Genomic DNA, 57,671 nt, shown 5'->3' on the forward strand with positions numbered 1-57,671 from the left:
GCGGTGTAGCCGTGACGATGCGGATTGTGTGTCGGCCCGACGTGCGGGTTGTTGGTGACAGCACCCAACGCTCCCTCATCCATATTGGTCTTGCCGATCAGCACCGCGCCCGACGCACGCAGCCGCCCAACGATGTGAGCATCGTGTTCGGCGGGGCGACCAGGTCCAGGCAAGCCGGCGCGCGTCGGCCACCCGGCGATGTCGAAGTTGTCCTTGAGCGCAATGGGAATGCCGTCGAGTCGCCCGATGACACCATCGCGCCGGCGGTGCTCGGCGGTACGCGCCTGCTCGCGCAGCAAGGTCGGACTCACGCCCACATACGCGTTGAGCTGCGGATTGATGCGCTCGATGGCGTCGAGGTAGACCTCGGCCAGCGCCTCCGAATGCACACGCCCCGCGGCTAGCCAATGCAATAGCTGGCAAAGCGTAGCGCGGCGGAGATCGACATCGGCAATCGGCGGTACAGAATTCATGCGCACTCCGGCACAGATCCAGCGCAACTATGGCTACCCCTGGCAAACCGGCCGCGGCAGGCTCCTGTTTGCTGCGCGGTAGGCGAACCCGGAGAATAGCGTCCGGACCGCCTTTGGAACACCACGCGGCCACGGACCCGCACTCACTAGCCCACGATGGAGCTCCCATGACCGAACGCGAAACGATGGAATACGACGTCATCGTCGTCGGTGCAGGGCCGGCTGGGTTGTCATTTGCGATCCGGCTGAAGCAGCTCAAGCCGGAGGTCACCGTGTGTGTGATCGAAAAAGCCTCAACCATCGGCGCGCAGATCCTTTCCGGGGCGGTGATCGAACCACAGCCCTTGGATGCCCTGCTACCTGGCTGGCGCGACAATCCGCCGCCGATCTGCGTACCCGCGGCCGACGACGAGTTCTGGCTACTCAAAAAGACCGGCGGACGCAAACTGCCAGTACCGCCGGGCATGAAAAATCACGGTAATTTCATCGTCTCGCTGGGCGCACTTTGCGCATGGCTGGCGCCGCAAGCCGAGGCGTTGGGGGTGGATGTGTTCCCCGGCTTTGCAGCCGCCGACACCATCTACAACGAAGACGGTTCGGTCGCCGGCGTACGCATCGGCGACATGGGCGTGGCCAAGGACGGTTCGCACAAACCCGGCTACACCCAGGGCATCGATATCAAGGCCAAGGTCACCGTGCTCGCCGAGGGCGCGCGCGGCAGCCTCACCAAGCAACTGATCAAGCGCTTCGCGCTAGATAAGGACAGCGATCCGCAGGGCTACTCCATCGGCATCAAGGAACTGTGGCAAGTGCCGGCCGGACGCGTGACGCCCGGCAAGATCGTGCATAGCTTTGGCTGGCCGGCAGATAGCCACACCTACGGCGGCAGCTTCCTCTACCACCTGGACAAGGATCGCATCGCGCTCGGCTACGTCAGCGGCCTCGATTACAGCGATCCGAACTACCAGCCATGGGAAGCCTTCCAGCAATGGAAGAACCACCCGATGATCAAGCCGCTGCTCGAAGGCGGCACGATTCTTTCCGCGGGCGCGCGCGCCATCGTCACCGGCGGCTATCAATCGCTGCCGAAAATCGACATGCCTGGCGCGCTGCTGATCGGCGACACCGCCGGCCTGCTCAACGTACCCAAGATCAAAGGCACGCACCAGGCCATCCGCAGCGGCATGCTCGCCGCCGAACACCTGGTGGCGAACGATCTGAAGCCAGCCGGCTTTGACGCCAAACTGCGCGGCTCCGAAGTGATGGCGGAGTTGAAAAAAGTGCGCAACATCAAACCCGGCTTCAAGAAAGGGTTGTGGTTCGGCATGTTCAACGCCGCATGGGAAACCCTGGTCGGCGGTGCTTCGCCGTGGACGCTGAAGAACAAAGCCGACTGGTCTTCACTACACAAACTCGGCCAGCAGGAAGAACCCAAGCGCGACTATGTGCAACGCGAGCTGCCGCCCCGCGATCGCCTCGCCGGCGTCTACTTCGCAGCTACCGAACACGACGAAGATCAGCCCATCCATCTTCATGTGGAAGACACTTCGGTCTGCGTGACCCAGTGCGCCCAGGAATATGGCAACCCTTGTACACGTTTCTGCCCGGCCAACGTTTACGAGATCGTCAACGATGAAGCGGGCAAGCGTCTGCAGATCAACGCCGCCAACTGTGTGCACTGCAAGACCTGCGACATCAAGGATCCCTACCAGATCATCAATTGGGTGACGCCGGAAGGTGGTTCGGGTCCCAACTATCAGAATCTTTAAGGCTCGGTACACGCAAAAAAATTATCGGTCCACCTATATCCTGCGCGCAGGATATAGCCCGACGTCGGCACACAGATAGTTCGAGGAATCAATGTCACTCAGCACTTTGCAGTGGCGAGCCAAGCGTTTGCGATACCTGTCACAACGCGTGTTTGGCAGCATGGCTCAGCGCGGTCTTCACGGGACGCTTTCGCGGATATTGCAGGAATTCAAGTCCAATCCGGTCGAAGAAGCTTCTTTAGAACTCGAGACGCTGAATCAGCCGTTTAGTCCTTTCGCTCTGCCCACCAGTGAGACCCCGCGCATCTCCGTCATCATTCCCGCATACGGAAAGCTTGCGTGGACATTGGCCTGCTTACGTTCGATCGGCCGCCATGGCGCTAGCCTGCCGTTCGAGGTCATCGTGGTAGATGACGCATCCCCGGATAACAGCGCATCAACCCTATCGCAAGTTGATGGGCTTCGTCTGTTGCGGAACGAGAGCAATGTCGGCTACATCGGCAGCTGTAACGCAGGTGCCGCCGCGGCACGAGCGCCTTATCTCCTTTTCCTCAACAATGACACCCAGGTTACGCCGCGCTGGCTCGATGCGCTGCTTGAGGCTTACTTGGAAGAGCCGAACTGCGGCATCGTCGGCAGCCAACTCATCTACCCGGACGGAAGACTCCAGGAAGCGGGTGCATTGGTGTATTCCAACGCCGAGGCTTGGAACGCCGGGCGCTTTGAAAAGCGCGACGACCCTAGGTACTTGTACCGCCGCGATGTGGATTATGTGTCCGGCGCGGCGTTGCTGATCGAAAAATCGCTTTTTATCTCAATAGGTGGCTTTGACACGCGATATACGCCGGCCTACTGCGAAGACATGGATCTTGCCTTCGCCGCGCGCGCATCAGGGCGACGTGTCATCTACGAACCCACCAGCATCGTCGTTCATTGCGAAGGGATCACTTCGGGAACGGACATATTGAAAGGCGTCAAGCGATACCAGTCCATCAATCGCGAAAAGTTCATCCGCAAATGGGAGGCCGCACTTCGGCAGCAACCTGCGCCGCGTACTCCGGTAGAACGAGCAATCCATCACGGGCAACGCCATATCTTCGTGATGGACGCACTGACTCCCGATCCCCGCAGGGACGCTGGATCGCTTCAAATGTTCAACATCATGCGTTTGCTCCGAGGCATGGGCTGGCGAGTGACGTTCATGGCGGACAATCGGTTGGCCAGCGCCGACGACATTCGTCTGCTCGGTGCGATTGGCGTAGAGGTACTTTGCAAACCATGGTCGCCGCCGCTCGCTACATGGCTGAAACGCGAGCAGGCCAGCCTCGACGCCGTGATGCTATGCCGTCATTACGTGGCTGACGCCAATCTCCCTCTTATTCGGCAATTGGCACCCCATGCGCGAATTCTGTTCGATACGGTAGATCTACATTTTTTGCGTGAGCGGCGCGCGGCAGCGCATACCGACAACCCCACCCTGGCCCGTCAGGCGAGCGCATCGCAACGCCGTGAGTTTGAGATTATTCGGGCCAGTCACGCCACCTTTGTAGTGAGCACGGTGGAACTTGAATTATTGAAAAATGAGCTGCCTGGTGCCAACGTCATGCTTCTACCCAATATGCATGAGGTCCATGGGCGTCACGGTGAATTCGAGCAAAGGCGAGGCCTCGTCTTTGTTGGCGGTTTCGGACACCCCCCGAACGTCGATGCAGTTCAATGGCTGACCGACGAGATCTATCCCAGAATCCGCACTGCGCGTCCGGACATCGAATTGCATTTGATCGGCCAAATACCGGAAGCAGTACAACGGGAGCTGCAGGGACGTGGCATCGTTGCCCACGGTCGCGTTGAGGATCTCACTCCTTGGATGGATGGCAGCCGTATCGCGCTTGCGCCATTGCGTTACGGCGCGGGCGTCAAGGGCAAGGTCAACACCGCCATGAGCCACGGTTTACCCGTCGTAGGAACCCACATCGCCGCCGAAGGCATGCGGTTGGAGGATGGCGAAAACATTCTCCTCGCTGACGACGCGCAGACATTTGCCGATGCGGTACTGCGTTTGTACGAGGACCGTGCACTTTGGTATCGCCTGTCCGAGGCCGGAATGAACAATATCCGCGACCATTTTTCCTTTGATATCGCCCGTCGCGCCCTTCATTCAGCGCTGGCTTGAGCCAGCCCCCAAGCTTGCACTTCAAACGACCGTTTGCCTGGCGCTACAATGCACCCTTTCGGCTGCTGTAGGTAGCCACCGAAATAGGAACTCGCAGATGAAGATTCTTGTCGGCTACAAGCGTGTCGTGGACTACAACGTCCGCGTCCAAGTCAAACCCGACGGTACGGGCGTGTCGACCGACGGCGTGAAACTTTCCGCAAACCCCTTCGACGATATTGCTCTCGAAGAAGCGCTGCGGCTCCGGGAAAAAGGGCTTGCTACCGAAGTCGTGGTGGTCGGGATCGGCCCAGCAGACCTGACCGCACACTTGCGCAATGGTTTGGCGATGGGTGCTAACCGCGCCATCCACGTGGTCGTTGCGGGCGAAGTACAACCTCTCACGGTCGCTCGCACATTCCTCAAGCTGATCGAGAAGGAGCAACCGGACCTCGTCATTCTTGGCAAACAGGCCATCGATGACGACGCCAGTCAAACCGGCCAGATGTTGGCGGCGCTCTGGGATCGTCCTCAAGCCACCTTTGCGAGCAAGGTGGAAATCGCAGACGGCAAAGCTACCGTTACCCGCGAGGTCGACGCAGGGCTGGAAGTTATCCAGGCGGATCTGCCAGCGGTAATCACCACCGACCTGCGCCTCAACGAGCCGCGCTTTATCAAGCTGCCGGATATCATGAAGGCCAAGTCCAAACCTATCGACACCATCGAGTTAGCGTCGCTGGGCGTTGATGTGCACGACCAGCTCAAGACCACTCACTACGCCGCGCCAGCCAAACGCAGCAAGGGCGTGTTGGTGAAGGACGCAGCCGAACTGGTTGCTACGCTGAAGCAGAAGGGCCTGCTCTAAGCAGCCGACCGGACGAGGAGACACCCGTGAGCAAGATCCTGGTTATCGCCGAACATCTGGGCGGCAAGCTGAACCCTTCCACTGCACGCGCCGTGAGCGCGGCAGCAGCCGTGAAACCCGAAATTATCGACATTCTGGTGCTTGCTGACAGTGTCGAAGCCATTGCCACAGAAGCCGCCAAGATCGATGGTGTGAGCCGCGTGCTGACCATCGCACGTGCCGAGAATGCACATCCGCTGGCGGCCGTGCTGGCGCCGCAGATCGCCAAAGCCGCTGCCGGCTACACCCACGTTTTCGCGCCGTCCACCACCTTCGGTAAGGATGTCGCGCCACGCGTAGCAGCTTTGCTAGGCGTAGCACAGGTCAGCGATGTAATGAGCGTGGATGCTAGCCATACTTTCAAGCGACCTATTTATGCAGGCAACGCAATCATCACGGTAGAAGCCGATGCCGCGCACGCCGTGGTTGCCACCATCCGCACGGCATCCTGGTCGGCTGCGGCCAGCGGCACCCAGAGCGCACCAATCGAAGCATTGAGCCTGGACGTCGCCCTTCCCACACACACCCGCTTTGTCGAACTGAAGCAGGGCAAGAGCGATCGTCCAGATCTGCAGAGCGCCAGCAAAGTGGTGTCCGGCGGTCGTGGTGTGGGCTCAAAGGAGAACTTCGAGATTATCTATAAGTTCGCCGATAAGATCGGCGCCGCCGTGGGCGCCTCACGCGCCGCCGTCGATGCAGGCTATGTGCCTAACGAATTGCAAGTAGGACAGACCGGGAAAATCATCGCACCGGAGCTGTACATGGCCATCGGTATTTCAGGCGCGATCCAGCACCTCACTGGCATCAAGGACGCCGGAACCATCGTCGCTATCAACAAAGATGCCGAGGCGCCGATCTTCGAAGTGGCAGACATTGGCCTGGTCGGTGATCTGTTCAAACTGATTCCGGAGCTAGAGCAGGCGATCGGCTGAGATCAACAAAACCGACGCGATAAAAAAAGCGGCACTCGGATGCCGCTTTTTTTCGCGCCAGTGCTCGATCAACCGTGCAGAATTGATCGGACAGCGTCGACTACGCGCTCAACATCCGCATCTGACAGTGCGGGAGACAGCGGCAAACTTACGGTCTCACGCCCTAACTTCATAGCATTCGGCCATTGCTCCGGCCGCCAGCCGAAGCGCCGCTGGTAGTACGGATGCTCCGGAATAGACAGGTAGTGCACGCCAGTCCCGATCCTCGCCACGTTCATGGCCTCAAGAAAATCGTCGCGCGCAATACCGCAACGCTGCGCGTCGAGCATAACGGTGTAAAGGTGCCGCCCATGGCGTGTTTCCGAGTCGGCCGGTGCCGGCAACCGAATAGGCAGCTGAGCAAAAGCCTGATCGTAGCGCCGCCAAATCTCGTCGCGGTGACGCCAGCTTTCTTCGACGCGAGCGAGCTGATGCAGACCGATCGCGGCCTGCACGTCCATCATGTTGTATTTGAAACCGCACTCCACGACCTGGTAGTGCTTGTAGCCCTTATCACCAAATCGGTGCCAAGCGTCCTTACTCATTCCGTGCAGCGCCAAAACGCGTGCTCTGGCCACTTGCTCCTCACTACGCCCTAGGATCATCCCCCCTTCACCCGTCGTGATGTTCTTTGTGACGTAAAAGCTAAAGCAGCCGAAGTCGCCGAAAGTGCCCAACGGCTGCCCGCGGTATTCGGATTCCACCGCATGCGCGCAATCCTCGATGACCACCAGTCCATATTTGCGAGCGACGGCCATGATCCGGTCCATCGCGCAGGGACGCCCAGCAAAGTGCACGGGCAAGATCGCCCGCGTGCGCGGTGTAATGGCCGCCTCGATCGCGTCTGGATCGATGTTTTGGGTTACGGGATCGACATCGGCCAACACAGGTACCAAACCTGCGTGAAGGATGGCGTTGACGGTGGCGCAGAACGTCAATGGCGTCGTGATGACTTCCGAACCCGGTTCAATGCCGGCCGCCAACATGCTTACATGCAATGCCGCCGTGCAGGAATTGACCGCAGCGGCTCTCTCGTGCTGCACGCCGCGGAAGATCGCAAAGTCCCGCTCGAGTTGCGCAACGCGGGGGCCGGTACCGAGCCAACCGGACCGCAGGCAAGCCACCACCTCGGCGATTTCTGCCTCATCGATTTGGGGAGCGCCGAATACCAGGAATGGTGACCGTGTTTGATCCATGTTCAATCCGTCTTAGTGGAGCGTGGGCAGATTTTGTGTAACCGGGATTGAGGCACAGCTCAGGGAGCCGCCCCAACTGGATCGTAAAACGTTCGGGGCGACCTACCAATCGCAGATCGGTGACCTTTGCTTCTTGCTGATGTCGCAAAACACCTTGTTGAGGGTCGATGAGCGCCTCATCGCTCGAAAATACATCTCAGCGCCCGGTTACTTTGCGCAGACCCAACTTCATCGACCCGATGGCGCTGGTCGGATAGATCGACCTGCCTATCTTCGGTGGGTAGTCAAAGAAAACGGGATCACGCGCAGTCAACTACGCCGCGAGGATTGCTACTAGTTGACGCTTACCCATGCGGTGGCAGCTACCGATCAATGGGTCGTTTACACAAAATCTACGGCACATCCGCATTCCGAAAGGTATTTTTTAGCTTATGCAGACCTGCATCGCCCGCACGACGATGCCAACCGCACCTATGGATCATCCCAATCACAAAGCTACGAAGGCCTGCCCGACGCAGGGTCACATAGAAAGCTAAACCCGCTACCGCTCCCACCAGCCAGACCGCATTCTGAAAGTTCATTTGCCACCACCCGTAGCGCAGCACTCCAGGTGCAGTCGCGACCAGCGCCAACAAGAAATAGCACACCAATATCAGGCCACAACGGTCCAAGCGCTTGCTCAGTTTGCAAACCTTTTCTTGACCAAGCGCATATTCGGTATCGAGCTCGGACATAAATGCCACGCGCCGGTCGAAACGTGCTTTCAAGTCTGCTAGTTCCCCAGGCGATAGCGGACCTTCTTCAAATGGTCGTTGCAACTGTTCGCTCAACCGAATCGCTTGTTCGACGACGGCAGGATTAGTCCTAGGATCAACGGCACAAAAACCATTGGGGACTTCGGAACTGTTGATCCGACGCGCCAATGGCTCGATGCAGGGCGCCATGAACGGTTCGCCCAAAAACTCGAGCACACCCCGAATTGCCCATTCCGGCCGGTGCACCAAGTCGTCGTAGCGCAAGCGGTGCACCACCCGCGGACCCAGCGCGCGTTCGGCTTGTACACATGCCTGAACGGTACGCAGCCAATACTCGTATGCTTGTTGTTCCGTCTTCACAAGCTCCTTGCATGCACTCTGCTTGAAATTCAACATCGAATCTACGACAGAGCGTACGTCTCGTACGATATGCACGAAGCGCGCATGTGGAAACAATAGCGTGAGTCCATAGATGTAGAACGAATACTCGGGTGTGCCGTCGACCCAGCGTGATTTCGGTTCGACATCCGATCGCGAAATGTTGAAAGCCGAATCAACCTGAGCCGGATTCTCTCTAGCAGAACGCTTGCAGTTTTGCTCCTGCCGAGGACGATGCCGATGGATCATGGCATCGATCGCATCGCCGAACGTCTTGAAGAAAGCCTCGCGGTCGACGCCCAGCGCTGTTAGTTGAGAGCGATCCCCGTGCTGGTTGCCGGTTTGATATCGAACACCAGTACCTATAGCGAACTCCCCCATCCACCCGGACTCTTCCTGCGGGAGAATATTGGCATGCTGACCTAGGCACCAGGTAAGGATGCTGGTGCCGGATCGCGGCGAACCGACCACAAAAATCGGCCCTTGATGATGGTTTGCCTCAATTTCAGACACCGATTTGGTCCCCAGAAGTAGGTCAAGTTCCCTGATCGATCCCCCTCGCAGAGAATACCCCTGGTGCCAACCTCCCTGAAGCCGCGCACTTTATTCCCTAGCAAAGCGACATATTGTCAGTTTGGCGCAAGCTTATAGCCTTTCGAAAACACCTAGCAACCTGTTCCAGGACAACGGTCTATTGAATGTTGCCGCGAAGGTACCTGGGAATGACCCTATGGCCTTGCATTTTGACGTCGTTTTCATGCCTACTTTGTAAGCAACGTGATGGTTCAGTAAAAAGCACGTGAGCGTTCAGTGACGAACAGTCCACGATGACCTACAGGGAGGTGCGGGTTCCAGCAATCCTGAGATTGAATTGACGATCAGCAACGATCAAGACCTGTCACCGCGGCGGGGTTGCCCGGGGGCAGAGTCTTTCTTTCAGTAACAAACCAATGGGGGAATTCATGTCTACATTCAGGAGCGGGCCTCGGTCCGCCAGAGCGGCGTTTGCGCTCGTAGCGCTATTACCGCTGGGAGTGCACGCAGCTGGTGCGCAGGTAGCCAACTACTATCCGAACTACGCGTCGGACACGGCCAGGATCACTGGCGCGATTGACACCTCGAAACGGGTGTCGGTGGGAGAAAAGCCGCAATTGGCCGTCTCTGCCCAAGACACCGGTGCATTGCCTTCCACGCAAGCAATCCACAACGTAACTCTGCTGCTCAAGCGCAGCGCTGCCAAACAGCAGCAGTTCGATGCCTACGTCCATGCGCTGAGCAATCCCAGTTCGCCATACTTTCATCACTGGCTTACGGCAGCCCAGATCGGCAGCCTGTTCGGCCCAGCCCAGTCCGACATTGACCAAGTCAAGCAGTGGCTGCAGGCCCAAGGCCTCCAAGTCACCTCCGTCTCTCCGACCGGCATGATGATTCACTTCTCCGGTAACGCCGCCACCGTCGGCAACGCCTTCCATACTTCGTTGCACAGTTACGTGGTCAACGGCGAAAAGCATTTCGCCAACAACAGCGCGCAGCAAATTCCTGCGGCACTCGCCACCGTGGTGACGGGCGCGACCTCGTTGAGCAATTTCTTCCCCAAGCCCCAGCATATCGATGTCGGTGCGGTGAGCCGAGACAAGCAGACCGGCAAATGGAAAACCGTCGCCAAGGCTAGCGGATCACCCCAATTTACGACGCCGTCTCAGCCTCCGGGGCAAACCGCCCAGACGGTCTATGACGTGGCGCCGGCTGACTTTGACGCAATCTACAATGTCACGCCGCTGTGGAACGCGAGTACTCCCATCCGCGGCGCTGGACAGACCCTGGCGGTGCTGGAACGCACCGACGTACTACCTAACGATGTCCAGGGATTCCGCAGCGTTTTTCTGCCCGCCAATGCAGCGGGTACGGTCAGTTACATACATCCGTTAAAAAGTGCCAGCGATACAACCTGCACCGATCCCGGCACCAATGCCGACGAGAGCGAGGCAGCTCTGGACACCGAGTGGGTAGGTGCGGCAGCGCCCGATGCGAACATCGTCTTCGCTTCGTGCAATGACGCCAATAGCGCGACCTTCGGACCGTTCACCGCGGCAGAAAACCTGCTCACTGGTTACACCACGCCGGTGCCTGCCGTCTTCAGCTTGAGCTACGGCGAATGTGAAGTCGACGGGCTGATGGATGGGACAGCACAGGAAGCCGCTACGCTATGGGAGCAGGCCGCAGCACAGGGCGTGACCGTATTTGTATCGACGGGCGACTCCGGCTCGGCCGGCTGTGACGATAACCGACTCGTTGCCCATGAAGGCGCTGCGGTCAACAGCATGGCCTCGACACCATTCAACGTTGCCGTGGGCGGCACCGATTTCAACGACTTCAACAACTACAGCGCGTATTGGAACTCCAACAACTCGACGCTCAACCAATCGGCGTTCGGCTATATCCCGGAAATGACCTGGAACGATACGTGCGCCAGCAACGTGCTATACGGCCTGCTCGGCTATAGCAACGGCGTGCAGGCGTGTAACAGCAGCGTAGGCCAGAATTTCCTGGGTACTGGTGGCGGCAGCGGCGGCTCGAGCCTGATCTGGTCCCAGCCGATATGGCAGACAGGTATCAATGGGTCCACCAATTTCGGGACACGCATGCTCCCGGACATATCGCTGTTTGCCGCCAACGGCCTGTATGGTCATGCGCTGATTTATTGCATGTCCGATGCCAGCGAAGTCCAGCAAGCAGGAGTGACCTGTAGCTATAACATCCCCGAAAACGTCTTCTTCAACAGTGCCGGCGGTACGTCATTCGCGGCACCGGCCATGGCGGGCATCCAGGCACTGATCAATCAGGCGAGTGGACAGAACAGCGGCAACATCCTGCCAGCCTTGTACAACATCGCGGCCAAGGAATATGGCACGAACGCATCGCCGAACAGGTCGATGTTGAGCACCTGCAATTCCGGTAGTAGCGCGGGTAGCTCTTGTGTGTTCAACAACGTCACTGTGGGCAACAACGACGTGCCATGCGCGCAGGGATCCAACGATTGTTATACCGGTCCGAGCGTCGAGACCTATGGCGTCGTCAGCGCAGGCGGCTCCGCGGAGCTTGCACCAGCATGGAATGCTAATTCCGGCTACAGCCTGGCAACCGGACTGGGTAGCGTCAACGTTACCAACCTGGTGAACGCACTAACGACGTTCTACAAGCCGTTCCAAAACGGTTACGTTGCGCCGTATGACTTCCTGGCCCCCACCAACGGTGCGGAAGCCGATGGTTTCAGCGATATTGCCTTGGTGAATCCCACGACAGGGGTATTCACCCAGCTGGCCATGAAGGGCAGTGTCGTACTGGAAAACGTCTCGCAATCCGTACCCGCCGGTTACACGATCGGCGCCGTCGGCGAATTCTTTGCAGCCAGCGCCGCCACAAACAACACGGTTGGTTTCAAAATCGGCGGCCTGGCATGGACCGGACCGGACGACCAGCTCTGGGTCTACCTTTCCAATGGAACAGGCGGTGCGAACGGTTACACCTACTTGAAGGTCGGTAACCCTTATGCGGCTGGATGGACCTTAGTAGGAGCCGGCAATTTCGACGGCAGTGGCTCCGATGAGCTGTTCTGGTGGAATAGCAGCACTGGCCAGATCGAGTGGTGGGACCTGACCGCACCGGCCGCAGGTACCGGCTTTGCCGCCGCCACTCCGCATGCTTTTACGGTGGCTACCGGCTACGTACCTCACCTGGCAGACGTCAACGGCGATGGTTATGTCGACATCGTCTGGACCAACACTTCCAACAACAGCGTCTACGTCTGGACCAATAACCAGCACGGCAGCTTCACCAACACAACGATCCAGAACCACCCCGCCGGCTTTACCTTGTTCGGCGCCGGTGACGTGACTGGCACTGGCAGGACGGCACTGTTCTGGACGAACCCGGCGGCCAACCAGATGATGGTGTGGAACATGAATGGCGCCACCATCGCCTCTCAGACGACGTTTAACATCGCTGCCGGTTACACGATAGCGAGCATCGCCGATTACAACGGCGACGGCCTGGCCGACATCCTCTGGGTTGGAACCGCTGGCGATGTGTACGATTGGTTCAGCGACGGCAACGGTAGTTTCTACTCGCAACGGGTGGCCGATGCGGCCGGCAGTCCGCTGGTGATTCCGGCGGGAGCCCAGATCCAGGCAAACCGTCTGCAAGGCGGCAAAGCCGTCACCGCGCTAAATACGTCTGTGGGCGTCAGCCACTAAGACGCTTTGGCAAGTGTGTTGTAAATAAAGAGGCCGGACAGCGATGTCCGGCCTCTTTTTCGTTACCGTCCGGGATCGGTGAGACTCATCCTGCCCCTGTAGGGTCAGAGTCATGTATCAATCGCTTTGCCAATACTTCAACCAACGATTCGATGGAACCACCACTTGTACGCAAATGCACATCCGGTGCGCTGGGAACCTCGTAGGGTGAATCAATACCCGTGAAGTTGCTGATTTCGCCGGCCCTCGCTTTGCGATAGAGCCCCTTCGCATCGCGGCGCTCACATTCCTCCAGTGGCGTATCCACGAACACCTCCATGAACTCACCTTCGGCAAACAAACCGCGGGCGAATTCACGTTCGCTCTCAAACGGCGAGATCACGCAAACCAGCACTATCAACCCTGCGTCGACCATCAGGTGCGCCACTTCAGCGACGCGTCGCACGTTTTCAACGCGGGCTTCAGCAGTAAAACCCAGATCGCGGTTCAAGCCATGACGAAGATTGTCTCCATCCAGCACGTACGTATGGTAGCCGCGCGCATTGAGGTGGCGCTCCAGAAGATTCGCGATAGTTGACTTGCCGGCGCCCGACAGGCCCGTGAACCACACGCATCGGGGCCGTTGCCCCTTGTTGCGCGCACGCGCCTGTTTGTTGATATCGAGATGCTGCCAGTGCACGTTGGTCGCACGGTGCAAGGCAAAATCCAGCATGCCGCAAGCCACCGTGGCATGGCTGTGCCGATCGATCAGAATAAAGCCACCCAGAACATGGTTTGTTGCATAGGCTTCGAATGCAACCGGATGGTCGAGATCGATGTTGCAATATCCCACTTCGTTCAACGCGAGGCGATGAGCTGCGAGCGCAGCCTGCGTGTTCACATCGACTTTGTGTTTGATCGACGTAACGCGCGCATTCACGGTGCGTGTTCCGATCTTGAGCCAGTAGCTGCGGTTGGGCAGCAATGCCTCGTCACCCATCCACAGCAGATGCGCTGCGAACTGATCCGCTTCGGGTGCCGGACGCACAGCATCGGCGATAACGTCGCCTCGGCTTATGTCGATCTCGCGGTCCAGGGTTAACGTCACCGCTTGCCCCGCATGGGCCTCAGGCATTTCCCCCGTGGCTGTGATGATCCGCGCCACGCGCGCCTGATGCGTACCCGGCTGAACGACAACCTCGTCGCCGGCCCTGATGCGACCACCACAAATCGTCCCGGCAAAACCTCTGAAGTTCTGGTCGGGACGGTTGACCCATTGCACAGGCATGCGAAAGTCGGCGGACTGCACCGGATCGACACTTATGGTTTCCAGTATGTCCAGCAATGTCGATCCGGCGTACCAGGGCATGTGTATGGACGGCGAGCTAACATTGTCGCCACCAAGTGCGCTGACCGGCAGCCCGTATACCGCGCCAATACCTAGCTGACTGGCCAATTCGCGGTAGTCGGCGTAGATCGATTCGTAGACGGCCTGGCTATAGTCGACCAGATCCATCTTGTTCACTGCGAGCACCACTTTACGAATACCGAGCAATGCGCAGATATAGGTGTGCCGCCGCGTCTGTGTCAGTAGTCCCTTGCGTGCATCCACCAAGACCACGGCCAAATCGGTATTCGACGCGCCGGTAGCCATGTTGCGCGTGTATTGTTCGTGCCCCGGGCAATCGGCGACGATGAAGCTGCGTCGAGCACTGTGAAAATACCGATAGGCGACGTCAATGGTGATACCTTGCTGCCGCTCGGCGTCCAATCCGTCCGTGAGCAAAGAAAAATCCAATACATCATCAGACTGATGCTGACGACGGCTGTCCCGTCGCAACGCCTCGATCTGGTCGTCGGCCAGCGTGCCTACATCGTAAAGTAGCCGGCCGAGCAGCGTGCTTTTGCCGTCGTCCACGCTTCCGCAAGTAATGAAACGCAACAGGCTGTGTGTCGAAGCATCACCGGCGGCCATTAGAAATAACCTTCCTGCTTTTTGCGCTCCATCGATGCGGATGGATCGTGGTCAATCACCCGCCCTTGCCGTTCGGAGCTGCGTGACTGACTCATCTCGTCGATAACTGCATCCAGCGTATCGGCCGATGACTCCACGGCGCCTGTCAACGGATAGCAGCCAAGCGTGCGGAAACGAACTTTGCGTATTTCTATTTTCTCGCCAGCGCGCAGGACGAAGCGGTCATCGTCGACCATGATCAGCGATCCTTCCCTCTGCACTACAGGCCGTTCACACGCGAAATAAAGCGGTACGACAGGGATATTCTCGCGCTGGATGTAACGCCATATATCCATCTCTGTCCAGTTCGACAGCGGGAAAACACGCACGCTTTCACCGCTGTGAATATGGGTGTTATAGACGCTCCACAATTCGGGTCGCTGGCGCTTCGGGTCCCAGTGGTGCTGCGCGTTGCGAAAGGAAAATACGCGCTCTTTGGCACGGGCCTTTTCTTCGTCGCGCCGCGCACCGCCGATCGCAGCGTCGAATCGGTATTTGTCCAACGCCTGCTTGAGCGCCGCCGTCTTCATTACGTCGGTATGCACTGTCGCACCGTGAACCAGCGGTGATATGCCCTGTCGGATGCCATCTTCGTTGATGTGCACCAGCAACCTAACATCTCCTGCGGCCGCCACTCGATCGCGAAACGCGATCATCTCCCGAAATTTCCAGGTGGTATCGACGTGCAGCAAGGGAATCGGTGGAGGCGCGGGGTAAAACGCTTTACGCAACACATGCAATAGGACGGAGGAGTCCTTGCCGATGGAGTACAGCATGACCGGTCGCTGGAAGCTTGCCATCACTTCTCGGAAGATGTGAATGCTTTCGGCTTCAAGCGCATCGAGATGAGAAAACGAGGTGTTCATCAGTCCAATCGGCAAGTATTTCCCGGCAAAGCCGGGGCTTTATTGGGTGAGCCGTCAAAGAAGCTCATGAAAGCACGAGCCGCCTGAAGGCAGCTGGCTATAGCCCTTCTTTACCTAGTTGTAGCGCTCATTCTTTTTCTCCTTGGTTCTGCATGTAGATCCTTGCCATCACCTCTTCCCGCATAGGTCAAACCTTCAGGAGTCCCTCGACTGACCCGAGGATTCCCTCACGTTATGTTCCCGGGATCCGATTTTGCCATGCTAGCGCCACATATGGCGGCTGCGGCGGGCCGGTCAGCTTACGTCCTGGAGCGCTGTTGCACAGCCCCAAGGGACTCGGGTATCTTCATCCAGGTGTGAAATTTAAAAATGAAACGGGCTGGATCTGGTCAACGGATCCAAATATGTGTGCAGGGGCACCGGAACGCTCAGAGCTCTCGCCGTCCCGTCCGAACGTATATATATAGCCTCGCCCAAACACGCGTTTTCCACCACCCCGGCTTGGCCACAACCCACAAATGATGCCTGCCAACAGCGCTTAGTGCTGTCGTATCATTGCGGATGTTGCCAAGTGGCAGAGTTGTATCGAGAGCCCAACTAAGCATATGGACGTTAGAAAGTTTCACCTCGAGCAAAATAACGACGCCACGTTCAATTACTTCAAGCTAATGAAAGAAGTAAAACGGTTAGGCGACCTCAAAGCAAAGATTGATCGAAAGGTAAAACTCGCCTTTTTGGCGGACTGTGCGACACAGCATCTGACCATGCTTGCTCAGGTCATCGGCGCTAATCGCGGACTTGATATCGAGGTGTACGAAGCGGGCTACGACACCATTGAACTGGAAGCTTTCAACCCGTCCTCTGCACTCTATGCATTTAATCCAGATTTTATCGTCATCCTAAAATCTGCGGAGAAGCTGAAGCACAAGTTCTACGCGGCACCCCATGCGGATGCCGCCGGACACATGGTTCAGCACCTCTCGTCAATCTGGAACGCGATCAAGACTCACTCTCGCGCAACCATTGTTCAATCGACATTTGTTGTTCCGCTTGAGAGACCGTTTGGCAATTACGGACGAATGCTGGCGGGAGCATTGGACCAGTTCTTTACCGACGTGAACCACAAGCTAGTTGAGGCAGCCCGTTCTGAACGCCAGGTTGTACTGAACGATGTAGATTTTCTCGCGGCCGCCGTTGGTCGCAGGAACTGGATCGACGAGAAGATGTGGGCACTAGCCAAGGAGCCGTGTGCGCTTGAATACATGCCCTTGCTCGCGCACAACCTGGTGGATCTTATTGGATCGGCCATCGGCAAGGTCGTTAAATGCGTTGTCCTGGATCTGGATAACACCCTTTGGGGTGGTGTCATCGGTGACGATGGGCTTGAAGGCATTCGTCTCGGCGACCTCGAAGATGGCGAGGCATTCGTAGCGTTCCAACACTTCATCCTTGGCTTGAAGAGGCGCGGAATTATCCTTGCGGTTTGTAGCAAGAACGACCATCACAACGCAATTCTCCCCTTTCAGAGCCATCCCGAAATGGTGCTGAAGGAAACGGATATAGCCGTCTTCGTCGCCAACTGGAACAACAAGGCAGACAATATCCACTATATCCAGCAGACGTTGAATATCGGCCTGGATTCCATCGTCTTCCTGGATGACAATCCCTTTGAGCGCGATCTGGTGCGGAAGATGCTCCCGGAAGTCATCGTCCCGGAGATGCCGGAAGACCCGTCTCAATACATCCGCGTCGTTGCAGAACTCAACTTGTTCGAAACTGCAAGCTTTTCTGAGGCAGACGCCGAACGCGCAGATATGTATCGCGTAGAAGCGCAACGAGAACAGGCCAAGACCGGATTCGAGCGTATCGAAGATTACCTTCTGTCACTCGACATGGTGATTACGTTGGAACGCTTCAATGCATTCAATCTGCCGCGCATTGCACAGCTCATCCAACGCAGCAATCAATTTAATCTCACCACGCGGCGGTATAGCGAGAGCGACTGCGAACAACTCATGAACGACGGTGAGAATGCTTTTCCGTTCACACTCACCCTTGAGGATCGATTTGGTAACTACGGACTAATTTCCGTCGTCGTGCTAAAGCGTGTGGACAGCGAACTCGTTATCGACGAATACCTCATGAGTTGCCGCGTGCTGCAGCGTGGCGTCGAGAATTTCGCCATGAACGGGATCTTCGGTTTAGCCAGGCAGCTCGGTCTTACGAGCGTGAGAGGTTCGTACATTCCAAGCAAGAAAAACGGAATGGTGAAGGACTTCTACGCCGGGTTTGGTTTCGAGAAAATCCACGAAGAATCCGATGGAACCACTCAATGGCTGCTACCTACCGACGCCTACCTGGACCAGCCAGCGCTTATGCGCACCGGCACTCTTGATTTTCTTTCGTCGACTTGAAGGATTTGCACATGGATCGAAACCAGATACACGACAAGCTCACGGCGATCTTTCGCGATGTGCTCGATGACGACTCGATTGTCCTGAACGACTCGACCACCGCAGATGATGTCGATGGCTGGGACTCGCTCTCCCACGTAAATCTCCTGGTAGCAGTGGAAAAGCGCTTCGCTATTCGCATGTCGACACGCGAGGTGAAGAGCATGCGCAACGTGGGTGACTTTATTGCACTCATCTCGCAGAAACTGGCTCAATGAATTTCACGTCACTGCCCTTCCTTTTGGCACTGGCCGTTGCCATACCGATCACTTATTTCATTCCTGCGAAATTCAAGTGCGTCTATCTACTGGCATTATCCTATCTATTTTACTTCACATGGAGTGTCGGTTACTCGCTTCTTCTGGCAGCTACCAGCCTTACTACATACAGCGCGGCGCTAATTATTAGCAACGCAAAATCTGACTCAGTTAAAAAATGGGTTGTGGCCGGCGCAATATCCGCCTTGCTTGCCGTGCTGGTATTTTTCAAGTACAGCGAAGCTTTGGCTGCAATCGGTAAAGCGCTAACGGCGCCTGGTTTGTCTTCCGTGCTGACAGGCTTGGTGATCCCCATCGGCATCTCCTATTACCTGTTTAAGTCCATCAGCTACGTGCTAGATGTGTACTGGGGCAACCTAGAAGCGTCCCGCGATGTCGTAGCCGTCAGCCTCTACATAGCGTTCTTCCCACAGATACTCAGTGGCCCGATCCAACGCTCGCCGGAATTCTTTAAGCAGATTTCTTCGGGAAATTTCGGCCGGCTTGATCCTCCAGCATTCGAGCGCGCAATCGGGTTGCTCCTACTTGGCTTCTTCGAGAAGCTTGTGGTTGCCGACCACATCGGTGCACTGGTTCACGCCGTTGACGCGGCTCAGAGCACCAACGCTTATCTGCTACTGATCGGCGTATACGGCTACACCTTGCAGCTTTTCGCCGATTTTTCGGGTATCACGCACATCGCAATCGGTATAGGCCTGTTCTTTGGAATCGAAGGTCCGCCGAACTTCAACCGTCCGTTCCGTGCAAATAACATCCAGGAATATTGGCGCGGCTGGCATATGAGCCTGACCACCTGGCTAACCGACTATCTATTCATGCCTTTGCGCCTGGCGATGCGCAATATGGGCAACTATGGCCTTGCGCTCAGCATCATGATCAACATGATCCTGATCGGCATTTGGCATGGTGATAATTGGACATTCCTAGTCTTCGGCGTCATCCACGGCGTATTCATGATCTGCTCCGCGCTGACGTTGAAGCCCCGTAATACTTTCTTCAAGTCTCGCCCCACGCTATCGCGCCTGCGAAAGGTCTACGCACCCATTGTGACATTCCATATGGTTTGCCTGGCGCTCATCTTCTTTCGCGCACCAACCGTATCCTCTGCGGTCGAAGTAATACGAGGTATCGCACATCACCAATTCAGCACGAAGATTCCACCGTCCATTGGACATGACGTGCTGATTCCGGCCCTTGTTGCTGCGGTTATCGCTTTCGACCTCGGCACAGGCTATCTGGGTCTAAATCGTCTTGGAACGCTTATAGCGGGCACGAGCAACAGCTCGAACCGCCGATGGATCAGTTATGGGACGGCGCTATTGATCATTCTTTTGCTAGCGAGCACCGGCGGCGGCGAGTTTATTTATGCAAAGTTCTAAGTTCACCGCTAAGCGGCTGATAGCGCTACTTTTCCTTGGGTTGGCGACGTTTGTTTGCACCGACGCGCTAGTGTTTCGGTCTGGTCTGTACAACCGCTTGATTTCCCCAGAATCGATGAGCGGCTTCGTTTACTACATGGCCCACTACGAGAAGCAGCGTCGAGCAGATCCTACTCGCGACGTACTTCTGACCGGGGATTCGCGCATGAGCGAAGGCTTCTCTCCACGGCTTGCCAATGCGAGCGGCGTGGCCAAGGATTTCCGTTTCATCGAGGCAGGCATGCCGGGTACGACGCTACGAACGTGGTACTACCTATTGAAGGATATGGATCCAAATGCCGATCGTTATCGAGCGATCGTCCTAAGCATTCCAAGTTATCGCGAAGTATCTCCAGATGATCCCTCGCTGGATGACAGAGAGCTGGATGCCGACATGCTGGCTCCCATTCTGGACACTACTGACTTTATAGAGCTAGCAAACACATTTCCCTCACCAGACAAAAGGCACGTGATCTGGTCACGGGTGGCTACGTGGGCTCTAAATTATCAAATGGACTTTCAAGACTTCCTGCTGCACCCCAGGAAGCGTCTTCGCGCTGTCCGCTGGCGCAACAGTGTAGGAAGCACTATGGGAGACGACTACGAAGGACATCCTGAGTCCATGGTCGGACTTGCGTTTGACGCCGGGACTCATTCGTTGACCTACCCAGCGCGCCTCTCGGAAATTGAACGAAGCGCCGTAAGTCAACGCTTCCTAACCCCGTATACCTATCCGCCTGAGCCGCTGGACGCTTACACAAGCGAATGGCTTGAAAAGATCTTCGCTCGGTACGAACACAGCTCTACTCAAATCGTCATCGCTCGCGTCCCAACATCCCCGCTCCCGGGAGTATTCAACGAAGCGGACAAGCCGATGGCACACTTCATCGACAAGATAGGCCACCACCCCAATGTCATCCTGATACCGGAAGACACCTTTCTCAACCTTGAGTCACCGACATACTTCTTCGACACAAACCATCTTGACGCTGTTGGTCGAGAGCACTTCACAAGTCAAATGGTGGATGCTTTAGCCGCGGCCCTAACCAGTGGCCATCCACAGAATCGATCCGTTCACACTCAAAGCAGCGATCGCGCTCAAAGCAGCGATCGCGCAACGGATGTCGTGCATTCAAATCAGCCGATGCAATGAATGGCGCACCGTTTTTAGCGTGCTCGGCGATATTGACAAGTATTCAACTATACGGGCTCATGCACACTGTTCTGCGGTGTTATATCTCGTGAGTATTCGTGGTTAGCGGATGAATCCACAGTCATTACGGCGATAATATGGGTGGGCGTAAGAGTCCCATTGCGAAAACCAACTTCATCAAACTCATGCAACCGATCAATAAATTGACGATCCCAATCCTGTTTAATGTCGAAATTGTGCCCAAAACAGCGATCGATGAATACGTCAACAACATTGGCGAAGCCAATAAACAATCTGAAATCAAATCGCTCTAGCAACAGCGGCAATATGTCTTGAGCTCGTATTCCTTCAAATCCTTCTGTCGAGCAGTCCCAATTCTCATACCGCTCTTCATGTCGTTTGAGGAGATGATTGTAGCGATACGATTCTGGCAACTCTTTCCAGAATTGATTCACCGCATCAAGGGCCTCCGGCCAACGCTGGTGACCATTCCTGCCAATCATGTCGTGGGTAATAAAGTATCCGCGTGGATCCAGTGCACGCACCACCTGGTCAAACAAGCCCTCAAGGTTTAAAACGTGATGCAGCGACTGATTAGCCATAATCGCCGTATATCGCTGCGATGCTTCCCATTTGTTGAAATCACCCTCGACGAACGCCAGGTGTTCCGAAAGACCTTCGCGCGCCGCCATCTCACGTCCTCTTTGAAGCATGTGAGGATTCATGTCCAGGCATTCAATCGTAAATCTGGTAAGCCCGGCTTTTTGCAAGAGGCCTGCAACACGAACCTCAGTATCACAATTTCCCGACCCTACGCTTACAAAAGTTGGAGACGTTGCGTTGCAACGCTGCGCACTTTCTAAGAAATATTTTGCAAAAAACTCGTCCGAGTTAGCGAATCCATATTCTTCCAGCATCGGTCGTAGATACTTGTTCGACCAATAGTGAAAGATTTCCGGCAGTTCATTGATGTTCACCACATCTTTGTAGTACTTCTTTTCAGCGGCCAACTTGGCGTCATAACTGGCGTCACCGATTTTCGCACTGAGAGGCGCCGCGGAAAGCGTCGGCCTTATCTTCTTCGCATTAGTGTTGTGACCCGTTACACGCCGCACTAACTCGCTGAGATAGTTCATCTTGCTTCCCTTTTTTAAGGCTCTTTGTCGCTGGATAGGTTTCGATAATTCTTTAGTAAATGGTTTTGGCCTACTTCGCTGATAATCAATTACTTGCGAGATGCCAACTTATATAGAATGAGGCAATACCTTGGTACATTGCCAACCGATTACCTCTGCGCTACCCGTTTCTATGAATCGCAGCTTGAGGCTTTATACGTTTGCTCCGATATCTCAGCGGAATTTTTGGGCCAGGCTTAATGCCCAATGTGTGCGCTGCTCCGCAATAGCATGTTCAAGATAACATCTCGCACTTTCTAACCCCATCGTGTACATAAGGGGACCAAAAATAGGGTCTTTCAAGCGAGACACGTTTTCCGGTACTGCCGTCCAGAGCCGATTGAGCATTTCCTCTGCACTGCACGACTTTGTTTGGCCATATTCAGCGAGAAATGCCCAGGTGCGCCCATGCAATGGGTGTACCTGGAACCCATACTCAGCAAAGAGCGGCGCCAATCCCTTGAGGGAATACGACATGATATGCCCTCGTCCATAAGGGTCGAGATAGCCTTCATCGTATTGTTTGACATACTCGGGCTGTCCGCTGTTGAAGAAATAAACGGCGCCGCTGACGGAACGGGCCGCTAACTGGCTCAACAGTTTCCGGAGAATGGTAGGAGAGAGGTGCTCAATGACTTCGATACATGAACCAGCCTCAAATTTATGTGGTACGTCATCGAGCGATCCGACCACATAATTTGGATGTTTCGTCCTGTATTCGTCAGCTGGCGGAAATAGTTCCACGGCATGAAAAATCGATTGAGACGATGGCATCAGCATCGATAGCGAATCAAGCAGGAATCCGGGTCCCGAGCCCACATCAATAAAACGATGGATAGGAATGCGGCTGTACAGGAATGTCTCCGCGACCCGGTTCAGCGACGAGCCAAATGATCGCTCACGCGCGGCCCTGACTTCCTCTTTCCAGTACTCTTCGCTGTAGTTACCAAGTTTTCCGGCATCGATATCGACGAGGAATTGCTCGTCTGCCGAAAGACTTCCGCAATCGCGGCATTCAAAATACTGAACGTCAGAAACCTTGCGATAAGTAGTCAGCGACTTGCGTTGGCACACGGGGCAATACACGATTCTCTCTCCTGAAAATGGCAAAGCGCGGCGCCCGTGGGCGTTAATGTGACCGCACTTATTTTCGATCAAACAATTCTTGCATTTTGAACCTATAACGTTTCTGCATCGTGAAATGCCTAAACATCCTGACCGCACAATAAATTTGTTGCACGTCGCGCGCCACGACCTGCGTTGGCAAATACCTGGTCCGTCTGCAAGCTTACCCCAGAATCAGCCTGCTATTAATTGTTAGCCTTTCATCTACAAAACGTCGACGGACATTCCTGTAATGACCCAAATTCCTTGCACCTAACTTACAGGCAGATTTCTCGCCTCTCAAAAGCTGCACTGACAATTGAGGCTGTCAGTCTCCCGGCCTGGCGGACACAACTCGCCGCATGTCGAGCACAGCGTCTTCGACCATGAAATAAGCACCAATGCCGGCACTTATCGCGGCTTCCCGATCACTGGGCTTGTCGCCGACCATGACCGAGGAAGCAACGTCAAGCTCAAACCGCGCAGCAGCGGCCAAAATCATGCCTGGTCGTGGCTTGCGACACTCACAATCCAACCTCCAGCTACCAAGCCCAGCTTCCGGATGATGAGGGCAATAGTAGGTCGCCAGTATGGGTATATTTCGCGCCCTGAATTGATCGTGCATCCACTGGGTATATGCCAGATAAGACGCTTCGCTGTAGTAGCCACGCGCAATCCCCGCCTGGTTGGTCACAACAATCAATTCGTAGCCCGCATCACGAGCCATGCTGCACAGCTCGAATATTCCTGGGACCCAGTCTGTCCGCTCCGGGGTATGGACATAACCGTGATTAACGTTTATTACGCCGTCTCGGTCCAGAAATAGCGCTTTGCCATTTGTGCAAGACCGGGCAGTCGGATCAGTTTCCGTGGGAAACATGCGAGGGCAACTGCTTACGGTCACTTCATCTCCGCAAACATGTGCTGCGCGCGCGCATAGTCGTCTGGAACACCGATATCTATGAAGTCACTTGAATCACCGTAAGCGGCAACCCTGCCAGCCAGAGCTTCGGGCTGAAGTACCACGGTTTCGAAAGAATAGTTTCTATCGACCGGCAAGCTGGCGATACCCTCTTGGGTCAGGAAATAACTTCCAGCATTGATATAGCCGGCACCTTGGCCGCCTTTTTCACGAAAGGCAGTGACCAGCCCCTCTCTTACTTCTACCGCACCGTACCGACCGACGTCAGGAACCCAAGCTAGCGCGATCCCGATTGAAAGCTGCTGTGCATTCACGCAATTTTCCAGCTTGGCGAAATCAAAGCGTAGAAATGTATCGCCGTTCGCCAGATGGACTGCATCACCGTGCAGCAGTTCGGCCGCCTGTCGAATAGCTCCGCCTGTACCAAGTGGCTCTTCTTCTCGGGAATAACTGACATCCATATCACGCCAACGAGCGCCGATGGCTTGCTCGACTTTCTCCGCCAAATAACCGGTGGCTAGAATGACGCGCCTGATGCCTCCGATTGACAATTGATCTAGCAGGTGGGCGAGGAACGGGCGACCGGCTACCGGTGCCAACGGCTTGGGTAAATCCGGCACGACCCCGCGCAAGCGAGTTCCTAACCCTCCGACCAGAACGATCGCCTCTTCAGCCTTTGGCATTCGCAAATATCTCTTGCTCGATCAGGTCGCATAGCAAATGACCGACTATTTCGTGGCCTTCTTGAATCTTGGGAGTTTCACTGGAAGGCATTCGAAAGCAAATGTCACAGGAGTCGGCCATAGCGCCGCCACTCTTTCCCGTAAAGCCGATTACGTTGATGTTTGCAGTTCGCGCAGCCTGAATGGCGCGAAGTATGTTCTTGGAATTTCCTGACGTGGAGATCGCCAACAGCACATCACCATCCCTGCCCAACGCTTCGACCTGACGTGCGAACACATAGTCGTAGCCGTAGTCGTTGCCAATCGCCGTGAGAATGCTTGTATCCGTCGTCAGTGCCAAAGCTGGTAGGCCGGGACGGTCGAAGTTGAAGCGACTGACCAGCTCACCCGCCCAGTGTTGCGCGTCGGCGGCACTGCCGCCATTGCCAGCAAACATCAACTTGTTTCCGCGCTTAAGCGCGGCCACGCACAAATCGAGCGCACGCCCAATCTGCTCGTGAAGCTGCACGTCGGTAGACATGGCGCTAAGCAATGCCATGGATTTGCTGAAAGCTTCGTCAATTTTTGTTGTCAAGTGATGCGCCACGCGATTGCTCCTTGTGCGGTGAAGTGAAAATCCATGATGCTTCCCCCTTGTTCTAGAAGAGCTCGTGACAAGCGCAACCGTTCCTCTGGATCACACAGAAACATCATAAATCCGCCGCCGCCGGCACCCGACACTTTGGCGGCACGTGCACCATTGGCAAAGGCCACGCGTTCTACATTTTCAATCAGCGGATTGCTGATGCTGGTAGCCGTTTTTTTCTTTGCCTCCCAGCCTGCCTGCAGCGTTACTTCGAGACCGCGAAGGTCGCCACGCAAAACACATTCCTTCATTTGCACCGCCTCTCGTTTAAGGCTATGCATGGCGTCGATAGAGGACTGCTTGCTCTGGCCGACATTACGCGATTGCTGGTCGATAATATCGGCCGATGCACGCGACACGCCTGTAAAGTACAGAACAAGGGAGGCCTCCAGCTCTGCCCACACCCAATCCTTGATACGCAGTGGGTTAACTACCACACGCTCGTTAGCGTAGAACTCCATAAAATTGAAGCCGCCAAACGTCGCCGCATACTGATCTTGCTTGCCGCCTGCCAAACCGAGATCTTTTCGCTCGATTTCATAAGCGAGCTTCGCGACCTCGTATTCACCCAGCGGTAGATTGAAGTACTCCACAAACGCCTGTAGAAGCGCCACCACCATCGTGGATGACGAACCCAGCCCAGAACCCGGTGGCGCATCTGAGAAAGTTCTCACGTGCAATGCAGCAGCGTCGCCACCCAGAAACTCGTGCACAATGCGGTTATAGACACCTTTCAGCAATTGGAGCGGCCCATGGGTAGGGATCACATCGCCGCAATGCCATTCTTCATGCGCACCGCTGTCCAGTGTGGAAAAGCGACAACGGCCATCCTGTGAGGGGCTAAGGGACGTATAAGCGTAACGGTCGATGGTGACGTTCATTACGTGACCGCCGAATAGATCACAGTACGGCGCAACGTCCGTTCCACCACCGGCTAGACCAAGGCGCAATGGAGCGCGCGATCGCACGATCATGCAATGCCTCCCGCACGCTGCACACTGCTCACAGCACTCAGTTCCTGTGAAAACACCCGCCATTGGGCGTCTGTTGTAAAGTTTTGACTGACGTAGGCCTGTCCCTCGCGAGATTTAGCCTGCCACAGCGAGTCATCTGCAAGCAGCTCCAGTACTTTTTGAGCGAACTGTTCTGGGCTCTCCGCTACTGAAAGCGCATTTACGGCCGAGCTCAGACCTTGTGCACCGGCAGGGGACGTTACGCACGGAACGCCGAAACGCATGGCTTCAATGACTTTTCCCTTCACACCACCTCCATAACGCAACGGAGCGACTACCACGCGCGCCGACATATAACGCTCAGTCAATTCCTCGTCGGACACAAAGCCAGTGACTTCGACATGATCGCTCGCAAGAGCCAACACCGTATCGGTTGGATTCGATCCGACAAGCGAAAGCTTAATCTCTGGACGCACTGCTCGAACAAGCGGCAGGACTTCGCGTGTAAACCAGATTGCTGCATCAACATTAGGCCCGTGGACAAATCCCGCGACAAATATCAACCCGGAGCGCATATCGAGGTTGGACCATGGCGCCTCAGGTAGCGAGTCATAGGAATAGGGTGCAACCGTATAACAGCGTGCTGGCGATCCATGCCGGCTAAGCCAATCTTTGACGTGCGCAGTTTCGGTTTCCGACGGGTAGTAGACGGCGTCAACGCGCGACCATATCTCATGCTCCATCGCTTCGAAGCGATCTCGCTCTAGTTTGGTCTCTTCGGTGTATTGCACACCGAGCTGATCATCGAGCCTCAAGTAATGGATGTCGTGCCCGTAGTAGAGCAATGGCGCGCTAACGTACTTACGAACAGCGCTGATGAAGTCAATGGAAATATGGGGTCTGCTCAATAGTACGCAACCAATGTAAGCCGCATTGTCGCGAATCCAGTTTTCGAACCCGGTGTAAAACTCTTCGCCATACATCACTTCGACACCGAGCTGCTGCAATGCAGGCAGATAGACGCTATCCGCGCATAGGTTCTGCGGCCAGAACTTCACAGCGAACCCCAACTGCTTAAACATGACCATGAACTGCCACATGGTGCGCGAACCTGCATCACGATCTGGCTGAGGCACATAATGATCAATAATAAGGATGGTACGAGCCTGGCTAGTTCGCCCACGCGCTAATGCGACGTGCTGGCCATTTCTAAAATGCTCGCGCTCCAGCGTGTCCCGCCATCGTTCACGAAAACGGCGCTGATTCTCCACTTGGTAAGATTTGACGCCCGCATTCACATCCGTGCCGTGCGATATTCCCTCGAAATGGATTACGACCGAGGTAGGTTGGTAATAGAGTTTGAGCCCAGCCTCTCGCACTTTAAAGGCCAGGTCGGAGTCTTCGCAGTAAGCCGGCACATAGCGCTCGTCGAACCGCCCCAGACGCTCGAATAGCTCCTTTTCGATCAGCAAAGAGGCACCAGAGCAGTAATCAACCTCTCGCACATAGTTGTAGATGCTGCGTTCCGGATTGTCGAGGCGACCATAGTTCCAGGCGCCGCCATCCTCCCAGAGGATTCCACCGGCTTCTTGCAACCTGCCATCGGGGTATACGAGCTTTGAACCCACCATTCCGCAATCGGGATAGTGGTCAAAAATATCGAGCATCGCGTCAAGCCAACCTGCGGTGACTTCGGTGTCATTGTTCAGGAGATAAAGGTACTTGCCCTTGATAAGCGTTGACGCCCTATTGCAGGAACGCAAGAAACCCAGATTCTGCGGGTTTTCCTCATAACGCAGGCCGGGCACAGTTGCCAGGGAACGCATGGCCGGGTCACCCGAGGCGTCCTCTACCACCAGCACCTCGAAGGGCACCAAGGGCGGGTTGCTCATGATGGAATATAGGCAAGCCACGGTGTACGCGAATTGGCCATACGCGGGCACGACGATGCTGACCAGTGGCTCGGCGAATTCTGGAAAGTTTAATGCCCTAAGCTTCGTCTCAACATCGAGCGAGCTAACTGCCGTTTTGGGAACCGCGCGGCGAATCTGTCGATAATGCTGGAACCGACTACGCAAAGCATGTTTGATCGGAGCCACATCACCCCTGACAAGTCTCGATAGCAGGCGTAACGGTCTAGTAATGCGCCACGAATGAGAAGTCATGATCGACTGTAACTGTCCGCGCAAACCGGCTAGCTCCTGCTCCATGGCAAGCGCTTGAACACTCATCTTCCTATTTGCATTGAGGTAGGTTGCGTTGCGCGCAATGAGATCGCGCAGCTGCAATTCGGACTTCTCCTGCTTTTCGTGCAGCGAGTTGTAGTCGTACAGTAGATCATTCATGGCGCTTTCAAGGCTTGCTGCAACCTTATGCTTGGTCGCAACCTCAAGCGGCCGACCCACAGGAGCCACGTCGCCTTGGACAACACCTGTCACTACGCCTGCAATGAATTCCATTTCCACGGAGGTCTCATCCAACTCGTCCTGAAGAGCATTCGCTCGTTCGCGAAGTCTGGCAATTTCCTCATTGTGTTCAATCAACGCACCAAACTGTTTGCGAAGGCCCGCTATTTCCTTATCACGTTCAATCAACTCGCTTTCCATGCCCTTCGCCCATCGCGCGACACCCTCGTGCTCCTGCACCAGCGCAGCATAGATGGCATGTACTTTGGTTAGTTCCAAGTCTGTTTTCTGCGCCCATTCCGCTATTTGCTGATGACGAATATAGAGATCTTCGGCCTCAGACAGGAAAATCGAGGAATTAAGATTTGGCAAAACCGCCGCATCTGATGCGGCTATGGCAATGAAGTAGACGGGATCAGCAAGCTGTACCGCTCGCTCGGTTACCTCGTTGCCCGTGTCGGTAAACGCGTCCATGCATGAACCGTTGTCGCCATGAACTGCAGCGATCACCGAGCCTGTCGCTAGACGCTGCCCGTAGTAGCGGACCTGCTGAAACCGAGCATGGAGCAACGCGTCAAATTCTGCGAAATCAAGTTCCTTGACGTGGAATTCGTTGTAGTGCGCGGCTTTTTCAGTGTACACGGGGCGATTAGGTGACGACATAATCAACACACCGTCCGGCCGGAGCACACGGCGTATCTCGTCGATCATTTCTACATGCTTGTCGTGATGCTCAATCGTTTCGAACGACACCACGATGTCGACACTGTTATCAGGCAGTGGAATTGACGCTGCATTCCCTTCTCGGTATTCAAGCCCCGCGATGCCCGCGTATGTCTGCATTGCATGCTGGACGGCCTCGGCGGAGATATCGACACCGATCACCGATGCTGCGCGGCGCGCGAGCATGGCGCTGCCATAACCCTCTCCGCAAGCAATGTCGAGCACAGCTTTACCTTCCACCAGGGTACGGCACCATGCATATCGATGCAGGTGTTCGTGCCTTATTTCACCAGGCAGCGTAGGAAGGTAGCGCTCGCCAGTAAATTCCATATGATCAGATCCTCGACTGCTGGATTTCTATCAAGTGCATCGGAATGCCGACCAAGCCGTGCCGCATCGTGCTCTCACTCGCCCTGAACGTCAGCGCATCGTGAATCCAATGCTGATGCGTGTGGTCATCCTGGGAGCCGCTGGCGAGAGCGACGTCGATCGAGTACTCACCGGAGGGAAGGACAGGCATCCTGAACTTGAATTTTGCCTGCAAACGAGTGCCCGCACTCGCCGCCACTGGGTGATCGCGATATGTCAAATAAGTGTTGTCGCCAAACAAGCGCTGCCCAAGCCTGTCTTTCACGTAGAAGCCGAAAATAGGTCCACGCAGGGGTATCGATGTGGTCGCGTCAATAACTAGATCGACCATCTCCCCTCCGCTAAGAAGCTGGCCGCTTGCTCCCTCGTCGCCGACTAGCGATACATCGGTGATTTTTGCGGCGCCAGCGCCAAATTCGGTACCTGCCTTGTCTGGGTCGAATTCAAATACTTCGAATGCGTTGCGCTGATCGCCAGCATTGAGTTGGCGAATACGCGAGTCAATTACGTCAACGACCGAATCACCGCTTCTTTCCGAGTGCGGCGCGGTGGATGCGGATGCCGGTGCGCTCAACGTAGCCGAAGCATCGGATCGAATGGCCACAGACTCGCCCATACTCTTCCTGTCAGCAGCATGTTGCGCGGCGAGATATTGCTCCACTACGGTCTTGGTAACCCCGTCCAGAATCTGCTGCCCACGATCGAGCCAAATAGCCCGGTCGCATAGATTAGTTACCGCTGTGGTGTCGTGACTTACAAAAAGAAGAGTTCCCCTCTTTTGAAATTCGCGCAAATAGCGCATGCATTTTTGAGTAAAGCGAATATCGCCGACGCTTAGCGCTTCGTCGATCACCAAAGTATCGGCGTCGACATGCGCGGCAATAGCGAACGCTAATCGCACATACATACCGCTGGAATAAGTTTTGACCGGCTGACGAATAAAGTCACCGATATCGGCAAACGCCACAATCGAATCGAACCGTTTACGTAGTTCCTTCTCCGAAATACCGTAGAGCAGACCGCTCAAAAAGACGTTCTCCTCACCGGTGAATTCCGGATTAAAACCGGCACCAAGTTCGAGCAGCGCGGCAATGCGCCCATAAGTATTGATGCTGCCTTCAGTGGGATGGAGTGTTCCGCAGATCATCTGCAACAGCGTCGATTTGCCTGAACCGTTGCGACCAATGATGCCCACGGTCTCGCCACGTCGCACGTGGAAGCTGACACCTCGCAGTGCCCAAAACTCCTGGTGATAACGCAGGCCCTTCTTTCCAATCGCGCGCCCAAGCCGGGGCAGAATCATCTGCTTGAGGCGGTCGGCCGGCTTGGTATAGATATCGTACTTTTTACCGAGCGACTCGACAGAAATGGTTAACTCTTCAGAGGACATCGGCAAAACCCCGGCGAGAGCGCTCAAACCAACTAAATGAAGCCCAGGCGAACAAGCAAGACACCGTGGCGTACAGTCCCAACAAGATCCAGTTCGGCGCGCGCCCCCAAACCAGCACGTCGCGCGATGCTTCGACAATGGTCGTCAGCGGATTCAGGTACAGCAGTTTTTGATAAGGAGGGTGGATCAATTCTTTGGGATAGAAGATCGGGGCGAGAAACATCATCATCGCGGTAATGATGCCCATGGCTTGCTTGAGGTCACGCAGGAATACGCCCAGCGAGCTAAGCAACCATATCAACCCGGCGACGAAGGGCAAGAACACTGCGACCACGATGGGAAAATACACGGCGGTCCACGGGATGCTTCCCCGCACGACGATCGAGAAGATCAACAATACGAGGGTAGATACCAGCAGATGGAACAGCGCCGAGCCTAATGTGCTCCATGACAACACCTCTAGCGGAAACACCACCTTTTTGACGAAGTTGGTGTTCTCGACGATCAAGGTCGGCGCACGATTCGCGCATTCGGTAAACATGTTGTTTATATTCAGACCTGCGAAAAGGATCACCGCAAATTCGAAGTGCCCCGCGGTCTGTCCGCTCCAGCGGGACTTGAAGATAAATCCGAATACAAACGTGTAGACACCCAGCATCAACAACGGGTTGAAGAACGACCACAACAGACCGATGAACGAGCCTCGATAGCGTCCGACGACGTCGCGTCGCGCCATTTGTACGACCAGCACAAAGTTGCGCGCGAGCGCCCGGTAGGGGGACAGCGGATCGCGGAGGCGATATTTGGAAATCATGTATTAGTCACTAATAGATGGTGCAGTCCGTGTGATCTGACCGTTCGGATTGCCCAAGGATTCCTGGGTTTCGGCTGATATCCAGCAAAAATTGTTTGCGCCAGTTTCAGGCAAGAGCCGAAGCAAGTTCCTGCTTTAGATCGTCAATATCCTCCACTCCCACCGACAAGCGAATAAGGCTGTCGCTTATACCAAGTCGTTTGCGATTTGCTAGAGGCACCGACGCATGGGTCATGATGGCTGGATGCTCGATGAGACTTTCCACGCCGCCCAGCGATTCGGCCAGGGCAAACAATTGGCAGCGCTCCAAAACGCGACGCGCTTTTTTCAGTCCGCCCTTCACTTCCATGCTGATTATTCCTCCGAAGCCATCCATCTGCCGGCGCGCAAGCGCGTGCTGTGGATGACTCTTGAGTCCCGGATAAATCACGCGTTCAACAGCTGCATGCTTTTGCAGCCATGTCGCCAGCTCCATCGCGCCTTCGCAATGCGCCTTCATTCTCAAATGGAGTGTCTTCAGACCGCGCATGGCCAAGAAGGCATCGAAAGGACCTGCGACTGCGCCGACTGAGTTCTGCAGAAAGCCCATACGTTCCGCAAGATCCGACGTGCCTGCCACGACGATGCCACCCACCATGTCGGAATGTCCGTTTAGGTATTTGGTTGCTGAATGCAGGACAAGATCCGCGCCGAACTCCAGCGGCCGTTGAATGATAGGTGAGCAAAAGGTGTTGTCGACGACCAGGATCAACCCATGCTTACGTGCAAAAGCCGCGACCTTTTTGAGGTCGACCAGCTTGAGCATGGGGTTGGTCGGGGTCTCGGCCCAGATCATGCGGGTATTGGGCTTCAACGCTCTTTTGAGCGCGTGATCATCGTTCAGATCGATAAAGCTGAAATCAAGCCCCGCGGAACGACGGCGCACGCGTTCGAAAAGGCGATAGCTGCCACCGTACAGGTCATCCATGGCGATGACATGGCTGCCTGAGTCAAGCAGATCCAGGACCGTTGCCGCGGCCGCCAGCCCTGAAGCGAAGGCAAAACCGGCGGCTCCGCCCTCCAGCTCCGTCACACAGCGCTCGTACGCCATCCGAGTCGGATTTTGCGTACGCGAGTATTCATAGCCTTTATGTACGCCTGGGCTTTCCTGCACGTAGGTGGACGTCGCGTAGATCGGCGTCATGATCGCGCCGGTCGAAGGATCCGGGTGCTGCCCGGCATGGATTGCCCGGGTACCAAGACCCAGCTTCACTTGCCTTGCGGCATTCCTTGTCGATTTGCGCATACCCCGGGCACCGTTTGACGTGATGTTAAACAGCAATCTTACCTGTCGGCGGCGTCACAATAGAGCCCTAGCCGAACCGATGTTCATAAACCCGTGAGCGAACTGGGTTTTCGGCGTTGCGAATCACCCTTAGGACATACGTCCACGCCTGGACTCGCGCGGCGCCCGGCGAATGCCTAGGGGGTACCCGACACTCCCTGAATGCCTCAGGCTCGTGCACCCCTGGCACATTGCCCGGACCTACCGTTAAAGTGAAGCTGTCACAAAACTTACACTTAGGAGCATGTAGCGGGCGGCATATCAAGCCCTAGCTCGAGACCACGGCGCGGACAGCTTCCTAGTCAAATTCAATCTCCCAACGAATTTCACCAACCCTTTGATGATCGATCAGCACGTTCTTATCCACTATCACATCTTCAAGAACGCAGGCAGCAGCATAGACGCGAGCCTTCAACACTCCTTTGGGGATCGCTGGGGCATTTTCGAGGGATCTCACGCTCATGCGATCCAATCCAGCGCCCAGCTGGGAGAATTCTTGGATGCCAATCGCCATCTGGCTGCTATCTCGAGCCACCTTGCGCGACCACCGCTACCTCGCGCTAGCTGCCTACCAGTGGTTTTCATCCGACATCCTTTGTTGCGTGCCTACTCTGTCTACAATTTCACGCGATGGGACCCTTCCCAGCCTTACTCGGATATCGCACAAGGAGCAGCTTTTTCGGATTACCTGCGTTGGGCCTTAAGGAAAGAGCCCGGAAGCATCGTCATTCGGGACTACCAGGTTGTCCACCTTTCCGAGGCCTCCTGGCGCGGTGGCAATATCCTTAAAACAGCTGCTGAGCGATTGGATTTGGAGCAGGCATGTCAGCTGCTCACCGATTGGGGCATCGTTGGCCTCGTCGAGCAATTCGAGCTGTCGTCGCAAGTTTTCCAGGCGACATACGGCCCAAAGTTACCCGGCTTCAAGCTCCTGCCGAACTGGGAGAACGCGACAGGCAAAAAGGGGGTTTCTACCGAGGAGCAACTGGGGGATCTTCGGCAAGAGCTTGGTGAGGCGCTGTACTCGGACTTCATGGAGGCCAACCAGCTCGATCTCGCCTTGTACTCGCATGCACGCTCGGTGCTCGACCAAGCGATAATTCGAGCCGGTCTGACCGCTAGCCAGGACTCAATCCAGGGGGCACCTGTCGGTATTGAGTGCCGATAGCCAGGGCCCATTACTGTTCGGCACAGACGATCACGTTTTCCTGCGAATCCGATTAGAGCCCTATTTTTCGGGCCGAGAACACTGTCTGAACAGGCAGCGTAGACGCGTAGCATGGTCTGCACAGCGTTGTTTCCTATGACAGAATAGTGAACCACCCCCGGAGTTCTGCATGAAGACCCTGCTCGTAACCGGCGGTGCCGGTTTCATCGGTGCCAATTTCGTACTGCAGGCCATTGCTGACGGCCTTCGCGTGATCAACCTCGACAAACTTACCTACGCAGGTAACCCGGATACCCTCTCATCACTGAGCGAGAACGAGCGGCACGTTTTCGTACACGGGGACATTGGCGATCGCACCCTAGTCGACCGTTTGCTTGCCACGCACAAGCCCGATGCGATCGTCAATTTTGCGGCGGAATCGCACGTCGACCGATCGATCGACGGGCCGGCAGCCTTTGTGCATACCAACGTCGTGGGCACATTGGGGCTGTTGGAATCTTCACGGGACTACTGGCGAGCACTGGAAGGCGCGGCCAGGGAGGCATTCCGCTTCCTTCACGTGTCTACCGACGAGGTGTACGGCTCGCTCGGCGCCGAGGGAAGCTTCAGCGAAGCCACGCCCTATGCGCCCAACTCTCCGTATTCGGCATCGAAGGCCGCTTCCGACCATCTGGTCCGCGCCTTTCATCATACTTACGGGCTGCCTACGCTCACGACGAACTGTTCGAACAACTATGGCCCTTACCAGTTTCCCGAAAAGCTGATTCCGCTGGTGATCCAAAAAGCGCTTGCCGGCGAGCCGCTCCCGGTTTACGGCGACGGGCTCAATATCCGCGACTGGCTGTATGTCGGAGATCATTGCACGGCGATCCGCCGGGTACTCGAGGCCGGCCATCAAGGCGACACCTATAACGTAGGCGGCAATGCCGAGCGCACGAATATCACCGTGGTAAAAACCATTTGTGCCTTGCTGGATGCACGCCATCCCCTTGCTGGCGGTCGCCCCCGCGAATCGCTGATCACTTACGTCAAAGACCGCCCGGGTCACGACCGTCGCTACGCCATCGATTCCGGGAAGCTGCAACGGGAGCTGGGCTGGCGGCCTTCGCAAACCTTTGAGAGCGGGATCGCACAAACGGTGGATTGGTACCTAGCGCACCAACCCTGGGTGCAACGCGTACTTGATGGCAGCTATCGCATGGAGCGTCTTGGCGCATGAGTACGCACAAGGGCATTATTCTCGCCGGTGGTTCGGGAACGCGGCTTTATCCGATCACGCAGGCCGTTAGCAAGCAACTGCTGCCGATCTACGACAAGCCGATGGTGTATTACCCATTGTCCATCCTGATGCTAGCCGGCATCCGACAGATCCTGATGATCAATACACCGCATGAGCAGGCCTTGTTTCAGCGCCTGCTCGGCGATGGATCGCAATGGGGCATCGATATCCAATATGCCGTCCAACCCTCTCCCGATGGTCTGGCGCAAGCTTTCATCATCGGTCGCGACTTCGTCGGAACGGACCCTAGCTGCCTGGTACTAGGCGACAACATTTTCTACGGTGTCGGCCTCACCGAACGCCTGAAGCGGGCAGTATCGCGCGAGAAAGGCGCGACAGTGTTCGGCTACTGGGTCAAAGACCCTGAGCGCTACGGCGTCGCCGAGTTTGATTCCAACGGTCGCGTCATCGGGCTGGAGGAGAAACCAGCAAAACCCAAGTCACACTATGCAGTCACCGGTCTCTATTTCTATGACTCGCGGGTCTGCGACTACGCCGCCGCGCTGAAGCCCTCGGCGCGCGGCGAACTGGAAATCACCGACCTCAACCGCCGTTATCTGGAAGATGGATCGCTTCACCTGGAACAACTTGGCCGCGGCTACGCGTGGCTGGACACCGGTACGCACGAATCGCTGATGGAAGCCGGCAACTACATCGAGACGATCGAGAACCGGCAGGGACTGAAGGTGTGTTGTCCTGAGGAGATTGCCTATCTCAACGACTGGATCGACGCCGAACAATTGTTGCGGCTGGCCGCACCGCTGGCCAAAACCGGCTACGGTCAGTATCTGCAGCGTCTGGTCGAACAGGGGCATGTGCGATGAAGGTCATCCAGACGTCCTTACCGGGGGCGCTCGTCATCGAGCCACAGGTGTTTGGCGACGCGCGCGGATTCTTTTACGAGAGCTATAACGAAGCGAAATACATCGCCGCCGGTATCCGGATGCATTTCGTACAGAGCAACGTTTCGCGTTCCAGCAAAGGCGTGCTGCGCGGCTTGCATTACCAGTGGCCGAATCCGCAGGGCAAACTGGTGAGCGTGCTCGAAGGCGAGGTCTACGACGTGGCCGTGGACATCCGTCGCGGTTCGCCCACGTTCGGCCAGTGGGCCGGTGTCATGCTCACCGCCGAGAACCACCGGCACTTCTGGGTACCGGAGGGCTTTGCGCACGGTTTCTGCGTGCTGTCCGACCACGCCACCTTTACCTACCAGTGCACTGCCGCCTACGACGCGAAAGCCGACGCTGGCGTTCGCTGGGACGACGCAAGCCTTGGCATCGACTGGCCCATCAGCAACCCCCAGCTTTCGGAGAAAGATCTAAAGGCCCCGCTGCTTTCAGACGTCCCGACCGAGCGACTGCCCACGTTTACGCCATGAACATTTTGCTGCTGGGTGCGAATGGCCAGCTCGGCCGCGATTTCCTCGAACACGGCGGCCTAGCCGCCCTCGGCCACCTGATAGCGGCAACCCGTGACGGCAAGCGCATCGATGGTCATTCGGCCGAGGTCGCCGACCTCTCCCGTCCCGACACGCTGCCCGCTTTGCTCAACAAACTGCGCCCCGGGATCATCGTGAATGCAGCCGCCTATACAGCGGTAGACCGTGCCGAACAGGAAGAGGAGCTGGCCACGCGCGTCAACGGTGAGGCCGTGGGCGTGCTTGGCAAGTGGGCCGCCTCCAACCATGCCTTGGTTGTGCATTACTCCACCGATTACGTCTTCGACGGCAGCGCGACAACGCCCTACCCCGTGGATGCCGCTACAGCTCCTTTGGGAGCCTACGGCCGCAGCAAGCTGGCTGGCGAGCGCGCGCTACAGGCCAGTGGTGCAGCGCATTTGCTGCTGCGTACGGCATGGGTCTACGCGCCGCATGGCCACAACTTTCTGCGCACCATGCTGCGATTGGGCGCCGAGCGCGAAGAACTGCGAGTGGTGGCCGACCAGCACGGCGCTCCTACCAGCACCCGCCTGATCGTCGGCGCCACGCTGGCCGCACTCGATACCTGGCAAAAATCCGATACGAAGCAACGGCAAAACGTACTCGGAACCCATCACTTGGTCGCTAGCGGACATACCAGCTGGCACGGTTTCGCTACGGCGATTTTCGATGCCGCGAAAGCGCGTGGACTGATCGCCCGCGCACCGCGCGTCGTGCCGATTTCAACCGCCGAATTTCCGACACCCGCGCGACGCCCCGCCTGGTCGGTGCTCGATAACACCGGCTTCCAGCAACGCGTCGGACATGCTCTGCCCGACTGGCGGGACGGTCTGGACGAGGTCATCGAACACCTCTCCCGGACTGGCGATCCCCATCGCTCTCAATAACGGGACGGCAGCACTACACGCCCGAAATAAAGCGGTAACCTTATCCGCTGTGCCGAGCATTGCCGAATACACGCCCGGAAGTCCCATTCAGCAACCCGGCACGGCTATCACCCTTTATCCGAGCGGATATACAGCTGCCATACGCCGGCGTGTTGCACATTTGAACGGGAAACACGATCTTTGGATTTCACTCTTTATCTCCTGGTGTGCACCCCATGATGAAAGCCCTCCGCCCTTCCACCCAGAGCGGACCCGTTGAGGGGGTAGTGGACGAGTTGGTGAACCATACCCTGCGTGGATGGGCATGCGCCTCGGGTAACGACTCGCCTCACGTCTATGTCGAAGTCCGGTCCGGGAGTCAGGTATGGGGGGCTGATGCGCTCGCCTTCAGATCGGACCTCGCCGCTGCCGGCAAGCGCGGAGGACATTGCGCTTTTGCGATAGCACTTGACCCCATGCCATCGCCTGGATCCAAGCTCACGGTCAGCGCCATCACCGCCGATGGAAAGCGCCATACACTCCGCGGTAGCCCGCTGATTGTCCCGGCACCGTTGGGCGGCGCCACACCTGCGCATGACCAGCCCGATGTTCTGCCTTTGCCGATAAGCGCAGACAACCTCTGTGGCTCGCTGGATCAATGTGGCCCACTACGCATCCGCGGGTGGGCGCATTGGCTTGACCACTCCCATCAACCTTTGACGCTATCGCTGTGGGAATTCGAACGCGAACTGCTGCGCCTAGACGCCAACCAGTGGCGCAGCGACCTCGCGGAACTACGCGAAGGAGATGGTTGTTGTGGTTTTGAAGCCCCGCTGCCCGCAGAACTTGGCGATGGCGAACTTCACACGCTGGATCTGCGCCGTAGCGACACGGGCGCATCCGTGCTGTCCCGTCCCTTTCGGATGCGTGTCAGAAACTTACAGGCCTCATCGACAGCGCGTCAGGACGGCCCCGCTCCTCTGACGCGCATACCGGCAAAGCGCAAAGTCACCCTTTCGGTGATCGTCAACTTCTACAACATGCGACGCGAGGCAGAGCGCACGCTGACCTCGCTGAGCCATAGCTATCAGAAAGGAGCCGACGACTTCGATTACGAGGTCCTATGTATCGACAACGGTTCCAATCCTCCGCTCGATCCCGCATGGATCGAGCGTTTCGGCCCGCAGTTTCGCCTTGTGCGACCGAGCCGCCAGCTCGCCTCACCTTGCGCAGCGATCAACGAAGCCGCTCTTCAGGCACAAGGCGATTACCTGGCCATCATGATCGACGGTGCTCACCTGCTCACTCCAGGTGTATTTCACGCGGCGCGACAAGCATGGGAGCATCACGCCGACGCCGTTGTCGCGGTACGCCATTGGTTCATTGGCGGAGACCAGCGCTGGCTCGCAGTAGCCGGCTATACACGGCAAATGGAAGATCGACTATTCGAGCGCATCCAATGGCCGAACAACGGGTATGAGCTATTCCGGATAAGTGCACCCATCGGCGAAAGTCCCGAGCCCTGGCTTGAGGGATTAAGCGAGAGCAATTGTCTGATGCTGCCTACCTCGCTCTACGACCGCATTGGCGGCATGGACGAAGCGTTCGATCAGGCGGGCGGTGGTTTTGCGAACTTGGATCTCTGGCACCGTGCCAGCGAAAGTTCCCTCGGCCCTCTTGTATCGCTGGTAGGTGAAGCAAGCTTCCATCAATTTCATGGTGGTACCACCACCAATGTCGAAGACGCGGAAAAAGATGTACGCGTCCGTGCCTATGCTAATGCGTATCGCGCGCTGCGCGGTAAAGACTTCGTTGGCGTGCCTCCCTCACGTTTGCATTTTCGTGGCAGCCTGCAATCAGAGTTTGCCACCGGCATACGCCAACGCAGCCTTATCCCACTACGACTTGGTATCACCGAGCAGATCCGCCCCGGTCAACTACCGGTTCACTTCGACGAAGGTGCGCAGACCTATCTTCAATCGGTGTATGCCGAGTGCGGTCTACACCACGGTGTGATGTGGATGGGACAACCGGCCGGCGTCGCGCCCGCCGATCTAATCAACCTGCAGGATATCGTCTATCAGCTTCGCCCCGACGCCATCATCACCGTCGGAACAGAATGCGGACTGGTGGGTTTTATCGACACTGCTCTTGATGCCATGGGAAGCGGAGACACTCGCATCTTGTGCATCAGTCCGGCATCCATTGCCTCCACGCCATTGCCTCGCGTGACCGTGCTGCAAGGTAAAGCGGACGACCCGCATATATTGGCAACAGCGCGCCATTGGACGGGAAGCGCCGAAACCGTACTGGTGCTTTACGACGCGAACTCATCCGCGGCGTTTTCCTTGACATCGCTCCAGGCCTACGGTGCGTTGGTGTCCTACCGATCCTATCTTGTCTGTCTCGGCACCTTGTTCGGACAGCCTTGGCTGGGATACTCAAACCGTCAGCCGCTTCAGACCATTCGCGAATTCATCCGCGACGATAAATCCTTTGTCGTCGACCGCAGCTGGAATAGGCAACTGATCAGCACCTGCCCGTCCGGTTATCTACGCAAAATTGGCGATCCAGTCACCGCCGCCCACTACGATCCTACGCTAGACGAGTTTGCCTCGGCACCGCGTTTTCCGGAGAACGTTCAATGAACCGCTTTTGGCATCGCTACATCAGACCTCTGATCGATATCGCTCAACCGAGTCGAATTCTGGAAATCGGTGCAGACTCAGGCTGGAACACGCGCAATATCCTTGAGTATTGCCAGGCCAAAGGTGCTCAAGCGGATATCGTCGACCCGGCACCACGACCCAGTCTGCACGAGGTGCTGAAGCAATACAGTGCTGATCATTACCGTTACTACCCGCTGAAAAGCATTGCCGTCATTCCGCAACTCCTCACCCCCGATATTGCGCTCATCGACGGCGACCACAACTGGGCGACGGTTTACAGCGAACTCAACCTCTTGCATGCCAATGCCGAAGCGGCAGGCTTGCCGCCGCCCATTGTGATATCGCATGACGTGGCATGGCCCTATGCGCGACGCGATATGTACTACAACCCGGACGACCTGGAAGCTTCGCAAAAGCATCCCTATGCGTATCGTGGCATGTTGCCGGGGATCAATGAGTTGGTGGAGCAAGGCATGAATGGCATCCTCGCCAATGCCCTTCATGAAGGCGGTCCACGCAACGGAGTACTGACCGCGATTGAAGACTACATTGCAAGCGCTGGCATCGACTTTCATTTTTACAAACTGCCGTTCTTCAACGGGCTGGGCGTTCTGATACCCGCTGCTCGCATGACGCCAGCGTTGCAGCAATTGATCGATAGCTTCTTCACTGCGGAAAGCTTGCTCGACGCCTGCATCGCCATCGAAAACGACAGCATGCACCTGCGCGCCATCCTCGCGCAGACAGAAACGTGCCTTAGTCGCCGTACCGAGGCACTGGAGCGGGCACGCAGCGTGATCGAAACGCTAAGTCGCCGAATTGCCGAATTGGAAAAGCAACCTGTGCATTAAGCACAGGTTTGCGATCTTTCGACAGATTGCTCTCAATTCCGTTTAGAGCCAGAGCGGCACTTGCTGGCTCGGATACGCGGAGGGCGCGAAAAACCAGGACTCGATGGCATAACGGTCCTTGGCAATCGCTGCTGGGATGCCGGTGCGATGCAAAAAGAAGTGATCGAAGAGCATCACGTCGCCCGGGGCAAACACTGGGCTTACCGTAGCCATGCCTTCGCCAGCCAAGTCCACCATGCCCGGGCCAACGGACCAGTCAAAATTGGCGCCGTGTGTTCCTGTCGGCAATACCGTCGGCAATCGTCGTGGCAACACCTCCAGACCCGACGCGTCTTCGCCGCAATGCGAAAGACTCAGCCACACATTGACGCTGCGGATGTCGCCCCCCATAAACGCACCATCCTGATGCCAGTCGGCCACGCGTATCGTGCTCGGAACACAGCGTAGCGTCGATTTGCCCACCGAAAGTAACGGACGTTCACCAAAGTACTGAGCAATCGCGTCAATGACACCACGCTGATCGAAAACCTCGGAGAGTTCGAAAAGCATCCGCGGTGAATCAGCCGTCCATACGCCGCCCGCTCCTTCGACCCAAAGCCGCGCCGGCGCCAATTCGCAATCGTCAGGCAGAGGCAGTCGCCAATACCAGGGGGAATCAAACGTCGGTTGGTTTTTTTGATGCCATTGCCCGCAGGCGTCCAATGCACGCTGGACACCAGCGGCCATCTCCATCGCCTTCGGCTCGCTAAGCAATCCGCGGACAATCAGCGCGCCGTGGTATCGAATACCTGCTGCAAGCGTATGTGCATTCAACTGACCTGCGTGAATCTCGGGCAAGCCCGAAGATCCCGCAAATACATCATCCACCTCTACAGGCCATGCCGATGTGTTGCTGGCCTGTGGCGGATTCGCCACATACGCCTCATATTGCCATTGTGCGAGCAGTTGCTCATAACGCACATCTTGAAACCGCTTATTGCAGCGGCGCAGTGAAGCGATCGCCTCAGCGAAGCGCCCTTCGCTTGCCCATGCGCGTGCCTGCAAGACATCCTTTTCAATGGTCTCGTACTGCAACATCACACCCTCATCGCTCAATGACATCACGTTGCGCCCCTATCAGCAGCGCCGAACCATACCGTGGCAATACTAAGCAACTTACTCATTATGCACCCGAGATCATTGCCAACTGCCCCGTGAACTGTTCGTCATCCAATGGCACCCAAGGCTCCGAGGTACTGGCAAATCCTTCCCGTGGAGGAAAAGCCAGCGAAAATGGTTCGCCGGAAAGTGTCAGATTGGGATTGTAATAAGGGTCTGTGCTCAGTTGCATGGACCAACGCCTCACCATGAAATCGACTTCCCCTTTGAAGCGCTCATGTTTTTCGGGCGTATCTTCGTGTCCACGTGAGGCAGATTCCCAGTGGTATAGCTCTGCGAACGGAGTCCATATATTGATATAGCCCTGTTGCCGAAGGCGCAGGCAAAAATCGATGTCGTTAAACGCCACCTGGAGCGAGACATCCAGCCCACCCACTTTTTCGAAGACATCCCGACGCACCAGCATGCAAGCAGCAGTCACAGCGCTTATCGCCTGAGTCAATCGCGCCCGAGACATTTGGCCGTGATAACCACGCGGCATGCCCGAGTAGGCATGTGCTGCCACACCATGCACTCCGGTGATCACGCCAGCGTGCTGAATGGTGTTGTTCGGGTAATAGAGCATCGCTCCCACTGCACCCACGTTCGGGCGTAGAGCGTGGCTGACCAATTCCTCCAGCCAGTCTGGCGTAATGACTTCGATATCATTGTTAAGCAGACAAACAAGATTACCCCAGCAATGACGCACAGCCTCATTGTTGATGCGCGAGTAGTTAAAAGGATGATCATGCCGCAGTACCCGCACCCGTGAATGTTGCGCAATGCTTTCGAGATATTGAAGGGTGGGTGACTCTGTCGACTGGTTGTCTACAATGACAATTTCATAGGATTTATAAGTGGTCCGCTCGAGGATGGATTCGACACATCTGCGCAGCAAATCAACTTTGTTTTTCGTAGGTACCACGATGCTGACCAAGGGATGATTGTCAGGTAGCGGATGGCGCACGCGAAAGGCGCCCATCATCCCATCTATCTCCAACACTTCGGCGTTCGTACCAAGCCGTTGGAAATGCTCACGCAGGGCACGCAAACCGGCATGGTGGGCATACCCCTTTTGATCCACGCCCCGAGCAGTCGATCCGGGAATCGCTCGCCAGTGATAGAGCACCTTGGGGATGTGACCAATCTGTTCTGCACTCAATCGTTCGGAGCAACGCAGCGCAAGATCCCAGTCCTGACTACCTTCCAAACCCTCCCTGAGGCCTCCAACCGCCTCGACCAATGCTCGCGCGTAAACGCCGAGATGACTGAAACAGTTCTGCCCATGAAGGAGATCGAGGTTCCAATCGGGCTTGAAATACGGATCGTAGCGGCGCCCCTGCTCGTCGATCTTGTCCTCATCGGAATACACTATTTGCCATTGCGGGTTTTGCTGCAATGCAAAGACGATGGTGGACAAAGCTTGTGCGTGCAGCTCGTCGTCATGATCCAGTAGCGCCACGTAACTGCCGCGAGCCATGGCCAACGCAGTATTTGTCGCCGCCGAAATGTGGCCGTTGCGATCCCGCCATTGCACGCGAATACGCGAATCGCGACGGGCGTAAGCTTCGAGCACCTCACGCACGTGCGGTAACGTCGATGCGTCATCGGCGATGCACAACTCCCAGTTCGGGTACGACTGCGCAAGAACACTATCAAGGCAGTTGCGTAACCACTTCTCCGCCGTGTTGTAGGTCGGCAGCAAGATCGAGACGAGCACGGTCGCCTCAACCGGATTCACCAAGTACGTCTTGTCGTAAAGCTCAAGCCACATTTCGTAAGGTGGTTTCGCCCCTCTCCGCCACGTATACAACTCGTACAACCATGTGGCAAAAGAACGCCTGCCATTGGGCCCGCAAAGGCGCCGTACGGACTCCATGAATATTTTGTCGGCATAGCCGACACCAGCCTCGACTTGCCTCAATTTCAACGCACGCAACATCTGCCAGGCGGCTCTAGCCCGCGTGATGGGCCTCAGGATCAGTTTGTTCACGCGAAACGTGCAGGGCGCATCCGCAGGATCAAATCGCACGCTATGAACATCGTGCGACAGCAGCACCACGCCTTCGTGATGCTTCGACCCAAGCCGAACAAAATTCAGGTCACGCGACCAGGCTTCGTGCATCCCGTGGCCAAAGTCGAAATACAACATCGGCAGAAGCCGCTCGCCCTCAAGAATTTCCAGATCGATGGAAAACTTATACCAACCAGCCCGTAGCGGGTATCCCTCCGATACGCATACAAACTTAGGATCGTTACCTGTCGACCGCCAGATATCGCCAGAAGGCGATAGCAGACGCAGCTGCCCAAGTGGCTGTAAAACAAATGCGCCACCTCTTAGCCGTCGGTACCAGGACCGGAGTCGGAAATGTATCCGCCTCAGAAGGCTTACATGCAATGACATGATCGTTAACGCCCCCAGCGTCGCAACCAATACCATAGGCTGCGTTTGGCAAGCCCTTCGATAGACTTGTCTATCCCGGCCAATCGCGTTGTCAGCTCGCGAGCCATATTCTGTATCTCAACTCTCGTTTGAGAGAGCGCACGCATATCTACCAATGCCTGCCGCTCCATCAGCCGATGCATAGATGGCTCAGTAATTACTATTTCATACTCAACCCGCGCAGTGACGTCCACAGCGGCTCCACCGACGGTGTCGTCCAGCGCGCTGCCTACTTCAAATTCGATATATGGATCGTTGCCGAAGCTCGCGAAGCGTACGCATTGCGAGCCTATGCGCGGCAGCAATTCACCCTCTACATGACCAAGGCGCTCTTCTAATCGCTCCAACCGTTTGGATGGACCGGCATCGCCTACCTGCAAGCGAACTTGCTGCAAGCCGTACACACCGGGGAAGTCGGCTGGGTCAATCCGCAAATATGCTGGAGAAATGCCGGGCGGCAGTTGAAATTGAACGTCCAATAGACCCTCGGAGGCATCTACTTCGGCGGAGACCCTGCGCGCATCATCGTATGACTCATCGCTGCCGCGATAATAAAGATGACAAACCACCGGCTGCGGCTCGTGGATACCACCTCGTGCATGACCATTCGCGTCCACTAGATTGGAAGCTAGCGCCTCAAAAAATGCACGCAGCGCAGCTGGATTCGTCTGACCTTGCTGCAGGAAAGCCATGAAAGGTTCAGGCACATTCGCGCCTACCGCGACCACTCCGAGCCCATTGCTGTGCACAAATTCAAAGCATGGATAGCGCTGCGATAGTTCTTCGAAAAATCCTCGGACACCGAACCCGCGCTCTACCACGGCTGTGTCATGCAACAACACAACAGCCTTGTCACTGAGTTTCGGCAGCCATGTTTCGAAGTCGTGTTTGACCGCTTCATACGTATGCAGGCCGTCGATATGAAGTAAATCGACGCTGTGATCGGCGAAATGTTCAAGCGCGTCATCGAAACGGCTTCTGAGCAGCTGCGAGAAGTCCCCGTAGCGTGGATCGTGCCGAGCACGAAGCGATTGATACACTTGATCGGTGTAATGGCTCGCATGCGAATCGCCCTGCCAGGTATCGATGGCGAAACACCGCGAGGGCAACGCCAACATGCGCACCGCCTGACACATGGCCAGATACGAATTGCCCGAATGAGTACCCAACTCAACGATGCAAGCGGGCCTCAGGAGGTCCACCGCCAGATAAGCAAACGGGATATGACCCACCCAACCGAACGGAGGGACCACACTGGGTGTCATCAGCACAACAGGGTGTTCTTCCAGACGGAAATCACGACTCATCGTTGATTCGCTCCAGCGTGATCTCATGCATCGGGACACCGACTAGGCCCGTCGCGTATCCGCCACCGCTCGCGGTAATCCGAAGCGCTTCGTGCAGCCAGTGCTGTATCACGTGCTGCTCCTGTGTTCCTTCCGCCACACCGACCGTGACGAAATAATCGGCCGCGCCAAGGCGCGGCATCTCGAAGCGAAATCGCGCCTGGAATGTCTCCCCTGCAGAAACGGCGAAATCGTCCGTATGACTCAGAACGGTGTTGTCGCCGAATAGCAACTGACCAAGCCGGTCCTTGATGTAAAAGCCGACAATGACATTGTCCATATCCTGCTCAGCCAGAAGTTCGATCTCCAAGGTCACCTGCTCCCCTGCCAGCACCATGGCTACGGCCTGCCTCGACTCGTCGCAAAAAGCGACGTGAGTAACCCGCGCCTTGTATTCGCCGAAGCTTTCAACATCGGGCTTGAAAGGAAAAAGCAGAATATCGTTGCGCAGTATCGAACGGTCCAGCAGCTCCTGTCGTGGATTGATGTGCCGCTCTATCTTTCTTGGTTGCCATCGTGTTTTGGCACCATTGCGCGCTCCGACCCCGCCTTGGCGTTCGATCAAGGAAGCTTCCAGATATGCATCCATGACCACGCGCGCCTCGCCGATACGCTGTACACAACCGCGCTCCAGCCAGATGGCGCGATCACAAAGACTGGTCACGGCTCCGCCGTCGTGGCTGACGAAAAGCATCGTGCCGCGTTTTTTGAAGTCGCGCAGGTAACGCATGCATTTCTGCATGAAAAAAGCGTCGCCAACAGCCAGCGCCTCGTCGACGATCAGGATGTCCGCATCGACATGGGTCACCACCGCAAATGCGAGTCGCATGACCATGCCAGTGGAATAGTTGCGAGTCGGCTGATCGACGAAATCACCAATTTCCGCGTAGGCGAGAATGTCATCGATACGAGCGTCGATTTCGTTGCGGGTAAGTCCAAGGATGGACGCATTCAGGTAGACGTTCTGGCGACCGGTGAATTCCGGATTGAAGCCGCTACCCAACTCCAACAAGGCAGCGACACGGCCATGGGTCGTTGCCTTACCCTCGCTCGGCTTGAGCGTGCCGGCGATCAGCTGCAGTAAGGTGGATTTGCCGGCACCGTTGCGGCCGACGATGCCTAGCGTCTCACCACGCCTTACTTCAAAGCCGACATCGCGGAGTGCCCAAAATTCTCGATAGAACCGATGTCGATCACCGATCAGACTCTGCAGCATGCGATGAATCGGCTTGTCGTATAGCTGGTAGCACTTGCCCAGGTTTCTGACGCTTATCGCGGTCTCTCCGGCAGTCGCTCCGGACATGATCGGCTCAGAGGACATCAGCGAACCCGTCCTGCGTTCGGTGGAACCAGCCGTATCCGAACAACAACGCAGCCAGCGCGATCACGGTATAGAGACTCAAGGCATGCCAGTCAGGTGCGCGACCGAACAGCACCACACCTCGAGTCTGCTCGATGATCAAAGTCAGCGGGTTATACCGCAACCACGTGCTATAGGGCTCGTGAAGCGATGAGGCCGGATAGAAGACCGGACTCAGGAACATCAGCATCGTGGTGATGATGCCCGCCAGCTGCGCGATATCGCGAACGAAAACGCCCAGCGAGGCCATCAACCAGCTCACTCCGCATAACAACAAAGCGTAAGGCGCAAACAGGAACGGCAAATACAAGAGATTGGGCGAAAGCGAATGATGCGAAACCAATACGAACAGCAACAGCACCGACATGCTGAGCCCTGCATTGAATAGTGCCGAAACAACCGTGACGCACGGCAACAGTGCGACGGGAAACACGACGCGCTTTACCAGATTCACGTTGCCGACAATGCTCGTGGGTGCTCGTGCAATGCATTCGGCCATCAACGTATGGACGATCATGCCTGCAAAAATCATCAGCGAGAAATCCGCCCCCGTGGCCATGTCGGGCCAACGCATGCCCAGAAATTCGCGAAATGCCAGGGTGTACACCGCGAGCATCAGCAAAGGATTCAGGAACGACCATAGCAAGCCGAGAAACGAACCGCTGTAACGCCCGGCAATATCACGTTTGATGAGTTCCCAGAAAACACCCCGTCTTATCCACACACGCCCCAAAAACGAAATTCCAGCATTCTGCATATTTATTCCCCTATCGGGATTGCCGGCATCTCCGTGCCGCTACCCGTTACGTCAACCGCATCTCACGCCATACTCACCGATCAATGGCAAACTATCTACCGACTTGAACCGCCCCCACTGTCTCCATCTTTGTGGCGTCCATATGGCGCAAAAGCAGGATTTGTAGATCGCAGTCTCTCGTCGCCGGCAGTCATATAGCGCTGTGCGGCCTTGCCGGCTCGATCGTCCACGAGCCCGATTGCAGGGATACCACAGACCGGCATCCATCACTACGTCCGAGTTACCGACACCGGCCCACCGTATGGTCTGGCTCGCACCCGGCAACTCCGGCTTACAGCAGCAATTCGGCTATGCTTATCGGGATTGGCACACGATCTGAGCCACATCCTCGGGCACTCTGCGCACTGGTCCCTTAAGACATGTTGATCCCCCTTATTCTCAGCGGTGGTAGTGGCACTCGCCTTTGGCCTGTCTCGCGCCGGAACTTACCCAAGCAGTTTCTTTCCATTAGCGGTGACGGCACGCTTTTCCAGCAGACGGTAGTCCGTACGCAACAGCTGCCGGACGTAGCCGCCCCCATCGTGGTCGCCAGCGAGGACCATCGATTCCTGGCGGCGGACCAGTTACTGGACCTGCACGTGCAGGGCGCCACCATCGTGCTGGAACCGTTACCCCGCAATACAGCGCCGGCGATTGCTCTTGGTGCACTGAAGGCTCTGGAGCACGATGCCGAGGCCTTGCTGTTGGTATTGCCGGCCGACCATTTGATTGGTGATGCAGAGAGCTTTACTGCTGCAGTGCAACAGGCATTGCCTGCCGCTCGCCAAGGCTGGCTAGTGACGTTCGGCATTCGGCCGGACCGGCCCGAGACCGGTTTCGGCTACATCCGCCGGGCCGAGTCGATCGGCGGCGCGGCTTTCCGGGTCGAGCAGTTTGTCGAGAAGCCGGACCAGCCCACGGCTCAGAGCTATCTGAAGGACGGTGGCTACGATTGGAACTCGGGCATGTTCCTGTTCAAGGCCGCCCGTTACCTGGAAGAACTTGGCCAGCACGCCCCCGACATGCTTGCCGCGGTGCGCGAAGCCTATGCCACTGGACGCAGCGACCTGGATTTCGTGCGCGTGGACAAGGAGGCTTTCGTCAAGGTGCCGGACAACTCCATCGACTACGCCGTGATGGAAAAAACTACCCGCGCCGCGGTGATCCCGGTCAGCTGCGCGTGGAGCGATATCGGCTCGTGGTCAGCCTTGTGGTTATCCGGTAAGCACGACGAGCAAGGCAACCAACGCGAAGGCGACACCTTGGCGATCAATACGCGCAATTCTCTGCTCCGTTCGCACGACCGCCACATGATCGCCACCGTCGGCGTGGACGATCTGATCGTGGTCAGCACGCCGGATGCCACGCTGGTCGCGCACCGCGATGCCGCGCAGGACGTCAAGAAAGTGGTTGACCAATTGAAGGCCTCCGGTCGCACCGAACATTCCTTCCATCGCGTGGTGCATCGCCCGTGGGGCAGCTACGACTCGCTCGAGGCCGGCAGCCGCTTCCAGGTAAAGCGCATCGTGGTGAAGCCGGGTGCCAGCCTTAGCCTGCAGAAGCACCATCACCGCGCCGAGCACTGGATCGTCGTGTCGGGCACCGCCGAGGTTACCTGCGACGACAAGGTGTTCTTGTTGGGTGAAAACCAGAGCACCTATATCCCGCTGGGTAGCGTCCATCGCCTGCGCAACCCGGGCAAAGTGCCTTTGGAGCTGATCGAAGTGCAATCCGGCAGCTATCTGGGCGAGGACGATATCGTCCGCTTCGACGACGTCTACGGGCGTGCCTGATCCGCGCCGTCTTACACTGACATCCATGCGACTTGATCCTGTCGCGAAGCAAGGCTGCAATAGCCGGACAACACTGCCGCGCATCACGCACGGCAGTTCTTGCTAAAGGAACCCGCGGATGTTTTCTTACGTCTCCACCGATACCGGTTCACGCCATGCGCTGGCGCGAATCATTCCCCGCCTCGTCGCCCTGGTCGTGATGCTGTGCGTATCGACCGCATGTCTGGCCGCATCGACGTCCGGTACCGCTCCAGTGCGTCACGTCTTCATCATCGTGCTCGAGAACGAATCGTATGCGGTGACCTTCGGCCAGAACTCGCTCGCACCCTATCTGGCACATGAGCTTCCCAAGCAAGGCGCTCTGCTGCCCCACTATTACGGTATCGGCCATTACAGCCTGGACAACTACGTTGCGATGATCAGCGGGCAGGCACCCAATGCCGCCACGCAGAACGACTGCACCATCTACAGCGAGTTTGTGGCCACGGCGACCAAGCCCGATGCGAACGGACAATGGCCGGGCTCGGGCTGCGTTTACCCCAAGAATGTGCCGACCATCGCCGATCAACTCACCACCGCCGGCCTGAGCTGGAAGGCTTACATGGAGGACATGGGAGCTGATCCTTCGCGCGAATCGGCCACCTGCGGGCATGTAGCCATTGGCGCTGACGATCCGACACGCCATGCCACTCCAAAAGATCAGTACGCCGCCAAGCACAACCCATTCGTCTACTTTCATTCGATCATCGACGATACGAACTACTGCGGTACCCACGTCGTGAATTTGGACGCGCTGACGAATGATCTCGCACACATCGATACCACGCCGAACTACGTCTACATCACGCCAAATCTTTGCCACGACGGCCATGACGCCCCGTGCCAGAACGGTGAACAAGGCGGCCTGATTTCTGCCGATGCCTTCCTGCGCACCTGGGTGCCGCGCATTCTCAATTCACCCGCGTTCCAGAAAGACGGCTTGCTGGTCATCACGTTCGACGAAGGCACCGACGCCGTAGCCTGCTGCAACGAGAAGGGGCTGCCTGGCGGTCCGCAACCGGGTCAGTACGGTCCGGGCGGTGGGCAGATCGGCGCAGTACTGATTTCGCCGTTCATCGCACCCGGCACAACGTCTACCGTGCCCTATAACCATTACAACCTGTTGCGCAGTATCGAAGACTTCTTCGGACTGGAGCACCTTGGCTACGCAGGTGCCAAGCACCTGCGCACCTTCGGCAGTGACGTCTTCACCGCGCATCCATCGCTGTCGAAGTAATACACGTAACACCGTTCAAAAAAGGCGCCTCCTGGAAAACCAGGAGGCGCCTTCGTGCTGTTGCAACGCACACCGAAACAGCTCGCACAGCGGCAGCACGTTTTGCTGCAAATACTCCGATCCAAATGACGCGCGCATCGTTTGCATCCCCATTTGCATCGATCAAAAGCGCGTGAATGGATTCCATACGGCGATTTAGCGTCGATGACCTGCAAAAACAACGGAGGGGACCCCTCGCAGCCCTTGCCACACCCTCTACTTACCAATCCCTGCCGGGTGGCTTCGGGTGGCGAGGTAACCTGCTTTCTTCGTGCGTCTGTGATGCTATCGTTAAGACAGATGTCAGATTCATGGCCATCGGCATCTACATTTCCATCACGTCCTTTACAGAAACTTCGCGTCGTGTCCGTTTACCGCCGTCAGAGGAGAAGAAAAACGTGAATCATTATTCCAAGCCCCGCATGACCCGCTATGGCGCCCGTGCCGCCCTGGCTCTGGCCGTGGTATCCGCCTTTGCAGTCCCCGTCGTGGCCCAGGCTGGCGCCTTTCAGCTTCCGACCGACAACGCGGCCGGCTGGGCGCGCGCCAACGCAGGCGGCTCGCTGTTCCTCGACGACCCCACCGCGGCCTATAACAATCCCGCGGCCATGTCCTTCTTTACCGGTCCGTTGCTGCAGGCGACCGCCACCGATATCCGGCCCCAAGCCCAGTTCCACGGCCAGACCCTCGATGTGGACGGCAATCCGACCACCGGCGGCAATCCCAACGGGTTTGGCAAGTTCGTTCCGTTCCCCAACCTCGCCTGGGCGTTTCCGATCAACGACCGCTTCGCGGTCGGTGGCAGCCTGACCGTGCCCTTCGGCCTGGAAAGCAAATACAACTCACAGTGGCAAGGGCGTTACTTCGGCACCGAGACCAAACTCGAATCCATCGCGGTAAGCCTGTCGGGGGCGTTCAAGGTCAACGACAAGTTCTCCGTGGGCGCGGGCATACTCGGCCAGCGCACCAAGGCCGAACTCAATACCATGCTCGATCCCAACGGCGCGGCGAAGGCACTGTTCGGCTTGCCGCTTCCGCCGCAACAGGATGACGTGCAGCTCAACGTCAACGTCAAACGGAAATTTTCGTTCGGCTACTTCGGCGGCTTCGTATTCAAGCCGACCGATCAGGACACCTTCGGCATGAGCTACCACTCGCGCGTGCAGAACACGCTGAGCGGCAGCTACGCGCTTTATGGCAGCCAGAGCGGCAAGCAGCTGTTGGCCCTGGCGCCAGCGCTGAATCCCAGCCTGCCTAACATCAGTCCGAACGGCGGCCCGGCGAGTGCCCAATTCAACACGCCGGCGTTCGCCAGCGCCGATTGGCTGCATGCCTTCAACGATCGCCTGTCGATCGCCGGTACGATCAAGTGGACCGACTGGTCCAGCTTCAAGGATCTAACGCTAACGTCGAACGGCCAGACCATGGTCGCACTAACCGAAGACTTCAAGGACAGCTTCCTGTACGCCGTCGGCGGTGATTACAAACTCACCGATGCGTGGACCCTGCATGCCGGCATCGGCTACGACGAAACACCTACCAACATCATCAGCCGCGACCCGCGCGTGCCGGACGGTGCCCGTAAACTGGTAGGCATCGGCGTGGGTTACAAACTCAGCAATCACATGAGCTTCGATCTCGGCTACCAGCATCAATTCGTCAGCAACACGCCGGTGCATCTGACCAATCAGCCGATCCTCGGCGCAGGCACGATGAACGGTTACTTCGCCGATTCTGGCGACGTTGTCAGCGTAACCGGCACGTATCACTTCTGACGAGCGAATCGAACGACGCACCCCGAGTCCCACCGGACTCGGGGTCTTGCGCATTAAGTGACGTCAAAAATCGACGGTGCCGCTCAAGAGATAGGTGCGCCGGTTGCGCAATGGCACGAAAGTTTCGTCGAAGTAGCTGCCGTACAGATTGCGATCGAGCAAATTCTTTACGCCGAAGGTCATGCTCCAACGCTTCGTTCGATAAAAGACATTGGCCGCCACGCTGGCTTGCCCGGGAATCGGAATATAAGCGCTGAAGTCGGAGGTTTCGCCCAGGCTGCGGCTGCGGGCGAGCACACCGCCAGCCACGCCCCAGCCACGCAGGAAGCTGCCTTGAAAAGCGTAACTCGCCCACAGATTGAAGCGTTGCCGCGGCGCGCTGTTGGCCAGCGAGCCATCGTGGTTGTGGATCAAGGCATCGGTGTAGCTGGCACTGAGATTGGTGCCGGTTGCGATTTGCCCGTTGAACTCGACCTCCACGCCTTTGTTCGTCTGGCCAGGCCCGCTGACGAGGAAATACGGTGGTTGCAAGGAAATCAGGTCGTAACTGTGATCGAGCATGATGCGATACGCAGCAACGGTCAGACGCGCGCGATCCTGAAACAAATCGAACTTGGTACCGAATTCGATCTGGCGCGAGAGGGACAGCGGCAAGGGGCGTCCATTCTTGCCTAACAAGGTATCGGGTTGGAAACCGTTGGTCGTGTTGCCGTAAATCGAAATGTCGGGTGTGAGTTTGTAGAGCAGCCCGTAGTTGGGTACCCAATGCACCTTGTGCTGATTCCAAGGTGCGCCGTCGGGGTAGTTGGTTTGCAACTCGTAAGCAGCACGACGCCATGCCAACAGCGCTTCCCAATGTGTACCGAGAGCGATCTGGTCCTGAATGAATACACCGCTTTGCGTAGCCCAAGGGCTGCCCGGCACCCGGCTGTCGGTGTAATCACTGGGTACAAGCACGGTCGCTGGCGGAGGCAATGGTGTACCGGTGAAGATGTTGTATGGCATGCCGCTGCCGCCGTTGCTCAACGCATCGGTATAGCTACCTTCTTGCACACGCGAATAGTCGAAGCCCACCACTAGCGAATGCTGCATCCAGCCCGGACCGAACGTGGCGGTGATGTCGTTCTGCATGGCGTAGTACGAATCGGACGTCCAATAGTCTTCCGCCGTGGCGACAACATCACCGGTGGGCTGTATGCCGCTCATCGACCAATCTTGCAGGTTGGCCGATTCGCGCACGTACTGCGCTTTGCTGCGAAACGTCCAGATGTCGTTGAAGCGATGCTCGAACAGGTAAAACAGCCGGCGCGTTTCGATCGCAGTGTGATCGTTTGGGTTTTCGAGCCGGATGCCCGGTGGCGATGCAGACGACACCGTGCCATCCAGCAACAAGCTGTGATCGGGAATCGGCATGTGATTCATCATCCAGGACAGCCCGGCGATGAAGGTCGTATTGGGTGTCGACCAACCGATGGATGGTGCGATATAGCGATTACGCTGACCGCGCATGCCTTGCGCGGTGCCATCGGCGTAGTCGCCATTCAGCACCAGTCGATAGCTGAGCGACTTGCTGTCGTTCAAGGGTCCGGCGAGATCCAGCCCTGCCTGCTTTTCGCCGTGTTCTCCGATGGAAAAAGTGAACTGGTGAAGCGGTTCGCTCTGCGGCTTTTTCAGCACGATATCGATCAGGCCGCCGAAGTTATTGTTGGCCGAGGTGTCGCCAAGAATGGCTTGCGGCCCCTTCAATACTTCGACGCGTTCCACGCCGATCAGCGGAGGAAAATCGCCGATACCGTTAACGCTGTTGGGCATGCCGTCGGTCATGCCATTGCCGGTAAAGAATCCGCGAATCTGAAAAATCGGCAGACCGCTTGAGCCGTCGAAATATTGCGCCCCGGCCACGTTCTGGATAGCGTCCGCCACCGTTTGAATCTGCTGCGATTGAAGCAAGCCACCGGTCACGATGCCTACCGATTGCGGCACGTCGATCGGGTCGGACACGGTGCGCGTCGGGCCGCTGCTTACATCGGCCATAAAACCCACGTCGCGTCCGACCAGGCCGATAGCTTGTATCGGAGGCAGCAACGTCGCCGTTGCGGAAGCGGTTGCGGATTTGGCCTTTGCCGGCTGCGAAGATTCCGCGGCACGCGGCTTGACGATCACCGTGCGCGCGTCGACAAACGCGTAGGTCATGCCGGTGCCTAGCAGCAATCGGGTTAGCGCCGACTCGGCGGTAAACTCGCCGGTCACGTCACTCGAACGCAGGGCTTCCACGGTTTGGCCAGCCGTAAGCACTTGTACGTTGGCTTGCTTGCCGAATGCGATCAGCGCGGTGGAAAGCGCTTGGGCGGGGATGACGAAACGCGTGCCGGCCGGCTGCTCCGCCGCATACGCCGGTGTCATTGCAGCGCCCCCTGCGGCAAACAAAAATGTCAGGCTGCCGTAAGCGGGCAGCCAGGCAAGCCGACTCATGAAATGCGGTTATCCAGGACCAAATCATGAGTCTGACATGCGACGTGCTCGTTGGCACCTGGAACGTGATGGCGCATGCATCGGCATACTTCTTAAATTCAGCGACGCGGCGGGTGCTCCGCATCGGAAAGGATCACCTGATCGGCCTCGGTGTTTACGCGCAAAGGAAACACCTGCGGCAATGCGCCCAGCCAGCTGTCGATGGCGTCGGTACGAATGGTGCCGGTGTAGCTGAGTTTGTCGAGATCGGCATCGGCAATGTGCAGCGGCCGCGCACTGTACCGATTGAGATTGGCGATCACTACGCTCAACGGTTCGTCGATAAATTCCAGGCGGTCGTTGCGCCACGCTGTCGCTTGCTCGGGCGCAATGCTACCGATCGTCATGCTCGACATATTCGGATCGTAGGAAACCAGCTGTCCAGCGGAGACCTCCAGCGTGCCGCTCTGTGCTTTGCCCGGCGTCTGGTTGGTATCGGCGATCTGCACGCGCCCTTGTGTAACGGCAATCGTTACGCGCTGGCCGGTGCGACGCACGTCGAACGCCGTGCCGATATCGCGGATGGATACATCGCCTGCCGCCACCACGAAGGGACGGCTATTGTCGTGAATGACCTGGAAGAACGCCTCACCGCCGCTCAAGTCAACGCGACGCTGGCCGTGACTGAAGTGTGTAGTAAGCGTCGACGCAGCACCCAACGCCACCTGGGTGCCATCCGGCAAGGTGATATCCCGGTTTTGCGCCACGGCGCTTGCGTAGACCTGCGAGCTGATGCCCGATGCAAAACGAGTCCAGGCGACGTAAGCACCTGCCAGCACGACCACCGCGAAAGCTGCTGCTGCAGCGAGAGGTAGCCAGCGCGGCGACGGCGTAGCAGCACGCGCGAAGGCTTTGATCAAGCCTTGCCGCGACACATTATCGAGTGAACCGAGCCGACTAGCCAGCTCATTGACGCGTTCGAAGGTTTCGAGGTGGCGCACGTCTTCACTGGTCCATGCCAGCCACCGTTCGACCGTTTCGCCTTCGGCATCGGGCTCGCGCAAACGCACCCACCAATCGGCGGCGACCTGCACGATTTCGTCCTGTTTCATCTTGGTCATCACGACATCTCCTTTCCGTCTACCCACGCGCGGCAATGCGCCAGCGCGTTGGCGACGTGGTAGCGCACCATGCGCTCACTGAGTTTCATGGTTTGCGCGACGGTTCCGAAGTCGCGTCCTTCGATCACATGCATCACAAAAGCCTGGCTTGCCTTGGGCGGCAGCTCGCGCAGGGCTCGACGGATGCCGACTACTTGCTCTACGGCCATGGCGTGGCGGTCGGGCGTGGCTTCTCCCACCGGCTCGTCATGCGCTTGTGCGGCGACAAAATCGCTGCGCACCTTGCGCTTACGCAAGCGATCGATGGCGAGGTTGCCTGCGATCTTGAACAGGTAGCCGCGCAAGGAATCGACTTCTTCGCGGT

42 protein-coding genes (2 of these 42 only partly in view) are annotated in these 57,671 nt (G+C 56.8%); 19 read left to right on the forward strand and 23 right to left on the reverse strand.

Annotated elements, in window-relative coordinates:
- Nucleotides 1-473, reverse strand: partial view of an amidase gene (locus QQL64_RS15480; RefSeq protein ID WP_284401271.1) — the 5' end (the start) only. It extends 928 nt beyond the left edge of the window; the window shows 473 of its 1,401 coding nt (coding positions 1-473); it begins with the start codon at nucleotides 471-473; its stop codon lies beyond the left edge, outside the window.
- Nucleotides 474-640: 167 nt separating this feature from the next.
- On the opposite strand from QQL64_RS15480, the gene QQL64_RS15485 reads away from it, so the two are divergent.
- From QQL64_RS15485 to QQL64_RS15500, 4 genes are all read left to right on the forward strand, one after another.
- Nucleotides 641-2,242: an electron transfer flavoprotein-ubiquinone oxidoreductase gene (locus QQL64_RS15485; protein ID WP_284401273.1), complete on the forward strand. Its 1,602-nt coding sequence runs from the start codon at nucleotides 641-643 to the stop codon at nucleotides 2,240-2,242.
- Nucleotides 2,243-2,333: 91 nt separating this feature from the next.
- Nucleotides 2,334-4,415: a glycosyltransferase gene (locus QQL64_RS15490; RefSeq protein WP_284401275.1), complete on the forward strand. Its 2,082-nt coding sequence runs from the start codon at nucleotides 2,334-2,336 to the stop codon at nucleotides 4,413-4,415.
- A gap of 97 nt (nucleotides 4,416-4,512) precedes the next feature.
- Complete coding sequence (locus tag QQL64_RS15495) at nucleotides 4,513-5,259, forward strand: electron transfer flavoprotein subunit beta/FixA family protein (RefSeq protein WP_284401277.1); 747 nt, start codon at nucleotides 4,513-4,515, stop codon at nucleotides 5,257-5,259.
- Between the two features lie 26 nt (nucleotides 5,260-5,285).
- Nucleotides 5,286-6,230 (forward strand): electron transfer flavoprotein subunit alpha/FixB family protein, encoded by a 945-nt coding sequence (locus QQL64_RS15500; RefSeq protein WP_284401279.1) that lies wholly within the window; start codon nucleotides 5,286-5,288, stop codon nucleotides 6,228-6,230.
- A gap of 68 nt (nucleotides 6,231-6,298) precedes the next feature.
- Here QQL64_RS15500 and QQL64_RS15505 read toward each other — a convergent pair whose 3' ends face one another.
- Both QQL64_RS15505 and QQL64_RS15510 read right to left on the reverse strand, forming a co-directional pair.
- Nucleotides 6,299-7,465: a DegT/DnrJ/EryC1/StrS family aminotransferase gene (locus QQL64_RS15505; RefSeq protein WP_284401280.1), complete on the reverse strand. Its 1,167-nt coding sequence runs from the start codon at nucleotides 7,463-7,465 to the stop codon at nucleotides 6,299-6,301.
- 392 nt (nucleotides 7,466-7,857) lie between these two features.
- Entirely contained in the window at nucleotides 7,858-9,111 is a 1,254-nt protein-coding gene (locus tag QQL64_RS15510) for a sulfotransferase family protein (protein WP_284401282.1), read from the reverse strand.
- A 449-nt stretch (nucleotides 9,112-9,560) separates the two neighbouring features.
- On the opposite strand from QQL64_RS15510, the gene QQL64_RS15515 reads away from it, so the two are divergent.
- Entirely contained in the window at nucleotides 9,561-12,851 is a 3,291-nt protein-coding gene (locus tag QQL64_RS15515; protein WP_284401283.1) for a protease pro-enzyme activation domain-containing protein, read from the forward strand.
- A gap of 85 nt (nucleotides 12,852-12,936) precedes the next feature.
- Here QQL64_RS15515 and cysN read toward each other — a convergent pair whose 3' ends face one another.
- Both cysN and cysD read right to left on the reverse strand, forming a co-directional pair.
- Nucleotides 12,937-14,805, reverse strand: a complete 1,869-nt coding sequence (cysN, locus tag QQL64_RS15520; protein WP_284401285.1) for a sulfate adenylyltransferase subunit CysN — start codon at nucleotides 14,803-14,805, stop codon at nucleotides 12,937-12,939.
- Nucleotides 14,805-15,710 carry a sulfate adenylyltransferase subunit CysD gene (cysD, locus tag QQL64_RS15525; protein WP_284401287.1) on the reverse strand — a complete coding sequence of 302 codons (906 nt, stop codon included), beginning with the start codon at nucleotides 15,708-15,710 and terminating at the stop codon, nucleotides 14,805-14,807. The genes cysN and cysD overlap by 1 nt, the downstream gene beginning before the upstream one ends.
- Before the next feature lie 605 nt (nucleotides 15,711-16,315).
- On the opposite strand from cysD, the gene QQL64_RS15530 reads away from it, so the two are divergent.
- The 4 genes from QQL64_RS15530 (at nucleotide 16,316) to QQL64_RS15545 (ending at nucleotide 21,012) form a co-directional block, all read left to right on the forward strand.
- Entirely contained in the window at nucleotides 16,316-18,124 is a 1,809-nt protein-coding gene (locus QQL64_RS15530; protein ID WP_284401289.1) for an HAD-IIIC family phosphatase, read from the forward strand.
- Between the two features lie 11 nt (nucleotides 18,125-18,135).
- Entirely contained in the window at nucleotides 18,136-18,381 is a 246-nt protein-coding gene (locus tag QQL64_RS15535) for an acyl carrier protein (RefSeq protein WP_284401291.1), read from the forward strand.
- Nucleotides 18,378-19,820, forward strand: a complete 1,443-nt coding sequence (locus tag QQL64_RS15540; RefSeq protein WP_284401293.1) for an MBOAT family O-acyltransferase — start codon at nucleotides 18,378-18,380, stop codon at nucleotides 19,818-19,820. Before QQL64_RS15535 ends, QQL64_RS15540 begins: the two co-directional genes overlap by 4 nt.
- A gap of 205 nt (nucleotides 19,821-20,025) precedes the next feature.
- On the forward strand, nucleotides 20,026-21,012 hold the full coding sequence (locus QQL64_RS15545; RefSeq protein WP_284401294.1) for a hypothetical protein: 987 nt from the start codon (nucleotides 20,026-20,028) through the stop codon (nucleotides 21,010-21,012).
- A 47-nt stretch (nucleotides 21,013-21,059) separates the two neighbouring features.
- On the opposite strand, the gene QQL64_RS15550 is transcribed toward QQL64_RS15545, so the two are convergent.
- The 10 genes from QQL64_RS15550 to QQL64_RS15595 form a co-directional block, all read right to left on the reverse strand.
- The gene (locus QQL64_RS15550) at nucleotides 21,060-22,148 is read right to left on the reverse strand and encodes a class I SAM-dependent methyltransferase (protein WP_284401296.1); all 1,089 of its coding nucleotides are present in this window, start codon (nucleotides 22,146-22,148) and stop codon (nucleotides 21,060-21,062) included.
- A 213-nt stretch (nucleotides 22,149-22,361) separates the two neighbouring features.
- The gene (locus QQL64_RS15555; protein WP_284401298.1) at nucleotides 22,362-23,345 is read right to left on the reverse strand and encodes a class I SAM-dependent methyltransferase; all 984 of its coding nucleotides are present in this window, start codon (nucleotides 23,343-23,345) and stop codon (nucleotides 22,362-22,364) included.
- A gap of 274 nt (nucleotides 23,346-23,619) precedes the next feature.
- Nucleotides 23,620-24,171: a D-glycero-alpha-D-manno-heptose-1,7-bisphosphate 7-phosphatase gene (locus tag QQL64_RS15560; RefSeq protein WP_284401299.1), complete on the reverse strand. Its 552-nt coding sequence runs from the start codon at nucleotides 24,169-24,171 to the stop codon at nucleotides 23,620-23,622.
- Nucleotides 24,172-24,191: 20 nt separating this feature from the next.
- Complete coding sequence (locus QQL64_RS15565) at nucleotides 24,192-24,896, reverse strand: nucleotidyltransferase family protein (protein ID WP_284401300.1); 705 nt, start codon at nucleotides 24,894-24,896, stop codon at nucleotides 24,192-24,194.
- Nucleotides 24,883-25,482, reverse strand: a complete 600-nt coding sequence (locus tag QQL64_RS15570; protein WP_284401301.1) for a D-sedoheptulose-7-phosphate isomerase — start codon at nucleotides 25,480-25,482, stop codon at nucleotides 24,883-24,885. Before QQL64_RS15570 ends, QQL64_RS15565 begins: the two co-directional genes overlap by 14 nt.
- Complete coding sequence (locus QQL64_RS15575) at nucleotides 25,467-26,495, reverse strand: GHMP family kinase ATP-binding protein (RefSeq protein WP_284401302.1); 1,029 nt, start codon at nucleotides 26,493-26,495, stop codon at nucleotides 25,467-25,469. The genes QQL64_RS15570 and QQL64_RS15575 overlap by 16 nt, the downstream gene beginning before the upstream one ends.
- The gene (locus tag QQL64_RS15580) at nucleotides 26,492-29,932 is read right to left on the reverse strand and encodes a glycosyltransferase (RefSeq protein ID WP_284401303.1); all 3,441 of its coding nucleotides are present in this window, start codon (nucleotides 29,930-29,932) and stop codon (nucleotides 26,492-26,494) included. The genes QQL64_RS15575 and QQL64_RS15580 overlap by 4 nt, the downstream gene beginning before the upstream one ends.
- Before the next feature lie 4 nt (nucleotides 29,933-29,936).
- Entirely contained in the window at nucleotides 29,937-31,361 is a 1,425-nt protein-coding gene (locus QQL64_RS15585) for an ABC transporter ATP-binding protein (RefSeq protein WP_284401305.1), read from the reverse strand.
- Nucleotides 31,351-32,175: an ABC transporter permease gene (locus QQL64_RS15590; protein WP_284401306.1), complete on the reverse strand. Its 825-nt coding sequence runs from the start codon at nucleotides 32,173-32,175 to the stop codon at nucleotides 31,351-31,353. The genes QQL64_RS15585 and QQL64_RS15590 overlap by 11 nt, the downstream gene beginning before the upstream one ends.
- Before the next feature lie 106 nt (nucleotides 32,176-32,281).
- Complete coding sequence (locus tag QQL64_RS15595) at nucleotides 32,282-33,460, reverse strand: trans-sulfuration enzyme family protein (protein WP_284401307.1); 1,179 nt, start codon at nucleotides 33,458-33,460, stop codon at nucleotides 32,282-32,284.
- Between the two features lie 379 nt (nucleotides 33,461-33,839).
- Between QQL64_RS15595 and QQL64_RS15600 the strand changes: the two genes are divergently transcribed.
- From QQL64_RS15600 to QQL64_RS15630, 7 genes are all read left to right on the forward strand, one after another.
- Complete coding sequence (locus QQL64_RS15600; protein WP_284401308.1) at nucleotides 33,840-34,667, forward strand: hypothetical protein; 828 nt, start codon at nucleotides 33,840-33,842, stop codon at nucleotides 34,665-34,667.
- Between the two features lie 169 nt (nucleotides 34,668-34,836).
- A complete protein-coding gene (gene rfbB / locus QQL64_RS15605) occupies nucleotides 34,837-35,886 on the forward strand; it encodes a dTDP-glucose 4,6-dehydratase (RefSeq protein ID WP_284401311.1) in 1,050 nt (349 codons plus the stop codon).
- Nucleotides 35,883-36,770, forward strand: a complete 888-nt coding sequence (gene rfbA, locus QQL64_RS15610) for a glucose-1-phosphate thymidylyltransferase RfbA (RefSeq protein WP_284401313.1) — start codon at nucleotides 35,883-35,885, stop codon at nucleotides 36,768-36,770. Before rfbB ends, rfbA begins: the two co-directional genes overlap by 4 nt.
- Entirely contained in the window at nucleotides 36,767-37,324 is a 558-nt protein-coding gene (rfbC, locus tag QQL64_RS15615; RefSeq protein WP_284401314.1) for a dTDP-4-dehydrorhamnose 3,5-epimerase, read from the forward strand. The genes rfbA and rfbC overlap by 4 nt, the downstream gene beginning before the upstream one ends.
- Nucleotides 37,321-38,271 (forward strand): dTDP-4-dehydrorhamnose reductase, encoded by a 951-nt coding sequence (gene rfbD, locus QQL64_RS15620; RefSeq protein ID WP_284401316.1) that lies wholly within the window; start codon nucleotides 37,321-37,323, stop codon nucleotides 38,269-38,271. Before rfbC ends, rfbD begins: the two co-directional genes overlap by 4 nt.
- Nucleotides 38,272-38,726: 455 nt before the next feature.
- Nucleotides 38,727-40,898, forward strand: a complete 2,172-nt coding sequence (locus QQL64_RS15625) for a CmcI family methyltransferase (protein WP_284401318.1) — start codon at nucleotides 38,727-38,729, stop codon at nucleotides 40,896-40,898.
- Nucleotides 40,895-41,770: a class I SAM-dependent methyltransferase gene (locus QQL64_RS15630; protein WP_284401322.1), complete on the forward strand. Its 876-nt coding sequence runs from the start codon at nucleotides 40,895-40,897 to the stop codon at nucleotides 41,768-41,770. Before QQL64_RS15625 ends, QQL64_RS15630 begins: the two co-directional genes overlap by 4 nt.
- 42 nt (nucleotides 41,771-41,812) lie before the next feature.
- Here QQL64_RS15630 and QQL64_RS15635 read toward each other — a convergent pair whose 3' ends face one another.
- From QQL64_RS15635 to QQL64_RS15655, 5 genes are all read right to left on the reverse strand, one after another.
- Nucleotides 41,813-42,871 (reverse strand): phytanoyl-CoA dioxygenase family protein, encoded by a 1,059-nt coding sequence (locus QQL64_RS15635; RefSeq protein WP_284401324.1) that lies wholly within the window; start codon nucleotides 42,869-42,871, stop codon nucleotides 41,813-41,815.
- A gap of 61 nt (nucleotides 42,872-42,932) precedes the next feature.
- A complete protein-coding gene (locus tag QQL64_RS15640) occupies nucleotides 42,933-45,059 on the reverse strand; it encodes a glycosyltransferase family 2 protein (protein WP_284401326.1) in 2,127 nt (708 codons plus the stop codon).
- A gap of 257 nt (nucleotides 45,060-45,316) precedes the next feature.
- Nucleotides 45,317-46,657: a class I SAM-dependent methyltransferase gene (locus tag QQL64_RS15645; protein ID WP_284401327.1), complete on the reverse strand. Its 1,341-nt coding sequence runs from the start codon at nucleotides 46,655-46,657 to the stop codon at nucleotides 45,317-45,319.
- The gene (locus QQL64_RS15650) at nucleotides 46,647-47,999 is read right to left on the reverse strand and encodes an ABC transporter ATP-binding protein (protein WP_284401329.1); all 1,353 of its coding nucleotides are present in this window, start codon (nucleotides 47,997-47,999) and stop codon (nucleotides 46,647-46,649) included. Before QQL64_RS15650 ends, QQL64_RS15645 begins: the two co-directional genes overlap by 11 nt.
- Before the next feature lie 7 nt (nucleotides 48,000-48,006).
- Nucleotides 48,007-48,813: an ABC transporter permease gene (locus QQL64_RS15655; RefSeq protein WP_284401331.1), complete on the reverse strand. Its 807-nt coding sequence runs from the start codon at nucleotides 48,811-48,813 to the stop codon at nucleotides 48,007-48,009.
- 419 nt (nucleotides 48,814-49,232) lie between these two features.
- On the opposite strand from QQL64_RS15655, the gene QQL64_RS15660 reads away from it, so the two are divergent.
- The 3 genes from QQL64_RS15660 (at nucleotide 49,233) to QQL64_RS15670 (ending at nucleotide 53,735) form a co-directional block, all read left to right on the forward strand.
- Entirely contained in the window at nucleotides 49,233-50,645 is a 1,413-nt protein-coding gene (locus QQL64_RS15660; protein WP_284401332.1) for a mannose-1-phosphate guanylyltransferase/mannose-6-phosphate isomerase, read from the forward strand.
- Between the two features lie 118 nt (nucleotides 50,646-50,763).
- Complete coding sequence (locus tag QQL64_RS15665; RefSeq protein ID WP_284401334.1) at nucleotides 50,764-51,921, forward strand: alkaline phosphatase family protein; 1,158 nt, start codon at nucleotides 50,764-50,766, stop codon at nucleotides 51,919-51,921.
- A 437-nt stretch (nucleotides 51,922-52,358) separates the two neighbouring features.
- Nucleotides 52,359-53,735: an outer membrane protein transport protein gene (locus QQL64_RS15670; protein WP_284401335.1), complete on the forward strand. Its 1,377-nt coding sequence runs from the start codon at nucleotides 52,359-52,361 to the stop codon at nucleotides 53,733-53,735.
- Between the two features lie 63 nt (nucleotides 53,736-53,798).
- On the opposite strand, the gene QQL64_RS15675 is transcribed toward QQL64_RS15670, so the two are convergent.
- The 3 genes from QQL64_RS15675 to QQL64_RS15685 form a co-directional block, all read right to left on the reverse strand.
- On the reverse strand, nucleotides 53,799-56,207 hold the full coding sequence (locus QQL64_RS15675) for a TonB-dependent siderophore receptor (protein ID WP_284401336.1): 2,409 nt from the start codon (nucleotides 56,205-56,207) through the stop codon (nucleotides 53,799-53,801).
- A gap of 98 nt (nucleotides 56,208-56,305) precedes the next feature.
- A complete protein-coding gene (locus QQL64_RS15680) occupies nucleotides 56,306-57,307 on the reverse strand; it encodes a FecR family protein (protein WP_284401338.1) in 1,002 nt (333 codons plus the stop codon).
- Nucleotides 57,307-57,671: the 3' portion of an RNA polymerase sigma factor gene (locus tag QQL64_RS15685; RefSeq protein ID WP_284401340.1), read on the reverse strand. Its footprint extends 160 nt past the window's final position; only the last 365 of its 525 coding nucleotides appear in the window; its start codon lies beyond the right edge, outside the window; it ends in the stop codon at nucleotides 57,307-57,309. The genes QQL64_RS15680 and QQL64_RS15685 overlap by 1 nt, the downstream gene beginning before the upstream one ends.

It is taken from the genome of Dyella lipolytica (assembly GCF_030160075.1).
GTDB lineage: Bacteria > Pseudomonadota > Gammaproteobacteria > Xanthomonadales > Rhodanobacteraceae > Dyella_B > Dyella_B lipolytica.

Excerpts from the sequence above, each read along its gene's own strand:
- QQL64_RS15560 (WP_284401299.1), bottom strand. The coding sequence starts at position 24,171 with ATGTTTCCCACGGAAACTGATCCGACTGCCCGGTCTTGCACAAATGGC.
- QQL64_RS15595 (WP_284401307.1), bottom strand. The coding sequence starts at position 33,460 with ATGCGCAAATCGACAAGGAATGCCGCAAGGCAAGTGAAGCTGGGTCTT.
- QQL64_RS15585 (WP_284401305.1), bottom strand. The coding sequence starts at position 31,361 with ATGTCCTCTGAAGAGTTAACCATTTCTGTCGAGTCGCTCGGTAAAAAG.
- rfbC (WP_284401314.1), top strand. The coding sequence starts at position 36,767 with ATGAAGGTCATCCAGACGTCCTTACCGGGGGCGCTCGTCATCGAGCCA.
- QQL64_RS15665 (WP_284401334.1), top strand. The coding sequence starts at position 50,764 with ATGTTTTCTTACGTCTCCACCGATACCGGTTCACGCCATGCGCTGGCG.
- QQL64_RS15645 (WP_284401327.1), bottom strand. The coding sequence starts at position 46,657 with ATGAGTCGTGATTTCCGTCTGGAAGAACACCCTGTTGTGCTGATGACA.
- QQL64_RS15575 (WP_284401302.1), bottom strand. The coding sequence starts at position 26,495 with ATGATCGTGCGATCGCGCGCTCCATTGCGCCTTGGTCTAGCCGGTGGT.
- rfbB (WP_284401311.1), top strand. The coding sequence starts at position 34,837 with ATGAAGACCCTGCTCGTAACCGGCGGTGCCGGTTTCATCGGTGCCAAT.
- cysD (WP_284401287.1), bottom strand. The coding sequence starts at position 15,710 with ATGAACACCTCGTTTTCTCATCTCGATGCGCTTGAAGCCGAAAGCATT.
- QQL64_RS15490 (WP_284401275.1), top strand. The coding sequence starts at position 2,334 with ATGTCACTCAGCACTTTGCAGTGGCGAGCCAAGCGTTTGCGATACCTG.
- cysN (WP_284401285.1), bottom strand. The coding sequence starts at position 14,805 with ATGGCCGCCGGTGATGCTTCGACACACAGCCTGTTGCGTTTCATTACT.
- QQL64_RS15565 (WP_284401300.1), bottom strand. The coding sequence starts at position 24,896 with ATGCCAAAGGCTGAAGAGGCGATCGTTCTGGTCGGAGGGTTAGGAACT.
- QQL64_RS15495 (WP_284401277.1), top strand. The coding sequence starts at position 4,513 with ATGAAGATTCTTGTCGGCTACAAGCGTGTCGTGGACTACAACGTCCGC.
- QQL64_RS15530 (WP_284401289.1), top strand. The coding sequence starts at position 16,316 with ATGGACGTTAGAAAGTTTCACCTCGAGCAAAATAACGACGCCACGTTC.
- QQL64_RS15580 (WP_284401303.1), bottom strand. The coding sequence starts at position 29,932 with ATGGAATTTACTGGCGAGCGCTACCTTCCTACGCTGCCTGGTGAAATA.
- QQL64_RS15625 (WP_284401318.1), top strand. The coding sequence starts at position 38,727 with ATGCCATCGCCTGGATCCAAGCTCACGGTCAGCGCCATCACCGCCGAT.
- QQL64_RS15515 (WP_284401283.1), top strand. The coding sequence starts at position 9,561 with ATGTCTACATTCAGGAGCGGGCCTCGGTCCGCCAGAGCGGCGTTTGCG.
- QQL64_RS15505 (WP_284401280.1), bottom strand. The coding sequence starts at position 7,465 with ATGGATCAAACACGGTCACCATTCCTGGTATTCGGCGCTCCCCAAATC.
- QQL64_RS15650 (WP_284401329.1), bottom strand. The coding sequence starts at position 47,999 with ATGTCCGGAGCGACTGCCGGAGAGACCGCGATAAGCGTCAGAAACCTG.
- QQL64_RS15680 (WP_284401338.1), bottom strand. The coding sequence starts at position 57,307 with ATGACCAAGATGAAACAGGACGAAATCGTGCAGGTCGCCGCCGATTGG.
- QQL64_RS15545 (WP_284401294.1), top strand. The coding sequence starts at position 20,026 with ATGAGCGAAGGCTTCTCTCCACGGCTTGCCAATGCGAGCGGCGTGGCC.
- QQL64_RS15655 (WP_284401331.1), bottom strand. The coding sequence starts at position 48,813 with ATGCAGAATGCTGGAATTTCGTTTTTGGGGCGTGTGTGGATAAGACGG.
- QQL64_RS15535 (WP_284401291.1), top strand. The coding sequence starts at position 18,136 with ATGGATCGAAACCAGATACACGACAAGCTCACGGCGATCTTTCGCGAT.
- QQL64_RS15660 (WP_284401332.1), top strand. The coding sequence starts at position 49,233 with ATGTTGATCCCCCTTATTCTCAGCGGTGGTAGTGGCACTCGCCTTTGG.
- rfbA (WP_284401313.1), top strand. The coding sequence starts at position 35,883 with ATGAGTACGCACAAGGGCATTATTCTCGCCGGTGGTTCGGGAACGCGG.
- QQL64_RS15600 (WP_284401308.1), top strand. The coding sequence starts at position 33,840 with ATGATCGATCAGCACGTTCTTATCCACTATCACATCTTCAAGAACGCA.
- QQL64_RS15640 (WP_284401326.1), bottom strand. The coding sequence starts at position 45,059 with ATGTTGTATTTCGACTTTGGCCACGGGATGCACGAAGCCTGGTCGCGT.
- QQL64_RS15635 (WP_284401324.1), bottom strand. The coding sequence starts at position 42,871 with ATGTCATTGAGCGATGAGGGTGTGATGTTGCAGTACGAGACCATTGAA.
- QQL64_RS15550 (WP_284401296.1), bottom strand. The coding sequence starts at position 22,148 with ATGAACTATCTCAGCGAGTTAGTGCGGCGTGTAACGGGTCACAACACT.
- QQL64_RS15675 (WP_284401336.1), bottom strand. The coding sequence starts at position 56,207 with ATGAGTCGGCTTGCCTGGCTGCCCGCTTACGGCAGCCTGACATTTTTG.
- rfbD (WP_284401316.1), top strand. The coding sequence starts at position 37,321 with ATGAACATTTTGCTGCTGGGTGCGAATGGCCAGCTCGGCCGCGATTTC.
- QQL64_RS15540 (WP_284401293.1), top strand. The coding sequence starts at position 18,378 with ATGAATTTCACGTCACTGCCCTTCCTTTTGGCACTGGCCGTTGCCATA.
- QQL64_RS15630 (WP_284401322.1), top strand. The coding sequence starts at position 40,895 with ATGAACCGCTTTTGGCATCGCTACATCAGACCTCTGATCGATATCGCT.
- QQL64_RS15485 (WP_284401273.1), top strand. The coding sequence starts at position 641 with ATGACCGAACGCGAAACGATGGAATACGACGTCATCGTCGTCGGTGCA.
- QQL64_RS15590 (WP_284401306.1), bottom strand. The coding sequence starts at position 32,175 with ATGATTTCCAAATATCGCCTCCGCGATCCGCTGTCCCCCTACCGGGCG.